54 protein-coding genes (1 of these 54 running past the window's edge) are annotated in these 55,861 nt (G+C 69.6%); 23 read left to right on the top strand and 31 right to left on the bottom strand.

Annotation, left to right across the window (positions count from 1 at the left end; translation table 11 throughout):
• The 6 genes from NAF06_RS03010 to NAF06_RS03035 form a co-directional block, all read right to left on the bottom strand.
• A protein-coding gene (locus NAF06_RS03010) for a DUF5305 domain-containing protein (protein WP_008581937.1) crosses the window boundary here: on the bottom strand, positions 1-795 show its 5' portion. Its footprint begins 588 nt before the window's first position; the window shows 795 of its 1,383 coding nt (coding positions 1-795); the start codon lies at positions 793-795; its stop codon lies beyond the left edge, outside the window.
• Between the two features lie 3 nt (positions 796-798).
• The gene (locus NAF06_RS03015; protein ID WP_008581939.1) at positions 799-1,962 is read right to left on the bottom strand and encodes a signal peptidase I; all 1,164 of its coding nucleotides are present in this window, start codon (positions 1,960-1,962) and stop codon (positions 799-801) included.
• 180 nt (positions 1,963-2,142) lie between these two features.
• On the bottom strand, positions 2,143-3,078 hold the full coding sequence (locus tag NAF06_RS03020; RefSeq protein WP_008581941.1) for a hypothetical protein: 936 nt from the start codon (positions 3,076-3,078) through the stop codon (positions 2,143-2,145).
• A 109-nt stretch (positions 3,079-3,187) separates the two neighbouring features.
• Entirely contained in the window at positions 3,188-4,732 is a 1,545-nt protein-coding gene (locus tag NAF06_RS03025; RefSeq protein ID WP_008581943.1) for a DUF1102 domain-containing protein, read from the bottom strand.
• Between the two features lie 495 nt (positions 4,733-5,227).
• The gene (locus NAF06_RS03030; protein WP_152418729.1) at positions 5,228-5,737 is read right to left on the bottom strand and encodes a hypothetical protein; all 510 of its coding nucleotides are present in this window, start codon (positions 5,735-5,737) and stop codon (positions 5,228-5,230) included.
• Between the two features lie 112 nt (positions 5,738-5,849).
• Positions 5,850-6,488 (bottom strand): hypothetical protein, encoded by a 639-nt coding sequence (locus NAF06_RS03035; protein WP_152418730.1) that lies wholly within the window; start codon positions 6,486-6,488, stop codon positions 5,850-5,852.
• 470 nt (positions 6,489-6,958) lie between these two features.
• On the opposite strand from NAF06_RS03035, the gene NAF06_RS03040 reads away from it, so the two are divergent.
• The 3 genes from NAF06_RS03040 (at position 6,959) to NAF06_RS03050 (ending at position 8,795) form a co-directional block, all read left to right on the top strand.
• Complete coding sequence (locus NAF06_RS03040) at positions 6,959-7,540, top strand: DUF7344 domain-containing protein (protein WP_008581947.1); 582 nt, start codon at positions 6,959-6,961, stop codon at positions 7,538-7,540.
• Between the two features lie 188 nt (positions 7,541-7,728).
• A complete protein-coding gene (locus NAF06_RS03045; protein WP_008581950.1) occupies positions 7,729-8,589 on the top strand; it encodes a hypothetical protein in 861 nt (286 codons plus the stop codon).
• Positions 8,590-8,645: 56 nt separating this feature from the next.
• Complete coding sequence (locus tag NAF06_RS03050) at positions 8,646-8,795, top strand: DUF7550 family protein (protein ID WP_008581952.1); 150 nt, start codon at positions 8,646-8,648, stop codon at positions 8,793-8,795.
• Positions 8,796-8,850: 55 nt separating this feature from the next.
• Here the strand turns inward: NAF06_RS03050 and NAF06_RS03055 are convergent, their stop codons facing one another.
• The 3 genes from NAF06_RS03055 to NAF06_RS03065 form a co-directional block, all read right to left on the bottom strand.
• The gene (locus NAF06_RS03055) at positions 8,851-10,014 is read right to left on the bottom strand and encodes an ABC transporter ATP-binding protein (protein WP_008581954.1); all 1,164 of its coding nucleotides are present in this window, start codon (positions 10,012-10,014) and stop codon (positions 8,851-8,853) included.
• Positions 10,015-10,173: 159 nt separating this feature from the next.
• Positions 10,174-12,423, bottom strand: a complete 2,250-nt coding sequence (purL, locus tag NAF06_RS03060) for a phosphoribosylformylglycinamidine synthase subunit PurL (RefSeq protein WP_251106179.1) — start codon at positions 12,421-12,423, stop codon at positions 10,174-10,176.
• A 479-nt stretch (positions 12,424-12,902) separates the two neighbouring features.
• Positions 12,903-13,280, bottom strand: a complete 378-nt coding sequence (locus tag NAF06_RS03065; protein ID WP_008581955.1) for a hypothetical protein — start codon at positions 13,278-13,280, stop codon at positions 12,903-12,905.
• A 149-nt stretch (positions 13,281-13,429) separates the two neighbouring features.
• On the opposite strand from NAF06_RS03065, the gene NAF06_RS03070 reads away from it, so the two are divergent.
• The 11 genes from NAF06_RS03070 to mtnP all read left to right on the top strand — a co-directional run bounded on the left by NAF06_RS03070 (position 13,430) and on the right by mtnP (position 23,360).
• On the top strand, positions 13,430-14,479 hold the full coding sequence (locus NAF06_RS03070; RefSeq protein WP_008581957.1) for an MBL fold metallo-hydrolase: 1,050 nt from the start codon (positions 13,430-13,432) through the stop codon (positions 14,477-14,479).
• A gap of 75 nt (positions 14,480-14,554) precedes the next feature.
• Entirely contained in the window at positions 14,555-15,499 is a 945-nt protein-coding gene (locus tag NAF06_RS03075; RefSeq protein WP_192813795.1) for a DUF4129 domain-containing protein, read from the top strand.
• Entirely contained in the window at positions 15,499-16,053 is a 555-nt protein-coding gene (locus NAF06_RS03080; protein ID WP_008581963.1) for a DUF7269 family protein, read from the top strand. Before NAF06_RS03075 ends, NAF06_RS03080 begins: the two co-directional genes overlap by 1 nt.
• On the top strand, positions 16,050-17,498 hold the full coding sequence (locus NAF06_RS03085) for a DUF58 domain-containing protein (protein ID WP_008581965.1): 1,449 nt from the start codon (positions 16,050-16,052) through the stop codon (positions 17,496-17,498). Before NAF06_RS03080 ends, NAF06_RS03085 begins: the two co-directional genes overlap by 4 nt.
• Positions 17,438-18,058: a DUF7519 family protein gene (locus tag NAF06_RS03090; protein WP_049908600.1), complete on the top strand. Its 621-nt coding sequence runs from the start codon at positions 17,438-17,440 to the stop codon at positions 18,056-18,058. The genes NAF06_RS03085 and NAF06_RS03090 overlap by 61 nt, the downstream gene beginning before the upstream one ends.
• Positions 18,059-18,236: 178 nt before the next feature.
• A complete protein-coding gene (locus NAF06_RS03095) occupies positions 18,237-18,932 on the top strand; it encodes a phosphoribosyltransferase (protein ID WP_008581968.1) in 696 nt (231 codons plus the stop codon).
• 12 nt (positions 18,933-18,944) lie between these two features.
• Entirely contained in the window at positions 18,945-19,586 is a 642-nt protein-coding gene (locus NAF06_RS03100; protein ID WP_008581970.1) for an HD domain-containing protein, read from the top strand.
• Positions 19,587-19,753: 167 nt separating this feature from the next.
• Positions 19,754-21,208, top strand: coding sequence for an FAD-dependent oxidoreductase (locus tag NAF06_RS03105; RefSeq protein ID WP_008581972.1), 1,455 nt, complete (start codon positions 19,754-19,756; stop codon positions 21,206-21,208).
• Between the two features lie 54 nt (positions 21,209-21,262).
• A complete protein-coding gene (locus NAF06_RS03110) occupies positions 21,263-21,430 on the top strand; it encodes a hypothetical protein (RefSeq protein WP_008581975.1) in 168 nt (55 codons plus the stop codon).
• Complete coding sequence (locus NAF06_RS03115) at positions 21,427-22,425, top strand: YeiH family protein (RefSeq protein WP_008581977.1); 999 nt, start codon at positions 21,427-21,429, stop codon at positions 22,423-22,425. The genes NAF06_RS03110 and NAF06_RS03115 overlap by 4 nt, the downstream gene beginning before the upstream one ends.
• A 68-nt stretch (positions 22,426-22,493) precedes the next feature.
• Positions 22,494-23,360 (top strand): S-methyl-5'-thioadenosine phosphorylase, encoded by an 867-nt coding sequence (gene mtnP / locus NAF06_RS03120; RefSeq protein WP_008581979.1) that lies wholly within the window; start codon positions 22,494-22,496, stop codon positions 23,358-23,360.
• 444 nt (positions 23,361-23,804) lie between these two features.
• Here mtnP and NAF06_RS03125 read toward each other — a convergent pair whose 3' ends face one another.
• The 4 genes from NAF06_RS03125 to NAF06_RS03140 are packed head-to-tail and all read right to left on the bottom strand — an operon-like array spanning position 23,805 to position 30,146.
• On the bottom strand, positions 23,805-25,040 hold the full coding sequence (locus NAF06_RS03125) for a glycosyltransferase family 2 protein (protein ID WP_008581981.1): 1,236 nt from the start codon (positions 25,038-25,040) through the stop codon (positions 23,805-23,807).
• A 53-nt stretch (positions 25,041-25,093) separates the two neighbouring features.
• On the bottom strand, positions 25,094-26,086 hold the full coding sequence (locus NAF06_RS03130) for a segregation and condensation protein A (RefSeq protein WP_008581983.1): 993 nt from the start codon (positions 26,084-26,086) through the stop codon (positions 25,094-25,096).
• On the bottom strand, positions 26,079-29,663 hold the full coding sequence (gene smc / locus NAF06_RS03135) for a chromosome segregation protein SMC (protein WP_008581985.1): 3,585 nt from the start codon (positions 29,661-29,663) through the stop codon (positions 26,079-26,081). The genes NAF06_RS03130 and smc overlap by 8 nt, the downstream gene beginning before the upstream one ends.
• An 18-nt stretch (positions 29,664-29,681) precedes the next feature.
• Entirely contained in the window at positions 29,682-30,146 is a 465-nt protein-coding gene (locus NAF06_RS03140) for a DUF7518 family protein (RefSeq protein ID WP_008581988.1), read from the bottom strand.
• A 157-nt stretch (positions 30,147-30,303) separates the two neighbouring features.
• On the opposite strand from NAF06_RS03140, the gene NAF06_RS03145 reads away from it, so the two are divergent.
• The 3 genes from NAF06_RS03145 to ftsZ all read left to right on the top strand — a co-directional run bounded on the left by NAF06_RS03145 (position 30,304) and on the right by ftsZ (position 32,546).
• Complete coding sequence (locus NAF06_RS03145; RefSeq protein ID WP_008581990.1) at positions 30,304-30,915, top strand: double zinc ribbon domain-containing protein; 612 nt, start codon at positions 30,304-30,306, stop codon at positions 30,913-30,915.
• A 211-nt stretch (positions 30,916-31,126) separates the two neighbouring features.
• Positions 31,127-31,306, top strand: coding sequence for a ribbon-helix-helix domain-containing protein (locus NAF06_RS03150; protein ID WP_004595187.1), 180 nt, complete (start codon positions 31,127-31,129; stop codon positions 31,304-31,306).
• Positions 31,307-31,310: 4 nt separating this feature from the next.
• A complete protein-coding gene (gene ftsZ / locus NAF06_RS03155) occupies positions 31,311-32,546 on the top strand; it encodes a cell division protein FtsZ (protein WP_008581992.1) in 1,236 nt (411 codons plus the stop codon).
• 70 nt (positions 32,547-32,616) lie between these two features.
• Here the strand turns inward: ftsZ and ncsA are convergent, their stop codons facing one another.
• Positions 32,617-33,612, bottom strand: coding sequence for a tRNA 2-thiolation protein NcsA (gene ncsA / locus NAF06_RS03160; protein WP_008581994.1), 996 nt, complete (start codon positions 33,610-33,612; stop codon positions 32,617-32,619).
• 546 nt (positions 33,613-34,158) lie between these two features.
• Between ncsA and NAF06_RS03165 the strand changes: the two genes are divergently transcribed.
• Positions 34,159-34,677 carry a DUF4442 domain-containing protein gene (locus NAF06_RS03165; RefSeq protein WP_008581996.1) on the top strand — a complete coding sequence of 173 codons (519 nt, stop codon included), beginning with the start codon at positions 34,159-34,161 and terminating at the stop codon, positions 34,675-34,677.
• A 30-nt stretch (positions 34,678-34,707) separates the two neighbouring features.
• Here the strand turns inward: NAF06_RS03165 and NAF06_RS03170 are convergent, their stop codons facing one another.
• The 4 genes from NAF06_RS03170 to NAF06_RS03185 form a co-directional block, all read right to left on the bottom strand.
• A complete protein-coding gene (locus NAF06_RS03170) occupies positions 34,708-35,472 on the bottom strand; it encodes a response regulator (protein WP_008581999.1) in 765 nt (254 codons plus the stop codon).
• 109 nt (positions 35,473-35,581) lie between these two features.
• Positions 35,582-36,535: an alpha/beta fold hydrolase gene (locus NAF06_RS03175; protein WP_008582002.1), complete on the bottom strand. Its 954-nt coding sequence runs from the start codon at positions 36,533-36,535 to the stop codon at positions 35,582-35,584.
• Positions 36,536-36,615: 80 nt separating this feature from the next.
• Complete coding sequence (meaB, locus tag NAF06_RS03180; protein ID WP_008582004.1) at positions 36,616-37,800, bottom strand: methylmalonyl Co-A mutase-associated GTPase MeaB; 1,185 nt, start codon at positions 37,798-37,800, stop codon at positions 36,616-36,618.
• Positions 37,801-38,220, bottom strand: a complete 420-nt coding sequence (locus NAF06_RS03185) for a cobalamin B12-binding domain-containing protein (RefSeq protein WP_008582005.1) — start codon at positions 38,218-38,220, stop codon at positions 37,801-37,803.
• 141 nt (positions 38,221-38,361) lie between these two features.
• Here NAF06_RS03185 and NAF06_RS03190 point away from each other — a divergent pair, with 141 nt between their 5' ends.
• Positions 38,362-39,291: a VOC family protein gene (locus tag NAF06_RS03190; protein ID WP_008582007.1), complete on the top strand. Its 930-nt coding sequence runs from the start codon at positions 38,362-38,364 to the stop codon at positions 39,289-39,291.
• A 45-nt stretch (positions 39,292-39,336) separates the two neighbouring features.
• Here NAF06_RS03190 and NAF06_RS03195 read toward each other — a convergent pair whose 3' ends face one another.
• The 8 genes from NAF06_RS03195 to NAF06_RS03230 form a co-directional block, all read right to left on the bottom strand.
• Positions 39,337-40,389: a sodium:calcium antiporter gene (locus NAF06_RS03195; RefSeq protein ID WP_008582009.1), complete on the bottom strand. Its 1,053-nt coding sequence runs from the start codon at positions 40,387-40,389 to the stop codon at positions 39,337-39,339.
• Positions 40,390-40,429: 40 nt separating this feature from the next.
• Positions 40,430-40,906, bottom strand: coding sequence for an arsenate-mycothiol transferase ArsC (locus tag NAF06_RS03200; RefSeq protein ID WP_008582011.1), 477 nt, complete (start codon positions 40,904-40,906; stop codon positions 40,430-40,432).
• 69 nt (positions 40,907-40,975) lie between these two features.
• Positions 40,976-41,692 (bottom strand): phosphate signaling complex PhoU family protein, encoded by a 717-nt coding sequence (locus tag NAF06_RS03205; RefSeq protein ID WP_008582012.1) that lies wholly within the window; start codon positions 41,690-41,692, stop codon positions 40,976-40,978.
• Positions 41,693-42,529, bottom strand: coding sequence for a phosphate ABC transporter ATP-binding protein PstB (gene pstB / locus NAF06_RS03210; protein ID WP_049908602.1), 837 nt, complete (start codon positions 42,527-42,529; stop codon positions 41,693-41,695).
• 2 nt (positions 42,530-42,531) lie between these two features.
• Positions 42,532-44,298, bottom strand: coding sequence for a phosphate ABC transporter permease PstA (gene pstA / locus NAF06_RS03215; RefSeq protein WP_251106180.1), 1,767 nt, complete (start codon positions 44,296-44,298; stop codon positions 42,532-42,534).
• Positions 44,298-45,272: a phosphate ABC transporter permease subunit PstC gene (gene pstC, locus NAF06_RS03220; RefSeq protein WP_049908603.1), complete on the bottom strand. Its 975-nt coding sequence runs from the start codon at positions 45,270-45,272 to the stop codon at positions 44,298-44,300. Before pstC ends, pstA begins: the two co-directional genes overlap by 1 nt.
• 56 nt (positions 45,273-45,328) lie before the next feature.
• On the bottom strand, positions 45,329-46,342 hold the full coding sequence (locus NAF06_RS03225; protein ID WP_008582017.1) for a PstS family phosphate ABC transporter substrate-binding protein: 1,014 nt from the start codon (positions 46,340-46,342) through the stop codon (positions 45,329-45,331).
• Positions 46,343-46,528: 186 nt separating this feature from the next.
• Positions 46,529-47,164: an IS6 family transposase gene (locus NAF06_RS03230; protein ID WP_251106181.1), complete on the bottom strand. Its 636-nt coding sequence runs from the start codon at positions 47,162-47,164 to the stop codon at positions 46,529-46,531.
• 105 nt (positions 47,165-47,269) lie between these two features.
• Here NAF06_RS03230 and NAF06_RS03235 point away from each other — a divergent pair, with 105 nt between their 5' ends.
• Entirely contained in the window at positions 47,270-47,566 is a 297-nt protein-coding gene (locus NAF06_RS03235; protein ID WP_008582040.1) for a DUF7853 family protein, read from the top strand.
• A 46-nt stretch (positions 47,567-47,612) separates the two neighbouring features.
• Here NAF06_RS03235 and NAF06_RS03240 read toward each other — a convergent pair whose 3' ends face one another.
• From NAF06_RS03240 to NAF06_RS03255, 4 genes are all read right to left on the bottom strand, one after another.
• Positions 47,613-49,793: a (Fe-S)-binding protein gene (locus NAF06_RS03240; protein ID WP_008582042.1), complete on the bottom strand. Its 2,181-nt coding sequence runs from the start codon at positions 49,791-49,793 to the stop codon at positions 47,613-47,615.
• Positions 49,794-49,897: 104 nt separating this feature from the next.
• Positions 49,898-50,611, bottom strand: a complete 714-nt coding sequence (locus NAF06_RS03245) for an energy-coupling factor transporter transmembrane component T family protein (protein ID WP_008582044.1) — start codon at positions 50,609-50,611, stop codon at positions 49,898-49,900.
• The gene (locus NAF06_RS03250) at positions 50,608-51,393 is read right to left on the bottom strand and encodes an energy-coupling factor ABC transporter ATP-binding protein (protein ID WP_008582046.1); all 786 of its coding nucleotides are present in this window, start codon (positions 51,391-51,393) and stop codon (positions 50,608-50,610) included. The genes NAF06_RS03245 and NAF06_RS03250 overlap by 4 nt, the downstream gene beginning before the upstream one ends.
• Positions 51,394-51,397: 4 nt before the next feature.
• The gene (locus NAF06_RS03255) at positions 51,398-51,979 is read right to left on the bottom strand and encodes a biotin transporter BioY (RefSeq protein ID WP_006629633.1); all 582 of its coding nucleotides are present in this window, start codon (positions 51,977-51,979) and stop codon (positions 51,398-51,400) included.
• A gap of 145 nt (positions 51,980-52,124) precedes the next feature.
• Between NAF06_RS03255 and NAF06_RS03260 the strand changes: the two genes are divergently transcribed.
• From NAF06_RS03260 to NAF06_RS03270, 3 genes are all read left to right on the top strand, one after another.
• On the top strand, positions 52,125-52,340 hold the full coding sequence (locus NAF06_RS03260) for a ribbon-helix-helix domain-containing protein (RefSeq protein ID WP_008582049.1): 216 nt from the start codon (positions 52,125-52,127) through the stop codon (positions 52,338-52,340).
• Positions 52,333-53,058, top strand: a complete 726-nt coding sequence (locus tag NAF06_RS03265) for a queuosine precursor transporter (protein WP_008582052.1) — start codon at positions 52,333-52,335, stop codon at positions 53,056-53,058. The genes NAF06_RS03260 and NAF06_RS03265 overlap by 8 nt, the downstream gene beginning before the upstream one ends.
• Positions 53,059-53,138: 80 nt before the next feature.
• Entirely contained in the window at positions 53,139-53,870 is a 732-nt protein-coding gene (locus NAF06_RS03270; RefSeq protein ID WP_008582054.1) for a DUF5781 family protein, read from the top strand.
• A 472-nt stretch (positions 53,871-54,342) separates the two neighbouring features.
• On the opposite strand, the gene NAF06_RS03275 is transcribed toward NAF06_RS03270, so the two are convergent.
• The gene (locus NAF06_RS03275; protein WP_049908608.1) at positions 54,343-55,761 is read right to left on the bottom strand and encodes a hemolysin family protein; all 1,419 of its coding nucleotides are present in this window, start codon (positions 55,759-55,761) and stop codon (positions 54,343-54,345) included.
• Between the last annotated feature and the right edge of the window lie 100 nt (positions 55,762-55,861).

The following is a 55,861-nucleotide window of genomic DNA, read 5'->3' on the forward strand; positions in this document are numbered from 1 at the left end:
CCCGATCCCCCCGGCTCCGAGGAGACCGACGAGCAGGAGGAGCGGCCCGCCGAACGACCGGAGCGCGCCGTAGCTCCGCTCGACTGTCACCCGCTCGGTCCGCGAGGTCGTGTCGGACTGAACGCCCGGCTCGCTGACCGAGTAGGTGTCGCCGCCGTGCGTGAGCGTCATGTCGAGCGTCTGCGTCGACGCCGTGGGGACCCCGCCGACCCGCCCGTCGACCGCGACCTCGGTCGTGACGAACGTCTCCGTCTCGCCGGGCGAGGCACCGAGCTGCTCTTCGATCGACGCCACCCGGCCGTCGATCGCCGTGCTGTTGAGCGCGAAGGAGGCGTTCACCGTCTCGCCGGGGGCGACGTCCGAGACGGTCTCGGACGCCAGCGGTTCCGTCTCGCGCCAGTAGACGGTGTCCCCCTCGCCGACGTTGCGGATCACGAGCGTGGAGCCGACCTCGACCGTCACGTTCTCGGCGCTGGAGGCCGCATACGTCGTCGCCACGTCCACGTCCAGCTCCGGCGCGATCCGCGTGAAGTACGTGTCGCGCCCGTCGAGCACCGACCCCGTCGCGAAGACGGCGTTCGGTTCCGTCACCGTCGCGCTGTGGCGGTACTCGCTCTCGACGGTCAGCGACGAGACCGTGCGGCTCTCCTCGGTCGTGCCGGGGTCGACGTGCGTGGTGTACACGAGCCCCGCCCCGACCGCGGCGAGGAGGAGACAGGCGACGAGGATCGCGGTGGACTGTGCGTTCAGGACGGCGCGGAGTCGGAGTCGACTCTCGGAAGGGGCTGAAGACATGTGTTACCTGTAGAGTTCGCGGAGGACGCGTCTGTGAAGCGGGGGGCGCTCTCGGGAGTCGCGCGACCGGATCCGGGCGGGCTCGCCGCGCAGCAGCAGCAGCCCGACCCCGACGATGCCGCCGCCGAGCAGGCCGTTTATCGCCGCGAGCGGTGCCCACGGGTGGACCCCGTACAGCTCGTCGACGACGCCGGGAGGCAACACGGCGAGGTAGCGGTGTTCGGCGACGAACAGCCGGTAGTACCCGGTCTCGTCGGGCGCGGACAGGGTCACGGTCGTCGACGCCTCGCCCCGACTGCCGACCGAGAGCCGCTGCGGGTCGACGTCGACGCCCGGGGTCGCCGGCGTGACGTACGCGTACACGGGCACGAGCCCGGCGTTGGGGACGACGTACTCGATCTGCTGGCTCGTCCCGCTCTCGATGACGGTCGGGTTCTCCGACTCGAACTCGGCGCTCACGACGCCGTACTCCTGTGTCCCGCCCGGCACGACCATCGCGGCCGTCGCGGTCGCCATCAGCACCAGCGCCAGCACGGCGAGGATCGCCAGCACCGAGGTGCCGTCGTCGCGCGACCGGTCGCGCGACTCGCGGTCCCGAGAGCCGGCGTTGAGGTACCAGTCGACCGCGTACGCGACGATCGACGCGCCGAACACGATGTACGCCAGCCCCTGTGTCCCCTGGAGCGACCGGACGCCGAACGTCACCGCCAACCGCGTCTGGACGGCGTCGAGCGCGGACTGGAACCCCATGGCTGCGGTGCCGAGGTGCGGGATCACGACGACGCTCCCACCGACCTGGAGCGCCTTCGCGACCACGTCCGCGTCCTGGACGATCGGCTCGCCCCCGTCCTGATCGGTGAACGGGTTGTTGTCCCCGCGGGTGACGTAGCCGCGTTCGGTCTCCTCGACCACCCGGTGGGTCGTCAGCCCGCCGCCCTGTATCTCCTCGGCGTTGAACGTCACGACGTCGCCGGTCCCGATGCCGCCGGCGATCTGGGCCGGGATCGCCACGAACCCGTCTCCCGGATCGAGCGTCGGCTGCATGCTCCCGGTCTCGACGTAGCTGAGGAGGATCGGCTGGCCGAGAAACTGGCCGACGACGAGCGAGACGACGACCAGCACCGCGGCCGCCTGAAGGGTCACGGACAGCGTTCGTTTGACGGACATTGTGTCGGACTCGGTCGGGCGACGATCCCGCGCGTTACCGCCGGGACCCGGTTCCTGTCGCGCAGGCGTCAGGTAACCCGTCGATCGCTCAACGGCGGCGTGTCCTAATAAGTTCGTGGGTGGAGGCGAGTCCGGTCGGTTGCGGGCGACGGTCCGCCGTCGAACGGTCTCGGGGCGGGACTACTCGTCGAAGACGCCGCCCGCGAGCAGCGCGAACGGGCCGATGAAGCCGAGACAGAACCCGAGCAAGTGGACGTACAGGTTCACGACGCTGCCCCCGCCGGAGGGGTCGGCTGGGAACCCGACGACGGGGTAGCCGACCGCGACCACCGCGCCGACGACGAGCAGGTCCCCGTGCCCGGGACGCGACGCGACGGATTTCGCCGCCTGCCTGAGCGACCGCGGGAGTCGGAGGTCGCTGCTGGCCGCGTACAGCACCGCGAGGAGCGCGTCCGCGACGCCGATCGCCAGCCCCGCGATCCCGTACCCCTCGGTCGAGACGGGGAGGGCGAGGAGGGCGATCCAGCCGACGAGCGCGAAGAAGACGGCCGGCAGCGCCGCGACCGACGCGCTCGGCGCGAACCGGTCGCGAGCGTAACAGTACCACAGGACCGGGAGCAGTCCCGAGAGCGCCATGTTGACGCCGGAGAAGCCGAAGCCGACGGCGTCGCGCGGGACGGCGAGGTTCAGCGCGGACAGCGCGAACGGGAGGGCACCGAGGTAGGTGACGAACGCCGTGAAGAAGAGTCGACGGCGGCCGCTCAGGGACGCGAGCGCGTAGCCGACCCCCGCCAACAGCGCGTAGCCGGCGAGGTTCCCGAGGAGGTGGTCGCTCCCGAGGTGGACGTAGTGGGCCGTGAACGCCGAGAGGAGGGTCGGGTCCGCGTACGCGAACGCTAGCGAGCGCCGAGTCGCCTCCGGCAGCGAGAAGACGGCGACGAGGACGACCGGCGGGAGACAGAGCGCGATGAGGTCGGCGACGCGAGCGCGGGCCGCCAGCTCGTCGGCGAAGGCCGCGTACCCGGACCGGGCGTCCCCGTTCCCGTTCGGGTGGGAGCCGTCGCTCCCGCCGCGTCCGGCGGCCGGGCGGTCCGCCTCCGACGAGAGGTCGGTCACGGGACCCGGTTGTCCGACGTCGGGTTAATCGCTGTCGGCCGACGATCCAGTCGTGATAACCGCTCCGCGACCCGGTGGGCGGCCGGACCGCTCCGAGTGGAACCGGACATCACGACCTCGGCATCCGCCGGACGAGCGCGACGCCGGCGAGCGTCACGACGAGGAGGATCACGAGTCCGGCGACGTTCGAGAGATCGATCCCGCTCGGCTCCTCCGTCGGACCGCCTCCGTCCTCCGAGCCGTCGCTCGGCGGGTCGGACGCGCCGTCGTCGCCGACGGACGCGCTCCCCTCGCCCGTCCCGTCGCCGCTCGGGTCGCCGACCACGAGCGTGCCGGCGGGCGTCCCGTCCACCGCGAGGTCGTACGCGCCGGCCGCCTCGAAGGAAGTCTCGAACGCGACGACCGTCGTCTCGTCCGGGGCGAGGGCGACCCGTTCCGTCGCGACCGGGTCGCCGTCGGCGGTGAGCGTGACCGGCCGCTCGCCGTCCGCGCCGCCCTCGTTCGCGACCGTCGCGCGCACCGCGACGGAGTCGCCGGGGTCGACGGCGTCGCGGTCGAGCGAGGCGCTCGTCGGCCGGAACACCGGCCGCTCCGTCGCCACGGCGAACACCGAGAAGTCGTCGGTCGTCGCGGTGAGGTGGACCCGGTCCTCGGGGAGGCCGCGGATGTCCCGGACCGCGGGGTCGACGCGCTCGGTCGGCAGCCGCTCCCAGCCGTCGGGCTCGGCCTCGGACCGGCGGTACAGCGAGACGTCCGCCGGGTCCGCGCCCGTCTCGTTCAGGTACGCGCGGTCGACGCTGAACCCGAACCGGAGCCCGGACACCTCCTCGGTCGTGAAGGAGTGGTTCAGCTCGAAGTACGCCTCGGGTCGCGCCCCGCGGGAGTCGGTCAGCGGGCCGGCGCTCGCGAACGGCTCCGGCGAGCCGACGGTCTCGAAGGCGACGTCGCTCCCGTCGGCGCTCTCGACCCGCACGCGGTCGAGCGTCGCGTACGCCGAGAGCCGCATCCGCCCGGCGTCGAAGGTCGTTCCCTCGCCCGCGGGCAGGTCGCGCCCCTCGAACTCGCGGCGGTCGGTCGCGAGTTCCCGGACCGTGGTGCTCGCACCGCCGCTACCGTCGTCGTTATCGGTCGCCGTCTCCCCGACAGACTCTGGCTCGGCGACCTCCGCGCGGATGTCGAAGTCGTCGCCGTCTAGCGTGGTCCCCGCCGCCGCGCCGTGCGTGTCGACGCGGAGCCCGACCGCGACCGTCTCGTTCGGACCGAGCGTGACGTTGTTCGACCGACCCTCGATCGAGCGCCCGTCGGCCACGAAGGTGACGTTCTCTTCGGCGTGGTCGATCCAGACGCGGGCGTACTCGTCGGCGGTGTAGGTGATCTCGAAGACGCCGTCAGCGGACGCGAGCGCGTCGGGGTTGACGCCCTCGAAGTCGGGGCCGAGGTTCGGGTTTGACGCGGAGACATCGACGACGATCTCGTCGTCGTTCAGGTATGCGTAGTTCCCGTTGGGACCGTCCGCCGGCTGGACCGCGAGGCGCTCCTCAGCGAACCTGTCGGCCGGACCGTCGACGACCGCCGCGCCCGTGGCGAAGGCGAGAGCAGTCGCTGCGGCCGCGAGCAGCACGATCGCTATTGCGGTCCGGCGGGCGGTCGGCATTACTGTGTTACGTGCTGATTATGTCTACAGGGATTTTGTATTGTGGTGCTTGATTCGCCGAAGGGAGCACCTGCTCAGGGGGATGGCCGTGATCGTGGCTCGCTCCAGAGAACAAGCGCCGACAAAGATTTCATCCGCCTACAGCGCCGTGGAGGGCAGTGACTTCCTCGTCGATCAGCACTCAAGTGTAGATCCAAACGTCGTCGACATCCCTCTCGAGATTCCGGTAGTCATAGTGATAGATCATGTCAAACGTGGAATCCGGGTCGTTGATCGCGGCATTATCCGAGAACTCCGTCGTTCCGAACCGGGCACCCATCAGCGTAGAACCGGAGTTTGTTATTGGTAGCATCATGACACCAGCATAGTAGTGCCAGCCGTCATTTTAGATTGATTCGCTCTGGGAAGCCCACTGGCGGAATCGAACTGCTACCACGGTACCGCTACGGTACCGTAGTATACCAGAAATTGGGTAGTAGTCAGCTTGATCGTATTCTATGACTCTTGGTCCGATACCTCTCCGACAATAGTCAAGGTGAGATTATAATCACCCGTACTCACCTCGGTGGTATCGATTTGAACTCCGACTTTGAGTTCGTCACCAACACTAAGGCTACTATATGGGTTCCTCTCGGTAAGCAGATTCCCGTTTTTTACATTGAACAGGCCGATCACAGGGTCACTTGGCTCAGGATCCTGTGTTGAGTAGATATCGACTGCCTGCGTCCCTTGATTAGTGATCCGCAGGAGGCCGTCCGAATCATCTTCATCAGGCTCGCTGGAGAAGCGCGTAACTGCGTTGGCGTTGACCCCGTCTGGATCTTGCGGATTAAGATCACTCTCTTGGATCCCGGGGAAGTCAAGTTCTACTGTATCACCGGCTGAGCTACGGTTCACGCTCCCCTCTGCATCCAATTTGAGGAACGCGTCGCTGTCCTGTACAACGCCAACAGTCAGGCTTCGTTCAGCTTGGACCGACGTGAACGCCCCGGACCCGATAGTCATAGCTCCTCCAAAGGTGGTTGCGCCGAGTCCTAAGACGAATTTACGTCGTTTCATTTGTTTTAGTTTCCTCAACAGGGGTTAGCTCGCCGAAAGCACCCGTGTTGGAATCTATTTAGGGCTTGTACCTGTTGAGTTCCTCTTTGTTTGCTGCGGCTATGATCGTGATGGTGTCGATATCGTTAATTACGTCACCGAAGTTTTCGGTCTTGTTAGAGTTGAAATAGAACCCCATGCCGGCAGATTCCCCTGCTGGAAGCTTGTCACCGTCGTAGCTACCAGCTGCTCGGGCAAAGTCGTAATCATCATCCCCGCTGATACCGAACTGCTGTAATGCCGCGACATCCGTACCGGTCTTTCCGTCACTGTCCTCAATTTTAACCGTCACATAGACCGGCTGTGTGCCGTTGTTGGTGATAAGAAGAACGTCTTCAATATTCACCATAGCTTCGTCATTCAGACCGGTACTAGAAGCCTTATCCGTGGAAGTGAAATCCAGCGACACGGTGCCTTCACTAACTGATGCGTATTCCCCGTTCCCGTCGGTATTCGAGTATTTACCATCGCCTTCGGGAACCTCGGAACTGTCAGACGGGAACGGCTCGATACCAACGTACGCGCTTGCGTCACCAGCAGCTTCGACTGTGATATCACGCTCTGCCTGTACGCTCGAGAACGCCCCAGTACCAACCGCAGCCGCGCTACCTGAAGCCAATGCGCCCAGTCCGGCGAGGAACTTGCGTCGGTTTGCCATAGTTGTGTAACCTCGTTTTAGTCCGCACACGACCCACGGGCCGCCGACGCGGGACATCCCGCGTCACCCGGGGTCGCTCTACTACACCCATGGGGCCTATCCCATATTGTAATGAATTTCCAGAAACACTTCCGGGGGTCGCTGAACGAGCGGGGGGAGGGTTCTACCCTGGCCTGAAACCGGGTCGATCCGCGTTCAGGTGGTGCCTGAAGCGCGATAATCACCCGTGGAAGGTGATTTTTCCGACGAGTGAAATACGAAAATACGTTCTTATATTCTGATACGAGACCCGTCGATCGGTTGGTGTCATAAACCTCAGAATCGTTGAATCAAGTTTATCCGTCTCTCTTCCTGCGTTTTCACCGATCTCGATCGGGTTAGTTCCGAACCGTTCGCGCGATCCGAAAGTATCCGAACGCTATCACTACCGGAGCGTTTATGTTGATTGGATCATATGTTTCTGACAAGAAATGGCGTCGGTACAACAGGTCGGGCACGGAGGGGCCGAACCGGCGACAGACATCTCGGAGGACGAATTATACAAGGTGTTAGCGAACCAGCGCCGACGGTTCGCGGTCCATCTGCTGAAGGGCGAATCGGGGGGAAGCGTCGAGATCGGGGAGATGGCGGAGCAGATCGCGGCCTGGGAGAACGACGTCGACGTCGCGGAGATCACCGGCAGCGACCGCAAGCGCGTGTACACCGCGCTCCAGCAGTCGCACCTGCCGAAGATGGACGACGCGGGCGTCGTCGAGTTCAACAAGGACCGCGGCGTCGTCGAGCCGACGCCCGCCTTGGAGGACGTGGACGTGTACATGGACGTGGTCGAGGGCAGCGAGATCCCGTGGAGCCAGTACTATCTCGGGCTCTCGGGGGTCGCGACCGCGCTCACCGCCGCGGTGTGGCTCGGCGCGTGGCCGTTCGCGCTGCTCCCCGAGATGGCGTGGACGGTCGCGATCGTCGTCGCGTTCGCGTTCTCGGCGGTCACCCACCACTACTACACCGCCGAGATGCGGGTCGGCGGCGACGGCGACCCGCCGGAGCTGAACTGACGTGCGGTCGCCGACGGGCGATCCGGACGCGACAGGGAGCGAAGCGAGGAACCCCACACTATGACCGGATCACGTCGCAATCGGGTCGTTCAGGGAGTGCCAGAACCGGTTCCGGCACCGGATAATTATACCGACGGGATGCGTACTGCTGGCATAGGACCGACCACAGCCGTGAGCGAGTCCGACCCATGAAACGACGACAGCTCGTCCTCCTGCTCGGCGGCGGTAGCGCGGCGGCCGCGAGCGCCGGGACCGGCGCGTTCTCCAGCGTCAGCGCCGACCGCGAGGTGAGCGTGAACGTCGTGGAAGACGAGAAGGCGTATCTCGGAATCGAGGGGCACCCAGACGACGAGGGGGGCCTCCAGATCAAAAACCAGTTTGCTGGAGCGCTCTCTCTGGATCTGACCGCGACGGTGGTAGGGCCGGACGGCGAGTACGAGGCCGAGGTCGAGACTGAAAGGGACGACGGTGAAATCGAGATCGAAGTTGAAATCGAATCCGATGACGGTGGCGGCTCTGGCTTCGAACGCGTCGATATCGGCCTCGGTCAGAGAGCCGTCGTGAACGTCGATTTCGAAGGAAGCGAGTCGGTTGATCTCGAACTCTCGTTCTCCGGAACGGTTGCTGACGGGGGAGCGACCGTCGATAAGACGCGGAAGTACACGGTCAGCGGGGGAGACGACGAAGATGGAGAGGGGGCGGTCGGAGGGAGTTCGGAGGTGGCGTCAGACGTTACCATGGTCAAGTTCTTCGGCAGCGGCGACAAGGTACGAATCCTCACGACCGAGAACAGTGGTGGGGGTGGCGGAACGACCGGTGTCGTCGACGCGAAACTGTACTGTGAGGTCAACGACAGCGTGACCTCAAACGACGAGTTCGAATCGGTACACGTGAACACGGATCTGTATCCGGATGCGTTCGACGAGAGTCTGACTGGCGACATTGTCGGTGTCGAGATAGCGGAGTTCGACGGAGTCTTCGTAGCGCCGGAAAACGGTGGAGGTAGGGTTGAGCCGAGCGAGACGGAAACGGAGCCGTTCTGGAACTGACTGTCTCGCGACGCCGTTCAGATGCTCTTTTGTATCCCCCGACCACAACTCCGGACATGGACGACCACTCCCACGAACCCGACCCGGACAAGCGCGTGACCGCCCCGATGCAGGCGTTCGGGAGTCGAGAGGTCGGCATCGGCGCGGCCGTCACGCTCGTCGGACTGCTGCTCGCGTACGCCGTCCCGTTCCTCGCGACCTTCTGAACGCCGCCGCTCGCCGTGTCTTCGAGAACTCTGACCGCCGCCAGCCGCGGCTCTGTTACCGCGGGTACCACGCGAGCGGGTGGTCGGCGGTGAGTTCGACCGTGACGGGCTCGTTGAGCCCGAACTCCTCGACGTGGTTGTGGAGGCAGTGGACCGTGTCACCGGACTCCAACTCGACCCGGTAGACGAACGAGGGACCGACGTACTGCCGCGAAACGATGACCCCGTCCGCCAGCTCGGGGCTCGCGGGCGTCGCGCGGAGGTCGTCGGGCCGCACTAAGACGTCGACGGGCGCGCCGTCGTAGACGGTGTCGTACCCCTCCAGTGTCACGGCGTCGAACCGGCCGATCCCGGTCTCGACCTGCTCGTCGCGGAGCTCCCCTTCGAGGAACGACGCCCGGCCGAGGAAGGAGGCGACGAACTTCGACTCGGGGCGTTCGAAGACGGTCTCGGGACTGCCGACCTGCTCGATGGTTCCGTCGTTCATGACGGCGACGCGGTCAGAGATGGACATCGCCTCCTCCTGATCGTGAGTGACGGAGATCGCGGTGACGCCGGCCTCCTTCAGGATGCGGCGGACCTCCTCGCGCATCTCCACCCGGAGGCGGACGTCGAGGTTCGAGAACGGCTCGTCCAAGAGGAGCACCTCCGGTTCGGGCGCGAGCGACCGCGCGAGGGCGACGCGCTGCTTCTGGCCGCCGGAGAGCTGGTCGGGGGTCTTCTCGCCGTGATCGCTCATCTCGACGAGTTCGAGCAGCTCGTCGACGCGCGCCTCGCTCTCGGCGGCGTCGGCGTCGGTCAGCCCGAACGCGATGTTCTCGCGGACGGAGAGGTGCGGGAACAGCGCGAAGTTCTGGAAGACGATGCCCACGTCGCGTCGCTCCGGCGGGACGAACGAGCCGTCGCCGGCGACCACGTCGCCGTCGAGCGAGATCCGGCCCTCGGTCGGCTCTTCGAGGCCCGCGATGGTGCGGAGCGTCGTCGTCTTGCCGCAGCCGGAGGGGCCGAGAAACGTCAGCAGCTCGCCGGACTGGACGTCGAGCGAGACGTCGTCGACGGCGGTTTCCGGACCGAACGACTTCGTGACGCCCGACAGCGACAACACCGGGTCCGCGACGGCGTCGTCCGCGTCGTCGGACGCGGCGGTCGCCCGGCGATCGGGCGCGGCGTCCTCCGACTCGACCGAGCGCGTCGTCCCGACTGGTTCAGTGGATGCCATCGATGAGGGGCGGGCACCGGGCGACCGGCGTCCCGCGGTTGCCGCCACATACTTTAGGAGTACCTAAAAGCGTATCGCTCGCTCTCGCGCCGTCGAAATCGGGAGATTCGAGGCCACGTCGTCCCCGGAATCGTGGCGGTTCGACCGCGCCGCGACCGCTCAGGCGAGTTCTCGGTCGATCACGTCGCGGTGGTCGCGGACCGCGTCGGCCGAGAGCGCGACCGACTCGTCGTCCACCGCGAGCGAGAGCGCGCCGTCCGTCGTCACGGACCCGATCCGGAAGACGGGGAGGTCGCCCGCGACGGCCGCGACCGCCTCGGGGTCGGTCGTCTGGACCAGGAGCCGGCCCGGCGTCTCGTCGAAGGCGGCGACCCGGTCCGGCAGGGTCGCGTCGACGCCCGCCTCGTCGGTCACGAGTTCAGCGAGCGCGACCGCGAGCCCGCCCTCGCTCACGTCGTGGGCCGCGAGCGTCGACTCGTGGCGGGCGGCCGCCGCGAGCGACGCGACGAGGCCGCCGAGGCCGTCGGCCGCACCGGAGTCGTCGGGCAGCGTCGGGAACCGGTCGCTCCCGCCGGCGTGCGCGAGGTACTCGGAGCCGCCGAGGGCGTCCCCGCCGGCCCCGACGAGCAGCAGTTCGGAGTCGGCCGCGCGCTCGGCGTCGAGGGCGGCCGGCGGGGCCGCGTACCCCCGCCTCGTGCCCAGCACCGCGAGCGTCGGCGTCGGCGGAATCGGCCCCTCGACGCTGTCGTTGTACAGCGAGACGTTGCCGCCGACGACGGGCGCGTCGAGCGCCGCGCAGGCGTCCGCCAGCCCGTCGACGATCCCCTCGAACGCGCCGTACACGTTCGGCTTCTCTGGGTTGCCGCCGTTGAGGCAGTCGACCGCGGCCAGCGGGACCGCGCCGGTCGCGGCGAGGTTCGTCGCGTTCTCCAACGCGACCGCGCGAGCGCCCTCGTACGGCGCGACCGCGGTCCACTTCGGGTTCGCGCCGGACGAGAGCGCGAGCCCGACGCCGTCGGCGTCGCCGGAGCCGTCGCCCGCTCCGGTCCCGTTCTCCGTCTCCCGCATCGCGAGCAGCGCGGCGTCGTCGCCGGGCTTGACCGCGGTGCGCGTGCCGACCTCGTGGTCGTACTGGCGGTACACCCAGCGCTTGCTCGCGGTCGAGGGGGCCGAGAGGACGGCCGCGACCGCCTCGTCGAGCGGCGGCTCGTCGTCCGGCAGGTCGCGGTCGGGCTGGCTCGGCGGCTCGCTCGCGAGGTCGTTCATCGGCGCGCCGTCGGCGAGGAACTCGGCGGGCGCGTCGACGACGGTCTCTGACTCGCCGTCGTCGCCCGCGAACTCGCAGACGTAGTTGCCGTCGGTCACCTCGCCGATGACCGAGCAGCCGAGGTCGAACCGCTCGGCGAGGTCGCGGACGCGCTCGACGTCCTCGGGCGCGACCTCGTAACACATCCGCTCCTGGCTCTCGGCGAGCAGGATCTCGGTGGCGTTCATGTTCGGCTCGCGCTGGTGGACGGCGTCGAGGTCGATGCGCGCGCCGAGCCCGCCCTTCGCGACGAGTTCGGAGGACGCGCCGCCGAGGCCGGCCGCGCCGAGGTCGCGGGCCGACAGGATCAGATCCTCGTCGACGAGCGCCTCGTTACACTCGATCAGCCGCTTCTCCGCGTAGGGGTCGCCGACCTGGACCGCGGGGCGGTCCTCGGTCTCCGCGTCCTCGGCGAGGTCCTCGCTGGCGAAGGACGCGCCGCCGAGCCCGTCGCGGCCGGTGCCGTTGCCGACCAAGACGAGCTTGTTGCCCGGTTCCTCGGCGGTCGCCGTCACCAGCCGGTCCTCGTTCGTGACGCCGACGCAGGCGACGTTGACGAGCGGGTTCCCCTCGTAGCCGGAGTGGAAGGCGACGCTGCCGCCGACGGTGGGGACGCCGATACAGTTACCGTAGTGGGAGATGCCCTCGACGACGCCCTCGAAGAGGTACCGCGAGCGCTCGCGGTCGAAGCCGCCGAAGTACAGCGAGTCGAGGAGTCCGATCGGGTACGCGCCCATGCTCATCGTGTCGCGGACGATGCCGCCGACGCCGGTGGCCGCCCCGTCGAACGGGTCGACGAAGGAGGGGTGGTTGTGGCTCTCGACGCCGAAGGTGACGTAGGTGTCGCCGTAGTCGTCGGCGTCGCGCTCGGCCGCGGGGGCGTCCGCCGCGTCGGGCTCGGGGAGCGCGAGGACCGCCGCGTCGTCGCCGGGGCCGACGACGACCTGGTCGCCCTCGCTGTCGAACGCCGACAGGAGCGGCCGCGAGGAGCGGTACGCGCAGTGCTCGCTCCAGAGGTTCTCGAACAGCGCGGCCTCGGCCGGTGTCGGCTCCCGACCGAGCTCCGCGACGACGAGCTCGTGGTCCGGGTCGGACAGACTCATTCACTTACGTGGTCACCGAGCCGGTTCTAATGCTTTTCTATACGCACGTTCGTGGTGATCGAACCGACCGCGACGCCCGCACGGAACCCAATGCTGTGCGGTGGCGCGTGCCGGCGAGCGTGCCGCCGAAGGCGGCCGCGAGTCGCACGCGCGAGGTCGTCGGGCTCCGCCCGACTGCCAGAGGGACCGGAGGTCCCTCGCTGGAGTCAGTCGCCGGAGCGAAGCGGAGGCGGCTGACGAGGCTGGGGAGGCGTGAGGTGCGGTGCGGTCGCGGGGCGGGACTCGAAGGGGCAGTCGGGAGGCGGGCACAGACGACGCAAGCACCGCAACGAGGGAGCAAAGCGACCGAGTGAGGAGCGCAGCGAGTGTGTGCCCGCCTCCCGGCTGGGGCTTCGGCGGTCTCGGCCACACCGTCACCTTCGCAGTAACGAGCAGTCGACTTTCCGACCGCGTTCACCACACCCACACCGACAACCGAATTATACTATAACGACCGACGCGCCGTAGACCAGCACCGTCCCGAGAACACCGATCCCCGCGGCCTTGGCGTTGAGCTTGACCGCCTTCTTGCGGTCGGCGGCGAGCGCCGCCTCGTCGACGACCTCGCTCGTCCCCTCGCCCACGTCGAAGACGCCGATGCCGGCGAAGCCGATACAGAAGCGCTCGCGGTACTGTAGCCAGCCCATCGCGGCCCCATAGAGGGGGAACACCGAGAGGGCGAGCGACCACTGCGGCCACGCCAAGGCGACGACCGCCGCGACGAAGACCGCGGCGAGCGCGAGCGACCCGACGCCGAGGAGGAGCCGCCGCCGCTGTTGGGTCGGTCCGATGTTACAGACGCCCGGTTGATACTCCATACCGCCCGGAGGGGCGGGAGAAGCAAAGCCCCAACGGATCGGGCGGAGCTCCGACTGGGGGTGGTCGCGACCGGGGGAGCCGCGCCCGATCACGGTGATGATCGCGGAGGGGTGGAAACGGTGAAATGCCCGGCAGCCGAGGTGGACGTGTGAAACGGATCCAGCTCGGGAACACCGTCTTCGAGGGCGAGAACGATGTCTACCTGCTCGACGGCGAGACGACGGCGCTCGTCGACACCGGCGTCGCGCTCCCCGAGGTACGCGAGGAGTTGGTCGACGGCCTCGACGAGTACGGACTCGCCTTCGCCGACGTGGACGCGGTCGTGCTCACCCACTGGCACCCGGACCACGCGGGGCTGGCGGGCGAGGTTCAGGCCGAGAGCGACGCGGACGTGTACGTCCACGAGGCGGACGCCGCCCTCGTCGACGGCAGCGAGACGCCGCTCTTCACCGACCGCGACCTCCAGCGCGAGACGTTCGAGCGGTGGGGGATGCCCGACGCCGACCGGGAGCGCCTGACGGCGTTCTTCGACGCGGTCAGCGCGGACCTGTCGGGCCGGCCCGCCGACGTGACGACGTTCGGCGACGGCGAGACGATTCGGGCGGGTGGCGTCGAACTCGAAGCCCTCCACCTGCCCGGCCACACCGCGGGCCTCTCCGGGTTCGCGTTCGACCCGCGGGCGGTGCCGGACCACGAGCCGGTCGCGGGCGCGGACGCGACCGAGGAGGCGTTCACGGGCGACGCGCTGCTCCCGAAGTACACCCCGAACGTCGGCGGCGCGGACGTGCGCGTCGAGGGCGCGCTCGCGGCCTACGCCGAGAGCCTCGCGCGGATCGTCGAGCGCGACTTCGACGCCGCCCACCCGGGCCACCGCTGGCGGATCGACGACCCGAGCCGGCGCGCCGCGACGATCCTCGACCACCACCGCCACCGGACGCGCCGGGTGGTCGGCGTCTTAGACGAGTCGGGACCGGCGACCGCGTGGGAGGTCTCGGCCGAGCTGTTCGGGTCGCTTGAGGGGATCCACGTCCTCCACGGCCCCGGCGAGGCGTTCTCGCACCTCGATCACCTCGCGGCGGCCGGCGTCGTCGAGCGCGACGGGACCGACTACCGCCTCGTCGACCCCGACCCGGACGTGGCGGCGCTGTTCCCGACGACGCCGCTGGACGACCTCGTCGACGGCGGCGAGGACGCGTAGTCGGGGTCCCTCGTCGGTTTCCGGCGCGCTCCGGGTCGGCGAAAGGTATTCGTGCCGGCCGTCGTATTCGGGGACGTGAAGCGGGACGCCCTCGCCGCGGTCGTCGTCGCCCTCCTCGCGGTCGTCGCGCTCGGCGTCGCGGCCGCGACGCTGGACTCCGCGGTCGACACCGGCAGCGGCGGGTTCGGCGGCGGCGGCGGGGAGTCCCCGAGCGTCGGTGAGACCGACGGGGACCCGGGCGTGCTCACCTCGCCCGGGGAGTCGGGCGGGCTGTCGACCTCCGGCGTCTGCCTCCCGTCGCTCAGGGAACCCCCGGCCCTCGCCGCGCTGCTCCTCGGGATGGCGCTGCTCGCCGCCCTGACCTATCGGGACACCGCGTCGCCGTTCGCGAGCCTCGCCGTCTCCGGCGTGATCGGTGCCCCGATCGGAGTCCTCTTGTGGGTGCTGTCGGCGTGCGGGGCGGCCGGACAGCGCGTCTCGGTGTCGCTCGGCCTCGGCGGCAACGAGACGGGGCTGTTCCCCGAGGGCGCTCCGGGAGGCGGCGGGTTCGGCGGCGGCGAGGGCGCGGCGTCGACGCCGGAGGCCCTGTTCGCGTTGGTGGTCGTGGCCGCGATCGTCGCGAGCGTCGCCGTCCTCCTCCTCGCCGGGGGCGACGACGAGACCGGCGGGGAGCGCGCGGATCCCGAACAGCCGGACGAGGAGCCGCCGGACCTCGGCGCGGTCGGGCGGGCGGCCGGCGAGGCCGCGGACCGGATCGAGTCGTCGGACGCGGACAACGAGGTGTACCGCGCGTGGCGGGACATGACCGACGCGCTCGACGTCGACCGCCCCGCCTCCTCGACCCCGGCCGAGTTCGCGACCGCCGCGGTCGACGCCGGCGTCGACGAGGAGCCGGTGACCGCGCTCACGGAGGTGTTCGAGCGCGTGCGGTACGGCGGCGAGGACCCGACGGACGACCGCGAGCGCCGCGCCGTCGAGGCGCTGCGCCGGATCGAGGAGCGACACGGGGGCGACTCGTAGTGCGCTTCCTCGTCGTCGCTGGCGTGGCCGCCGTCGCCGTCGGCCTCCTCGCGGCGCTCGACCGCGGCGTGGCGGCGGCCATCTCCCCAACCGCGACCGTCGTCACGCTGATCGGCGTCCTCGGCGTGGTCCAGGGGATCCGATACGCGAACGCGCGCCGGGACCGACGACGGCTGTCGACGGAGCCGGGGGAACCGGAGCGCCGCGCGCCGGCCGCGGTCCCCGGCGCGGACCTCGACGAGCGGATCGCCCGGGTCGCCAGCCCGGCACCGGGCGGGTACCGGGACCGCCGCGACCTCCGCGACCGGATCCGAGGGGTGGCGGTCGAGGCCGTCGCCCGCGACCGCGACTGCTCCCGCGAGGCGGCCGAGGCGGCCGTCGACGGCGGCACGTGGACGGACGACCCCGTCGCCGCCGCGTTCCTCGACGCGCGGAGCCGGTACCCGCTCCGCGTCCGCCTCTCGGCCACGGTCCGGGGACGCTCGCGCTACTGGTACGGGCTGCGGGCGGCGATCGACGAGATCGAGCGGACCGAGTCCGGGGGTGCGGCGTGAGCGACTCGCGGGCGGCGGCCGCGTCCGGATCGGCCGAGTCGGCCGAGTCGAGTGATCCGAGTGACTCGACCGGGCCGAGCGACGACGGGGTCGATGCGGCAGCGATCGACGGGGAAGACGACGCGGCCGCGACGGACGAGGGAGAGCGCTCGGACGCGACCTCGATCGACCCGGAACACCGACGGGCGGTCGAGACGGACCGGTGGCTCGGGGTCGCCGGGGCGTCGCTGGCGCTCGTCGGACTCGGCGTGCTCGTCCGACAGTCGTCGCTGGTGCTCGCGGGCGCGGTCGGCGTCGGGTACGCCGTGTACGCCCGGGCCGGCGACGCGCCGACGCCGGCGCTGGCGGTGACGCGGTCGGTGAGCGACGAGAGCCCCGCTCCCGGCGACGAGGTCCGCGTGACCGTTCGCGCCGAGAACGTCGGGGACGCGGCGCTGACGGACCTCCGGCTCGTCGACGGCGTCCCGCCGGGGCTGGCGGTCGTCGACGGGCCGGCGCGGGTCGCGACCGCGCTGCGGCCGGGGACGGCGGTCGCGTTCGAGTACACCGTGCGGGCGGCGCGCGGCGACCACGAGTGGGAGCCGCTGACCGCGATCACGCGCGACGCGGCGGGCGCTCGGGAACGCACGACGGCGCTCGACGCCCCGACGACAGTCGCCTGTACGCCGGGGCTGTCCGCCGGGGGCGACCTCCCCTTACGGGGGCTGACGACCGTCCACCACGGCCGGGTGCCGACCGACGTCGGCGGTTCCGGCGTCGAGTTCCACGCGACCCGGGAGTACCGCCGGGGCGACCCGCTCAAGCGGGTCGACTGGAACCGCCGGGCGCGGACGGGAGAGCTGTCGACCGTCGAACTGCGCGAGGAGCGGTCCGCCACCGTCGTGCTGCTCGTCGACGCCCGCGAGCCGGCGTACGTCGCGCCCGACCCCGACGCCGAGACGGCGGTGGAGGCGAGCGTCGCGGCCGCCGGGCAGGCGTTCTCCGCGCTCCTCGACGGCGGCGACCGCGTGGGGATCGCGGCGCTGTCGCCGCTGGACTGCTGGCTCCCGCCGGGCAGCGGGACCGTCCACGCGGCCCGGGGCCGCGAGACGCTCGCCACCGATCCGGCGCTGGCACCGACCCCGAGCGGCGAGCGGTTCTACCGGTCGCTGTGGCTCCGGCGGTTCCGGCGGCGGCTCCCGGCCGACGCACAGGTGCTGTTCTTCACGCCGCTCGCGGACGACACCGCGGCGTCGCTCGCGCGACGGATCGACGCGCACGGCCACCTCGTGACGGTGCTCTCGCCGGACCCCACGGCGACCGGGACGGCCGGCGAGCGGCTGACCGCCTTCGAGCGCCGCCAGCGGCTGCGGACGCTCCGGTCGGCCGGGATTCGGGTGCTGGAGTGGCGAGACGACGCCTTCCCGGTGGCGGTCGCGGCCGCGACGAGGCGGTGGTCGCGATGAGCGGCGCGGTCCGCGAGGAGGGGAACGAGGGAGGCGGGGCGGACGGCGACCGTGCGGACACCGACTTCCACGAGACGGACGCGCGGCCCCCGACGGCCGCGGTCGTGGCGAGCCTCGCGGCCGCCGGCGTCGCGGCGACCGCGGGCGCGGTCGCGAGTCCGATCGGCGGGGCGCTGCTCGGCGTCGCCGCGCTCGCGTTTCTCGGCGGCGGGCTCCGGGGGTCGACGCGGGTCCTGACGTGGGGCGCGACGGTCGGCGTGGTCGGCCTCGGGGTCGCCGGGTACCGCGGCGCGCCCCCCGAGTCGCTGCTCGTCGCCGCGGTCGGGCTGGCGGTCGCGTGGGACGTCGCCGACCACGGCGTCGGCCTCGGCGAGCAGGTCGGACGGGGCGCGCGGGCCCGGCGGAACGTCGCGGTCCACGCGGGGACGAGCCTACTCGTCGGCTCGGTCGCGGCCGGGCTCGTCTACGGGGTCTCGCTCGCGGTCGGCGGTGGGCAGCCGGTGGCCGCGCTCGCGCTGCTGCTCGCGGGCGGCATCGCGCTGATCTCGGCGCTTCGGTGACGGCGCGCGTCGGGAGCCGCGCGTCGGGAGCCACGCGGGTCGAAAGGGGGCGGGCGGGGCCGTTGGGGTGCGGCGGGCGGGACCGTAGGGGTGCGGCGAGCGAGAGTCGAGCGAGCGCGGCGGCGGCGCGCCGGCGGAGCTAAACCCTTATGAGCGCGCGGCCGGCAGGTACGGTCGTATGAGCGACCTCCCGGACGACTTCGACTGCACGCTCACCAACTGGGAGTACATCTACGGGCTCTGCCGCAACGTCTCCGACGCGGTGAAGCGGGCCGACTTCGAGCCGGACGTGGTCGTCGCCTTGGCCCGCGGCGGCTGGTTCGCGGGGCGCTGCGTCTGCGACTTCCTCGGGCTCAACGACCTCACCAGCCTCAAGATGGAACACTACGTGGGGACCGCCGAGAAGAGCGGCGAACCCCAGATCCGCTACCCGATGCCCGAGGGGAGCGTGGAGGGGAAGAACGTCCTGATCATCGACGACATCGCCGACACCGGCGGCTCGATCCGCCGCGCCGAGGAGTACGTCGAGGAGCGCGACGCGGGCGAGGTCCGCACCGCGACGCTCCAGCTGCTCGGCACCTCCGAGTTCCATCCGGACTTCGTCGGCGAGCGACTCGAACAGTGGACGTGGGTCGTCTACCCGTGGAACTTCCTCGAAGACATGATCGACCTCACCGAGGGCGCGATGGAGCGCGCCGACGAGTCGGCGTTCTCACGCGAGGACCTGCGGCACTACTTAGAGGAGTTCCACGGCATCGGTCGGATCGAGATGGAGGTCGCCCAGCCCGGCCGCCTCGACGAGGTCGTCGAGGAGATGGTGCGGCGGGACGTGGCCGAGCCCGTCGGCGACGAGACCTGGGCGCTCGCCGAGTAGCCGGTCCGAGCGATGGCCGGGGACCGAGGCGGTGACGACGGCCGAGGCGCGGCGCTCGACGCGGTGCTCGCGGCCTACGAACTGAAAGAGGAGCGGCGCACCGGCTGGCAGCTCCGCGGCGTCGACGACCCCGAGTCCGTCGCGGCCCACTCGTGGGGGGTCGCGTATCTCCTCGTAACGCTCGGCGATCGGTTCCGCGAGGAACTGCCCGAGGTCGACCTCGACCGCGCGCTCCGGCTCGCGGTCGTCCACGACGTCGCCGAGGCCGAGACGGGCGACGTGGCGACTCGGGCCGACTCGACCGCCGACGCGGTCGATCGCGAGGCGAAGGCCGCCGCCGAGCGCGAGGCGATGGCGGACCTCGCCGGACCCCTCCCGGAGCGCGTCCGGGACGCGTGGGAGGCGTACGAGGCGCGCGAGTCGCCGGAGGCGGTCCTCGTCAAGGAGTGCGACCTCCTCGACACCTGCCTTCAGGCCGTCCGCTACGAGCGCGGCGACCGGTACGACCCGGACCGCGGCGACCCCGACGCCTTCCGCGAGTACGACGACCTCGACGAGTTCTTCGCGACGACCGAGCCGCGGCTCCGCACGGACGCCGGCCGAGAGCTGTTCGGGGCGGTCCGCGAGCGGTACCGGACCGCGCGAGACGAGTGAGGGAGACGCGCGGGCCGAAGCCGGACCGCCCGCGGCCCGGCCGGATCGCTTCGACGATCGTCGTACAGTTAATCGACGTTTGTAGCCTCTCTACCGCCCGATTTCGGGACCGGATGGTAAGATGGTTAACGGGGGAGGTCGTCTCGGGAGGTGAGCTTTCACTACGCATGTCTGACACCGATCTCGTAATCGTCGGCGGTGGAATCAGCGGGGCGTCGCTGTTGTACACGGTCGCGAAGTTCACCGACGTCGAGGACGTCACGCTGATCGAGAAGGAGCGGGAGGTCGCGGCGATCAACTCCCACCGGACGAACAACTCCCAGACCCTCCACTTCGGGGACATCGAGACGAACTACACCTTGGAGAAGGCCGAGGAGGTAAAGGAGGGCGCGGAGCTGCTGGCGGGCTACCTCGAAGGGGAAGACCCCGACCGCGAGATGCACAGCAAGCGGAGCAAGATGGTCCTCGGCGTGGGCGACGAGGAGGTCGCCAAGTTAGAGGAGCGCTACCACGAGAACGGGTTCGGCGACCTGTTCCCGAAGCTCCGGGAGATAGGGCGCGAGGAGATCGCGGAGCTGGAGCCGAAGGTCGTCGAGGGGCGCGACCCCGGCACGGAGCTGAAGGCGCTCCAGACGCCCGACGGCTACGTCGTCGACTACGGCGCGGTCGCGGAGTCGTTCGTCGACGCCGCCCGCGAAGAGGAGGGCGTCTCCGTCCACCTCGGGACGACCGTGACGAACGTCGACGAGCGCGGCGACGGCTTCCGGGTCGAGACCGACGACGGCGACTTCGAGGCCGAGGCGGTCGTCGTCGCGGCCGGGTCGCACAGCCTCCAGTTCGCCAAGGAGATGGGGTACGGCGAGGGGATGTCGCTGCTCCCGGTCGCGGGCAGCTTCTTCCTCGCGGACGACCTGCTGAACGGGAAGGTGTACACGCTCCAGATGAAGAAGCTCCCGTTCGCGGCGGTCCACGGCGACGCCGACGTCCACGACGACGGGATCACGCGGTTCGGGCCGACGGCGAAGCTCGTGCCCGCGCTCGAACGCGGCCACCTCTCGACGGTGAGCGACTTCGTCGACGTGTTCGGCTTCAACCCCGACTCCGTGCTGAGCTACGTCAACATCCTCTCGGACAAGATCCTCTTCCCGTACGTCGTGCGCAACCTCGTGTACGACCTCCCGGTGGTCGGCAAGCGCGCCTTCCTGCCGGACGTCCAGAAGGTCGTGCCGAGCGTCGACGTCGACGACATCGACCGCGCGAAGGGGTACGGCGGGGTGCGCCCGCAGATCGTCGACACCGAGAACAAAGAGCTCGACATGGGCGAAGCGAAGATCGTCGAGGACGGCGTCCTGTTCAACATCACGCCCTCGCCGGGCGCGTCGACCGCGCTGAAGAACGCGATGACCGACGTGGAGACCGTCCTCGGCTTCTTCGAGGACGACTACGAGTTCGACGAGGCGGCCTTCCGCGACGCGACCATCGAGAACTTCCCGCGGCTCGACGACGAGGCGGCGGGCGACGACGCGGCTGCCGCGGACGCAGAGGCGGACGACGAGACCGCCGCCGACGGCGACGCGGACGCGGAGGCCGACGACGAGGTCGCGGCCGAGGCCGACGACTGATCGGGATCCGGCGCGAACGACACCCGTAAGTAGCGTCCCGGCCGATCCGCGGCCATGGCATCGAACGGCGACGACGGGGCGGGTCCGGGCGACCCGACCGCGGAAGGCTCGGCGGCCGACGGCGGAGTCGTCGACCGGTGGACCGCGCTCGACCGGGGCTGGCAGGCGCTCGCGTTGGGGCTCGTGATCGTCGCCGCGCACCTCGTCGGGCAGGCGCTGTGACGGGGGTCGCCGAGGCGGTCCGCGCGTACCTGCCCGGGCTCGCGCTGCTCGCGGGCGGCGCGCTCGTCGCGACGCTCGTCGCGGAGGCGGTCCCCGGCCTCCAGCCGCTCGTCGTCGCCGTCGCGCTCGGCGTCGGCGTCGGGAACACGGTCGGGACGCCCGACATCGCGGAGCCGGGCGTCGGCGTCGACAAGCTGTTTCTGGAGACCGGGATCGTGCTGCTCGGCGCGGCGGTCGCCGTCGAGGAGTTCCTCGCCGCCGGCCCCACGGTCCTCGGGCTGGTGGTCGCGTTCGTCGCCGGCGGCCTCCTGTTCGGCGAGGTCGTCGCGCGCGCGTTCTTCCGGATCGGATCCCCGACCTCGTCGCTGCTGGCGGCCGGCGCGAGCATTTGCGGCGTCTCCGCGGTCGTCGCGATCGGCCGGGTGTTGGACGCGCGCGGGGCCGCGATCACCTTCGCGGCCGCGACGGTCCTCCTCTTCGACGCGGCGACGCTCGTCGCGTTCCCGCTGGCGGGCGAGTGGCTCGGCCTCACCGGTCGGCAGTTCGGGGTCTGGGCGGGCGTGAGCATGTTCTCGACCGGCCCCGTCGCGGCCGCGGGGTTCGCGCACTCGCCCGAGGCGGGCCAGTGGGCGACCGTGACGAAGCTGGCGCGCAACTCGCTTCTGGGCGGGGTCGCGGTCGCGTACTCGGTGGCGTACACGGCGCGCTCGGCGGCGGAGCCGGGCGTCCGGCGGCTGTGGGCGGAGTTCCCGAAGTTCCTGCTCGGCTTCCTCGCCGTGGCGGCGCTGGCCAACAGCGGGCTGCTCTCGCCGGCCGCGCTGGCGTCGATCGGTCGCGTGTCGGACGCGCTGTTCGCGCTGGCGTTCGTCGGCCTCGGCCTCTCGATCCGAATCGACGACATGCGCGCGGTCGGCGCTGCGCCCGTCGCCGCGGTGCTGGTCCACCTGCTCGCCGTGAGCACGCTCGCGCTGGCTGCGGTGCGCTGGCTGCTGTGAGACGGGGTGAGGTCGGCGGGGGCGGTCGGGTTCAGTCCTTATAAGTAGCGAGCGGGCGCACTCCGGGTATGGGCACCATCGGCTTCATCGGCGGCAGCGGCATCTACGAGGCGCTCCCCCTGAACGACGTGCGCGAGGTCGAGTTCGACACGCCGTACGGGGAGCCGAGCGACGCGGTGACGATCGGCGAGTTCGGCGACACCGGCCGCGAGGTCGCGTTCCTCCCGCGGCACGGCTCGAACCACGGCGTCTCGCCGACCGACCTCCCGTACCGCGCCAACATGTACGCGCTGAAGAAAGCCGGCGTCACCCACGTGTTCGCGTCGAACGCGGTCGGCAGCCTGAAAGAGGAGCTGGAACCCGGCACGCTCGTCGTCCCGGACCAGATCTACGACCGGACGAAGCATCGCGACCTCTCCTTTTACGGCGACGGCGTCGTGGTCCACCAACCGTTCGCGGACCCGTACAGCCCGGAGCTCGTCGATCACCTCACCGAGGCGGCCGAGTCCGCCGCCCCCGAGGACACCGGCGTCGTGAAGGGCGGCACCTACGTCTGTATCGAGGGGCCGCAGTACTCGACGCGCGCGGAGTCGGAGTTCTACAAGCGTCAGGGGTGGGACCTGGTCGGCATGACCGCGATCCCCGAGGCGAAACTGGCCCGGGAGGCCGAGATCGCGTACGCGACGATCGCCGGCGTCACGGACTACGACGTGTGGAAGGAGGACAGCGAGGTGACCCTCGAAGAGGTCCTCGAAAACGCCGAGCAGAACCAGAAAGCGATCAAGGCCGCCGTCGAAGAGGCCGTGCGCACGCTGCCGGCAGACTTAGACTGCGACGCCCACAGTTCGCTCGAAGGCACCGTCAACACGCCGACGGAGGCGATTCCGGAAGAGACCAAAGAGCGCGTCGAGCCGCTGCTGGGCGACTACTTGTAACCGAATCCGCGGTGCGGTGGCGCGTGCCTGCGAGCGGTCGCCGCAGGCGACCGTGAGACAGCACGCGCGAGGGACGCGGTGAGCGCTCGGAGAGCGCGAACCGCGAGGCTGGGGAGGCGTGAGGCGCGGTTGCTGTGCGGGGCGGGACTCGAAGGGGCAGCCGCGAGGTGGTCACAGGCGACGCAAGGACCGCAGAGAGCGAACGGAGTGAGCGACTGAGGACCGTGGTTCGAGAGATCGAAGCTCTCTCGTCATCACGAGACGCCTTCGGCGTCTCGAACGACAGCGAGCGTGCGACCACCTCGCGGCTGGGGCTTCGGCTGTCTCTGTGTCGATCAGCGAGGTGCGACCGGAAACATCATCGTACAGCCGAGCGGCCGGGACTTCGGCGGTGTTCGTCGTTGGGACGATCGAGGGTCCCCGGGCTACCGACGTAAACGCGTCCTAGTCGTCGAACACGTCGAACGTGAGCTCCGCGTCGGACTCGCGGGTCAGGCGCTCGGAGCCGTCGTGGTCGCTCAGTGCTCCGGCCTCCATCGAGTCGTGGACGCGCTCGACCGCGTCCGGCGTCACTTTCTCGGTCACCTCGAAGGTCGTCACGGGGCTGACCAGCCCCCAGAGCGCGCCGGCGGAGTGGGCGAGGAAGGCGACCGGCGTGAAGAGGAGATACAGCGGCCACGTGAGCGGGTGTTTGTCGTACGACGCCGCGCCGACGACCGTGTACACGAACAGCACGCCGAACAGCGTCAGCGAGGCGGCCCGATACCACTCTATCGCCGGCGCGGTGCCGGGGAGGAGGACGGAGGCGACCGCGAGTATCGGGACGAGCGGCGAGAACGCCCACGCGACGATCCGCGTGTAATACACCGGCCTGTACGCGAGCGGGAGCAGCCCCCCGTCGGCGCGGGTCCCCGAGATCCACCGCCGCCGCTGCTTGGCCATCGCGCGCAGCGACGGGGGTGCCTGATTGCGGAACCGGACGTCGAGGACGGCGAAGGAGACGCCGGTACGGTCGGCCGCCCGCCAGATGAAGTTCGTGTCCTCGGTGATCGTCGCCACGTCCCACGTAATCTGTTCCTCCAGCGAGCGCCGTATCGCCACGCCGCCGCCCCACGCGTACAGCGGGTACCGCAGGCGGTGGAACGCGAACTGCTCGTACTGGTAGCCGACGCGGAATATCTCGCTGAGGTACGCGACCCGCGAGCCGGTGTACAGCGGCTTCTCGGTGAACTGGACCACGTCCGCGTCGGGGAGCCCCTCGAAGCCGGCCATGATCGTGTCCTCGTCGAGGTACAACACGTACTCGCGGTCGCAGGGGACCTCGCGGCGCGCCCACTCGACCGCCCGGCCCTTGTTCGTCGCGTCGCACTCGAACTCCTCCGAGACGACGTGGACGTCGGCCCCCTCGACGTCGATCGGTTTCTCGGCGATCACGCGCACGTCGTCGAGCCCAGCGGGCACCGCGTTGACGGTCGCCTGAACCACCGCCTCGGCGTCGATGGTGAGGATGCGGACCTGAACGTCGTCGTAGCCCCACTCGACGTCGTCGGGGTCGACGCGACCGCCGCGCGCGAGGACGACCGCCTCGAAGAGCCACCACAGCGTGGAGGCCCCGTACAGCGCCAGCGCGACCCAGAGCCCGACGACGACCGCGCCGAGGACGGGGTCCTCGGAGAGCACCGATAGCACGCCCGCCCCGACGGAGAGCGGAGATAAGAGCGCGTCGAATCCTGTCAGTCCGCGACGGCCTCGGTGTCGGCCGCGACCGCCGACGGGTCCTTCACCCAGAGGTCGCCGAACAGCTCGTCCTGCTGGAGCCGCACCGCGCCGCGGTGGGCCATAAAGAGGAGCGCGAGGTACGTCATGAACGGGCGACCGCCCGCGCCCTCGATCTCCGCGAACAGCACCTCGGTGCGGCCGCGGTCGAACTGCGTCGCGAGGACCCCCTCGATCTCCGCGATCACCTCCTCGATGTCCTCGTCGTGGGTGCGGTCGGTCGCCTCGCCCGCGGTCGGCTCGCCGTCCTCTCGGAACTCGTCGCCCGCGTGGTAATCGAGCGTCTGCGTCCCGCGGGCGTGGCCGCTCGGCGACTCCGAGGTGTCGTACTCGCGTGAGTCCTTCCACCACGAGCCGCGCTCGGCCTCGCGCAGCTCGCGGACCAGCTCGTCGAGCGTCTCCGGCGAGCCGCGGGTGTTCTTCCGTTCGAGCCGGCGGTCCATCTCGGCCTCCAGCTCGTCGACGGGGTCGAAGTCGCCGTCCGCGGGGTCGGGCGCGCCGCCCTCCATCGCGACCTCCCACGGCTCCGGCTCGGGTTCCTCGTCCTCGTCGTCGTCAGCCAGCATGCCGTCGCTTTTCATCCGGAGTAAGACGCTGGCGTAAAACAGCGCCCGCCCGGTCGTCCGGAGGTCCGTCTCGTCGAGCTTCTCCAGGAAGGCGTCGGTCACGTGGACGATGTCGATGTCCCACGGCTCGATCTCGCCCTCCTCGGCGAGCTGAACGAGGAGTTCGACGGGCTCGACCTCGTCGTCGCCCGTCGCGTCCGGCGGCGACACGCCGGCCACGGGCGAGCCCGAAACGGCGTCGTCGGTCGCACCGGAAACGGCGTCGTCGGTCGGATCGGACCCCTCGTCACCGGACGGGTCGTCGTCAGACGAGTCGTCGCCGAACGGGTCGGCCCCGTCGCGCTCGCTCGTCAGGTCGAGGTCGGGGACGCCATCGTCAGTCATCCGCGCTCACCTCGCCCTCGTCGGCGTCGTCGCCGAACCGCATTCCGGTCACCGCCGAGAGGTTGTCGCCCTGCATCGTGACGCCGATGGCGCGGTCGGAGCGCTCCAACAGCGCCGAGCGGTGGCCGACGACGACGAACTGCGCCTCCTCGGCCAGCTCCTCGATCATCTCGCCGACGCGCTCGGCGTTGACCGCGTCGAGGAACGCGTCGATCTCGTCGAGCGCGTAGAACGGCGCGGGGTTGTGGCGCTGAACGGCGAAGATAAAGGAGAGGGCGGTGAGCGACTTCTCGCCGCCGCTCATCGCGTCGAGCCGCTGGACCGGCTTGTCGGCGGGCTGGGCCTTCATCGTCAGCCCCTCCTCGAACGGGTCCTCGGGGTTCTCCAAGACGAGCTCCCCGGTCCCGGCCGAGAGCCGGGCGAAGATGTCCTCGAAGTGGTCGTTGATCGACTCGAACGTCTCCATGAACGTCTCCTTTTTCGCCGCCTCGTACCCCTCGATGCGCTCCTCGATGGCGTCGCGCTCCTCGACGAGCACGTCCCGGCGCTCTTGGAGCTCGTCGAGCGCCTCCTGGACCTCCTCGTACTCGTCGATCGCGAGCATGTTCACCGGCTCTAGCGCCTCCATCTCCGCCTCTAACTCCTCGATCCGCGACTCAACCTCGTCGAGGTCGGGGATCTCCGCGGCGTCGTACTCGCCGACCTGCGACTCCAGCTCGTCGATCTCCCACTCCAAGCGGTCGCGGCGGTCCGTCAGGTCCGACAGGTCCGTCTCCGCCTCGGAGACGAGCGACCGCTGCTCGTCGCGGCGCTGGGTCGCCTCCCGGATCTCCTCGCGGAGGTCCTCGCGTTCCTCCTTCAGCTCCGTCAGCTCTTCTTCGAGGTCGGCGATCGCCTCTTTCTTCTCGTCGAGCGCGGCCTCCTTCTCCTCGATTTCGGCCTCGTAGTCGGGGACCGCCTCCTCCGCCTCCGCCTTCGCGTTCTGCGCCTCCTCGACGTCGTCGTGGAGGTCGTCGAGCGCGTCCTCGGCGTACCCCTTCTCCAACTCCAGCTCGTTGATCCGGCCGTCGAGCGAGTCCATCCGGTCCTCCAGGTCGCCGATCTCGGCGCGGATCTCGTCGGCCCGCTCCGAGAGCTCGGGGATCTTCGAGTCGGCCAGTTCGGCCTCGATCTCGTCGATCTCGGCCTGTAGCTCGTCGATCTCGGCGGTGATCCCGTCGAGCTCCTCGTCGAGTTCCGTCATCTCCGCGTCGACGGACTCGCGTTCCGCCTCCAGCTCCTCCAGTTCCGCCTCCAGCTCCTCGATCCGGGCTTCCGCCTCCGCGAGGTCGTCCTCGGCGCGCTCGACATCCGCCTCCAGCGACCGGACGCGCTCGGCCGCGTCCGCCTTGCGGTCGCGGGCGTCATCGATGTCGTCGTCGAGCGCGTCGATCTCCGACTGGACCGACTGGCGCTCGTCTTCGAGGTCGGAGATCTCCGTCGCGAGCCGCTCCAGTTTGCCGCCGCCGGACTTCGTGAACGAGTAGCGGGAGCCGCCGCCGGAGCCGCCGGTCATCGCGCCCGACTTCTCGACGAGGTCGCCGTCGAGCGTCACCATCCGGTAGTCGCCCATCAGCTCCCGGGCGGTCGCCATGTCCTCGACGACGAGCGTCGAGCCGAGCACGTACGAGAAGATCGACTCGTACTCGGCGTCGTAGTCGACGAGGTTGCGCGCGAAGTCGACGACCCCCGGCAGCGAGGGCTTCCGCGGCAGGCTCCGGTCGTCCATCTTCGTGATGGGAAGGAACGTCGCCCGCCCCGCGTTCCGCTGTTTCAGATAGTCGATACAGGTCGAGCCGACGCCGTCGTCGTCGACGACGACGTTCGCCAGCCGCCCGCCCGCGGCGGTCTCGCAGGCCTCGGCGTACCGGGCCTCGACCGACGCGAGCTCCCCGACCGCGCCGTGAACGCCGTCGATGCCGCCGTTCTTCACCTCGGTGACCGCCCGGGGCCACGAGGCGTCGCCGCGCTGGTCGGCCGCGGCCTCCAGCTTGGCGTACTCGTTCTGCTTCTCGCGGAGCGTCGACTCGATCTCTTCGAGCCGCTCGTCCTTCTCCGCCTTCTCGGCGAACAGGTCGGCGACGGCGTCCTCGATGGTCGCCTCGTTCTTCTCGGCTTTGTCCAGTTCGCCCTTCAGCTCGGAGATGCGCGCCTTGTGTTCCGGGAGCGACGCGCGGGCCTCCTCCAACTCCTCGCGGGCCTCGCTCACCGCGTTCGAGCGGCGGCGGGCCTCGTCGAGCAGCCGGTCCTTCTCGCGTTGCGTCTCGTTTTTCTCCTCGCGGAGCGACTCGATCGCCTCCTTCTTCTCCGACAGCTCGGCCTTCAGCTCGTCGAACTCCGTGTCCGCGCCCTCGATCTCGGCCTCCACGTCCGCCAGCTCCGAGCGCTTCGTCGCCAGCTCCGACTTCACCGAGGCCTTCTCGACTTTCGTCTCGCGGATCTCCGCCTCCAGCTCCTCGATCGTCTCCTCCTTGCGGTCGATCTGGACGAACGCCTGTCGCCGGTCGTTCTCGGCCGACTCGGCGCGCGACTCGGCCGACTCGATCCTGTCCTCCAGCCGCGAGATCTCGCCTTTGATCGACTCGATCTCCGACCGGATCTCGATCTGCTCGTCTTCCCCTTTCGTCTCGATCTCGTGGTTGAGGTCCGCTAAGTCCTCCTCCAGCCGGGTGAGCTTACCCTGTCTGGCGTCGAGCTCGGTTCGGAGCTCCTCGAGCTCCGCCTCCGCCTCGTCGACGTCGTCTTCGACGGTCGCGAGCGTCTCCCGTTTCTCCTCCAGTTCGGAGGCCTTCCGGAACCCGCGGTACTCCTCTACCTCCTCGCGGAGGTCCTGATACTGGAGGGCGGTCTCGCGCTCGTCGGCGAGCTGGTCGAGCCGCTCCTGCTTCTCGCCGATGCGGAGGTCCGCCTCGCCGATCCGGTCTTCGACCGTGTCCAGCTCCTCGTAGGCGGCCTCCTTCTTCTCGTCGAACTCGGCGACGCCCGCGATCTCGTCGACGATCCCCCGCCGCTGGTAGGGGGTCATGTTGATGATCTCGGTCACGTCGCCCTGCATCACCACGTTGTACCCCTCCGGCGTCACGCCCGCCGCCGCGAGCAGGTCCTGGACGTCCGAGAGGTTCACCGACCGGCCGTTGAGGTAGTAGTACGAGTAGTAGTTGTCCTCGGTCTCCTTCACGCGGCGCTTGATCGTGATCTCGGAGACGTCGCCGACGTTCTCGGTGCCGGCCGCGGAGACGACCTGCGACCGGTCGAGCGTGCCGTCCTCGTTGGAGAGCACGACCGTGACGGACGCCTCGTTCGGCCCCCCGGACTCCTCGCCGTCGTCGTGGCCGGGGTTGTAGATGAGGTCGGTGAGCTTCTTCGCGCGGATCCCGCGGGTGCGCGCCAGCCCGAGCGCGAACAACACCCCGTCGATGATGTTCGACTTCCCGGAGCCGTTCGGGCCGGTGACGACCGTGAAGTCCTCGTAAAAGGGGATCCTCGTCGTCCGCCCGAAGCTCTTGAACCCGTCCAGAACGACTTCAGTGATGTGCATGTGGTCGGAGGCGACCGCTTACGCGACGATGATGTCGTCGCCCTCGCTCGACTCGCCGTCGTCGTCGCCGTCCGCCGCCTCGCCCTCGTCGGCGCGCGACTCGGCGTCCGGGGTCGTCGCCGACTGCTCGGGCACGATGACGTCGTCCCCGTCGTCCGACGCCGCCGCGTCGTCCGCGGACGCCCCGTCGGACGACTCCTCGACGGACTCGAAGACGTCGACGTGGTCGTCGGAGTGGGTCGTCCGCTCGCCGCCGGAGACCTGCTCGGCCGCGTCGTCGGTCGCCGGCTCGGCGGCGGCTTCCGTCGCGGCGCTCTCGGAGCCGGCCTCCGCGCCGGCCGCGTCCGCCTCCACCGGGACCGAGCGCTCGTCTTCCAGCTGTCGGACGCGCTCTTTCATCTCGACGAGCTCTTCGGTGAGCCCGTTGACCGCCGCCTGTAGCTCCGCGACCTGCCGTTCGAGGTCCTCGACGCGGTTACTCATTATACACACGCATGCTCGCGCGACGCGTATAAATCTGCGTCAGACACACGTGTGATCAGATCGCACGATTCGGGGCGTCGCCCCCGACGTTTCGGCGGTGTGAAACGTGTCAGACGGCGGGGGAAGATACTTGTACCGACCGCGAATATCCGTCGGTATGAGCAAGATCACCTTCCGGGCGGACGACGGGCTCGTCGACCGGCTGGAAGCGTGTGACGCCTCGAAGAGCGAGGTGATGCGGGAGGCCCTCCGGACGTACCTCGACGGGGAGGAGGCGGCGTCCGACGCGCCGACCGGCGGCGTCGACGACGCCCTCGCGGACCTCGTGGACGAACTGATCGCGGAGCGACTCGACGCCGCGCTCGACGAGCGCCTCGGGCCCCCGGCCGGTGCCGCGGTGCCGCGGTCGGCTCCGGGTAACGCCGGCGACATCAACGTGAACGTCACGCTCGACGTGCCGAACGCGGGACCGGACGAAAGCGAGGAGGAGGTTAGTGTGACGCGTGAGACGGCTGACGACGCGGAGCCGACGGCGCGTAAGACGGACGAGAGTCCGACGGGCGAGAGCCCGAGAGCGACGCCGCGCGAGAACGTCTGCGGCGGGTGCGGCGAGAACGTGCCGTCGGACCACGTGTACTGCCCGAACTGCGGGGAGAAACAGTCGCATAGGGCGTTCTGCGAGTGCGGCGACGAACTGCGGACGGACTGGTCGTTCTGCCCCGGCTGCGGCCGCCGGACCCCGGCCGCGGACGTGCTGAAGGATCGGTAGCCGGACGCGGCGTCATACGCGGCGGACCGCTCGTTTCGGCGAGTGTCTTACATCCGGCGGTAATTTTATATGCCCAGCCTCGGTTAGTTGAGCCGCGTAAGACGGTCGTCTTACAGACGGCGTCCGGGGCGGGTCGAAATCCCGCGTTCGGGCGGTCACGTGCTGTAAGACACACGCGTCGCGTGATCGCCGTCTTACCGGGGGAATACCAATGGAGCGTGTGACACTACGAATCCCGAAACAGCAGATCGACGAGGTCGAACAGATGGTGGAGACGGGCGAGTTCCCGAACCGGAGCGAGGCGATCCGGTCGGCCGTCCGCGACATGTTGAACGAACAGGACGGCGAGCGCGACGAGCGCGGCCGCAACCGCAACTGGGCCAAGGTGTGAACTGATGCAAGATCTCGTTCAGGACGCCCTCGACAACGCGGAAGCGGAGAAGCGCGACATGGACGTCGACATGGACGACGACGAGTTCGGGGACCCCCGGATCGTCATCGTCGGTGCCGGCGGTGCCGGCAACAACACGGTCAACCGCCTGTACAACATCGGCGTCGACGGCGCGGACACCGTCGCCATCAACACGGACAAACAGCACCTCAAGATGATCGAGGCCGACACCAAGATCCTCGTGGGCAAGTCGCTCACGCAGGGGCTCGGTGCCGGCGGCGACCCCAAGATGGGCGAGCGCGCGACCGAGATGGCTCAGGGGACGATCAAGGAGGTGCTCGGCGACGCCGACCTCGTCTTCGTCACCGCCGGGATGGGCGGCGGCACCGGGACCGGCGCGGCCCCGGTCGTCTCGAAGATCGCCAAAGAGCAGGGAGCCATCGTCGTGGGCATGGTCTCGACGCCGTTCAACGTCGAGCGCGCCCGCACGGTGAAAGCCGAGGAGGGACTGGAGGACCTCCGCAACGAGGCCGACTCGATCATCGTCTTAGACAACAACCGGCTCCTCGATTACGTCCCGAACCTGCCGATCGGGAAGGCGTTCTCCGTGATGGACCAGATCATCGCGGAGACGGTGAAGGGGATCTCGGAGACGATCACCCAGCCGAGCCTGATCAACCTCGACTACGCGGACATGTCGACGATCATGAACCAGGGCGGCGTGGCGGTCATGCTCGTCGGCGAGACCCAAGACAAGAACAAGACCCAAGAGGTGGTCAACGACGCGATGAACCACCCGCTCTTGGACGTCGACTACCGCGGAGCCTCCGGCGGCCTCGTCCACATCACGGGCGGCCCGGACCTCACGCTGAAGGAGGCCGAGGGGATCGCGAACAACATCACCGAGCGGCTGGAGGCGAGCGCCAACGTGATCTGGGGCGCTCGCATTCAGGAGGAGTACAAGGGCAAGGTGCGCGTCATGGCGATCATGACGGGCGTCCAGAGCGCGCAGGTGCTCGGCCCCTCCACCCAGAAGCAGGCCGACAAGTCGCGCGCCGCGGTCAACGGCGAGGACCTCGGCGACTCCCGCCAGCGTGCGGCCGAGGCGAACGAGGCCGCGAACCCCGGCGGCAACAGGGGCGACGCGGCGGTCTCGGGCGGCACCGAGCGCAGCGCGTGGGAGTCCGACGGCGGCAACGAGCCCGTCGAGAAGAACAACGGCCTCGACGTCATTCGCTGAATCCCCGGATCACCGACGGCAAAACGCCGTTTCGACGCGGTCCGCGGTCCGTTTTTTCCAGCCAGTTCGGTCAGACGGCCTCGATCGACTCCAGCAGCCGGCACTTCCGGCAGACGTCGCGGCTCGTCTGCGAGCCGCAGCGCTCGCACTCGCGGAGGGCGGGCGAGTCGTGGGCGTCGCTCCCGTCGTCGTCCGTGCCGTCGCCGCGGTACGCCTCGGCGGCGAGCGCGGACAGCTCCTCGTAGCCGGCCATGATCGAGTGGCGCGCGCCGGGGTGGTTCTCTTCGAGGGCGTGGATCGTCGACTGGATCTCGCCGCGGTACGCCTCCTCGGCGTGCGGGCACTCGGCCATGTGCGTGGGGAGGTCGCGGACGTGACAGTACAAGGCGATCTCCTTTTCGGGCACGTCGCGGAGCGGCTTCGCGCGCGGGACGAACGCGTCGGTGGCCTCCCGCTCCTCGAAGGGGCCGAGCGAGGCGTCGAAGTGTTTCGCCACCTGTCGCACGTCGCCTTCGAGGAAGTTCATCAGCGCGGTCTGGGCCTCGTCGTCGAGGTTGTGACCGGTGAGCAGCTTGTCGGCGTCGAACTCGGCGGCGTATTTTTCGAGGAGGTCCCGGCGGAACACGCCGCAGTACGCGCAGGCGGCCATGTTCTCGGGGTCGTCCTCGACGACGTCGTCCATCCGGACGCCGAACTCCTCCTCGTAGGAGACGAGTTCGTGACGCATCGAGAGGTCGTCCGCGAGTTCGACGCAGGCGTCGACGCTCTCGTCGCGGTACCCCTCGATCCCCTCGTGGATGGTGAGGGCGAGCATCTCCACGCGGGGGTCGCGCCCGAACACGTCGTCGAGGATCTGCGTCAGGGCGACGCTGTCTTTCCCGCCGGAGAGCCCGATCACCCAGCGGTCGGGGTCGTCCGGGGTCGCGTCCGGGTCGAGGAGCCCGTCCTCGCGGACCCGACGCTTCACGCGCTTCTCGACCGACTCCCGGAGGTGGTGGCCACAGAGGTGCGCCCCGGAGTAGGCGGCGTGGTGGACGGCGTCGCTCCCGCACTTGTCGCACTCCATCGGTGTCGGGTTGCGGTCGCGCGGGGATACCCGTTTCGGGCCGAGATGAGTGCGTACGAACAGTAGTTGGGAGCGGCAAAGCTGATACCGGTGTAAACGCGGTTGAACCAGCGATTACCCTGCGATACGTGACTGTGTCCTCGAACAGGACCGCGGAAGCCCCAGACGCTCGCTACGACGAAATCCACGTTGTGACCGACACCGCCGAAGCCCCAGCCGGGAGGACTCGATGCGCTCGCTGCGGTCCTCAGTCGCTCGTTTCACTCGCTCCTTGCGGTCCTTGCGTCTCGCGTCTTCGTCCTCCCGGCTGCCCCTTCGAGTCCCGCCCCGCACAGCACCTCGCACCTCCCCAGCCTCGTCGCTGGCACCCTCCGCTTCGCTCCGGGGCCAGCGACTCCCTCGCGCGTGCTGCTCACGGTCGCCGCGGGCGACCGCTCGCAGGCACGCGCCGTCGAGACCGCGTGGAGCGATGTAAGACACCGACAACCTGGGGCGCGTTGTCACCGGTTCCGACACCGGTTTGTCGCCGGCCCGCCGCGGATCGCCGTGAGCGATTCCCCGACCGGGGTCGACCGCGACCCGGACCCGCGACCCCTGCGCGAGGACCCGCCGGCCGAGAGCCGCCGGACGCGGCTCTGGCGCTACGGGTTCAACCTCCTGCCCGCGTACCGCGGCACGGGGGCGCGCGTCGACCACATCGCCGCCGACTGGCGCTACGTCCGAATCCGACTGCCGCTGAACTGGCGCACCCGGAACGCGGTCGGGACGATATTCGGCGGCAGCATCTACGGCGCGATCGACCCGGTGTACATGATGATGCTCCGCCGGGTCCTCGGCGACCGGTACACCGTGTGGGACAAGTCAGCCGCGCTGGAGTTCATCGAACCCGGCCGCGACACGCTGTACGCCGAGTTCGAGCTCCCGACGACCGAGACGGAGACCCTCCGCGAGACGCTCGACCCCGGCGAGTCGACCGACCGCGAGTACCTCGTCTCGCTCGTCGACGCCGAGGGAACCGTCCACGCGGCCTGCGAGAAGACGCTGTACGTGCGCCGCGACGAGTGAGCCGGGCGCGTTCGTCAGGCTCCGGGACAGTCAGTCGTCCGCGACCTGACGGACCGAGTCGAGCGGCGACACCGAGATTAGCAGCCGGTCGTCCGCCGTCGCGCTCACCATCTTGGACTCGGCGAACCGGCTGCCGTCGGCCCTGACTCCCGTGCTGGTCCCGGTCCACCGCTCCCCGCCCGTCACGGCCGGAATGACGTTCGTCTCGAGGTGTTCGACCGCCGAGTCGGGGTGGAGGCGCTGCCACGGTTCGCCCTCCAACTCCTCTGGGTCGTACCCGTACAGCGCGCCGTACTCGTCGCCGACGAACTCGAAGGTGCCGTCGGGAGCCACCGTACAGATCCCGTCGAGCGTCACGGCCGCCGCGGTCGGGCCGTCGACGCCCTCGGTCCCGAAGCCGCCGCCCTCCCCGGCGGCGACCCGCTTGACGCGGCGCAACAGCGCGGTGTAGCCGTCCGCGCCGCCCCGCTTCGAGACGTAGTCGCTGACGCCGGCGCGGACCATCTCGGTCGCGATGTCGGCCGGACCGGTCGCGGAGAACAGGAGGAACGGGAGGTCCGGGTCGACCTCGCGGGCCGCGGAGAGCAGTTCGACGCCGGTCAGGCGCGGCATGTCGTAGTCGCTGACGACGCAGTCGAACGACTCGCGTTCGATGCGACGGAGCGCGTCTTCGGGGCGCGTTTCGACGGCGGTCTCGCAGTCGAGGTCGTCGTCGCGTTCGAGGCGCGTCGCGACGAGCCGCGCGAGTCCGGGCTCGTCGTCGACGCACAGGACGCGGTGCGTCTCGCTGGTCATGGGCACCGTCCGAGGAGGCCGTTTATATTCGTGTCCGCCCGATCTTCAGCGATGAGAACCGGACGGGTCGGGGGTTGAAAGAGCGGGAACGGCGATCCGACCGGGAGTTCTACGCCGCCGCGCCCGCCGCGAGCGCCTCCTCGACCGTCTCGACGAAGCGGTCGGGGTGTTCGACGTGCGGGAGCAGGCGCGCCCGGTCGAAGACGACGAGGCGCGCGTCGGCGGCGTCGGCGAGTTCGCGCCCGTCGGTGAGCGGGCTCACCGTCGCCTCGCGACCCCAGACGATGGTCGGCGGGACGTCCAACTCGGCGAGCGCGGCGGCGAGGTCGACCTCGCTGTTCAGGCTCCCCGAGACGAACGATGCGGGCGCGAACCGCGCGTTCTCGACGTGGGTCGTGCGCCACTCGTAGTCGGTCCACTCCGCGCTCGGGTTCGCGGGGTCGTCGTAGCCGTGGTCCGCGTTGAAGTAGCGGATCGACGGCTTCGACGTGATGCCGTTGAACAGCGCCTGCCCGACGAGCGGGGCGCGCAGCAGTTCGCGCAGCCACCCCTTCGCCGGACTCGGTCCCGCGGTCGCGGTCGGACAGACCGCGAGGAACCCGCGCAGGTCGACGCCGCCCTCCGCGTCGCCGCCGTCCACGGCCGCGACCGCGTACGCCGCCGACAGCGAGGAGGCGACGACCGCCGGCTCGTCGAACTCGGCGAGGAAGTCGTGGACGAAGTCCTCGTACAGCGCCGCCGAGTACCGCAGCGGCGGCCGGTCGGAGCGGCCGTACCCCGGGAAGTCGGGCGCGACGACGTGGTAGTTGGCGGCCAACTCGCCGAACACCGCGCGCCACTCGCCGGAGGAACCGGCGGCGTTGATCCCGTGGAGTAAGACGAGGTCCGGGTCGTCCGGGTCGCCCGCCTCGGTGTACGCGACGTCCATCCCGCGCCAGCGGAAGGTCCGGTCGTCGCCGTCGAGCGGGGGTTCCAGTTCGCCCTCGTACCGGAGGCCGGTGTTGAGCGCGGCGAGCGCGCCGACGCCGAGGACGGCGCTGCCGAGGAGGTTCCTGAGCTTCATGGAAAACTGTTGGTTCGCTGGCGACTTATACCCGTGGGACGCGGTCGGGCTCGGAGCGCGGAGCGCCGCGGCGACCCGGGTCAGTCGTCGCGCTCCCGGCGGCCCGTCTCCTCCACGCAGTCCGCGATCGGGCCCACGATCGCCTCGGCGACCGCGTACGGGTCCGTCTCCCGGTCGCGGACGCGCTCGGCGAGCCGGTCGATCCCGCCGCGGCGCTCGATCTCGTCGGTCGCGAGCGCGCCCACGTCCGCCCGCACGAGGGTGCGGATCTCCTCGGCGTACCGACGCCGCTCGGTGGCCGCGATCTCGCCCGACTCCCGGAGGTACGCCGCGTGCGCGTCGAACGTCTCGATCAGCGTCGCGACCCCATCACCGGTGTTCGCGACGGTCTCTAACACCTCCGGCGTCCACGACTCGCCGTCCTCGTCGTCCGCGACGCCCGCGGCGTCCCCCGCCTCGCCAGCCGAACTCCCCGCGCGACCGGCGTCGCGGCGGCCCGCCCCGGAGCCGCCCGCGCCCGTCGAGGCCATCGAGGCCGCGCCGTGGTGGCCGGCGTCGCGGCCGGTCGTCCCGCCCTCGCGGCGGTGGACCATCTCCTCCAGCTCGGCGACGGTCCGCTGTGCGCCGTCCATGTCGGCCTTGTTGACGACGAACACGTCGCCGATCTCCAGGATGCCGGCCTTCAGCGTCTGTACGTCGTCGCCGGAGCCGGGCTGGACCAGCACCGCGACCGTGTCGGCCGTGCGGACCACGTCGACCTCGTTCTGTCCGGCCCCGACGGTCTCTAAGATCACCACGTCCTTCCCGAAGGCGTCGAGCGCCTTCACGGCGTCAGCGGTCGCGGTCGAGAGACCGCCGAGCTGGCCGCGCGCGCTCATCGACCGGAAGAACACGTCCATGTCGCCGACGTTCGACCCCATCCGGATCCGGTCGCCGAGGACGGCCCCGCCGGTGTACGGCGAGGAGGGGTCGACCGCGATCACGCCGACGGTGTCGCCACGGTCGCGGTAGGCGGCCGCCAGCTTGTCGACCAGCGTCGACTTCCCCGCTCCCGGCGAGCCGGTGATCCCGACGACGTCCGCGCCGCCGGTGTGTTCGTGGAGCGCGGAGACGATCGCGCGGTACCCGGGCGTGCGGTTCTCTATCTTCGTGATCACGCGGGCGAGCGCGCGGTGGCTCCCGTCGAGCAGGTCGTCGACGAGGGCGGCGTCGGCCGCCGAGAGCGTCGGCGCGTCCCCGAGCGCGGGTTCGTCCGACCCGTCCATCTACGCGCGCTCCGGGACGTTGTTCCGGATGAACTCGATCGTCTCCTCCATCGGCGTCCCGGGTCCGAACACCTCTGCGACGCCCAGTTCCTTCAGGTCGGCCTCGTCCTCGTCCGGGATGATCCCGCCGACCAGAACGAGCGTGTCGTCGAACGCGTCGTACTGCTTGAGCCCCTCGATGACCTTCGGGACGAGCGTGTTGTGCGCCCCGGAGAGGATCGAGATGCCGAGCACGTCGACGTCCTCTTGCACCGCCGCCTGAACGATGTCGTCCGGCGCGCGGTGGAGCCCGGAGTAGACGACCTCGAAGCCGGCGTCGCGGAACGCCCGCGCGATCACGTGTGCGCCCCGATCGTGGCCGTCGAGGCCGACCTTCGCGACCAGACACCGGACGGCCCGTTCCTGCTGTTCGGCGCTCATGCCCCACTCTGTGTCGCGTGTCCGCTTGATTCTAACGGACGATGGGGAAGGTTCGGGCGGGAGCGCCGCGGTCGCCGGACCCCCTCCGCGGCCGACGCCGGGACCGACGCGTTGAACGCGCGGGCGACCGTAGTCGGCCCGATGAGCGCCGACCGCGACGACGCCGGCACCGCCGCGAGCGACGACGCCGACCGACTCCCCGCGGGGACGCGCGTCGGCCGCGCCGCGCTCCGGGTCGCGGACCTCGACGAGACGGCCGCGTTCTACCGGGACGTGGTCGGCCTCGCGGTCCTCGACCGCACCGCCGAGCGCGCGACGCTCGGGGTCGACGGAACCCCGCTGCTCGTCCTGAGACGCGACGCCGACCGCCCGGCGCGGAGCCGGACCGACGCCGGTCTCTTCCACGCCGCGTTCCGGGTCCCGTCTCGCGCGGCGCTCGGCGAGGCGCTGGGGCGCGTGCGGGAGCGGTGGCGGCTCGACGGTGCCTCGGACCACCTCGTCAGCGAGGCGCTGTACCTCGACGACCCCGAGGGCAACGGCGTGGAGATATACCGCGACCGCCCCCGCGAGGAGTGGCCGGTCGACGAGGGCGGCGGGGTGCGGATGGGGACCGAACCGCCCGACGTCGAGGGGGTCGTCGCGGCCGCAGGCGGCGGAGCGGAGGCGGGCGAGGCCGCCTCCGCGGACCCCGTCGACCGCGCACCCCCCGGCACCGACGTGGGTCACGTCCACCTCGAAGTGACTTCGCTGTCGGCGTTCGAGGCGGTCTACGTCGACGGACTCGGCTTCGAGGTCGGGACGAGCGGCCCGGACGTGCGGTTCGTCGCGGCCGGCGGCTACCACCATCACCTCGGCGCGAACACGTGGCGGGGGCGGACCGACCCGGCCGCGGGGCGCGGGCTCGCGTGGTTCGAGGTGGTCGTCCCCGACGAGGGCGCGCTGGGCGCGGTGCGAGCCCGACTCGACGCGGTCGCGGGCGAGAGCGAGATCGGATTCACCGTCGACGAGCGCGACGACGGGATCGCGGTCACCGACGCCGACGGGATCGAGGTCCGGGTCCGGACGGAGTAGCTGACCGCCGCGGGCGTTCTCGGAGCGCCCCGAGCGACGGGACCGTCACCCGACGATCGTCCGGAGCGTCGACTCGGTCAGCAGCGAGGTGACGCCCAGCGCCTCAGTCGTCATCCAGCCGATGAAGGCGAGGTACATCGCGAGGAAGACGTACCCCTCCTCGGTGGTGATCTCGAAGTCCGTCGCGGCCATCACCACCACGACGAGGGTAGTGTAAAACAGGAACAAGAGGAGGGGCACGGAGGTGAGGAAGCCGATCGAGACACCACCGGCGAGGATGACGCCGATTGGGAGCGCCGCAACGAGGTTGAACGTGTTCGTCCCGAAGACGTTCGCGACCGCCGCCCGCTTGTCGCCGGCCTCGCCCATCTTCACGCCGACGAGGAGGTCGGGGAAGGAACTCATCGCCGACAGCACCGTCACGGAGACGAGGAACGACGGCGCACCGAGCGCCTCGGAGATCTGTACCGTCATCGTGACCATCGACTCGACGCCGACGAGCACGACGACCAGCCCGGCCGCGAACAGCCCGGCCTGTTTCGGGAGGTTCGTCGATTCGGTCCGCTTCAGGTCCGACGCGCCGCTCTTGCCGCCGGCGAGGAGGATGACGTACACGCCGTACAACACCAGCAGGCCGACGCCCATCTGGGGGGTTATCCGCGCGATCTCCCGCCCGTCGGTCCCGAGGACGCCGATCGCGATCACGCCGAAGAGGGCGAGGACGGCGACCATGTAGAAGATGGCGTCGCGGTAGACGATCCCCTGCGTCGTCGTCGTGTCGCCGCTCGTGATGGAGACGGCGGCCGGGATGACCAAGATATTGAACACCGCCGTCCCGATGAGCGCGCCGGCACCGACGCCGAAGTCACCGAGGACGAGTACCGAGATGAGGATGATCGCGAGTTCGGGAAACGACGTCGCGGCCGCGACGATGAGTCCACCTTGGATGGCCTGCGAGACGCCGAAGTGGTCGCTGATCTTCGAGGTCGTCGACTCGATGACGTTCGCTCCCTTCCAGGTCAGCAGGAACCCGATCGCGCCCAACACGATCCACACGACGAGCGACTGGTCCCCGATCAGTTCCTGTAGTACCGTCACGTGTCGTTACTGCGTCCGGAGGCGATTATCGCTTCCGGAGTCAGGCGTCGGTTCGAGCGCCGAACCGGTCGTCGAAGACCGCGATCACGCGGCGCTCGATCTCGTCGCGGATCTCGCGGACGTCCTCGATCGGCCGCTCGCCGGGGTCGTCGAGGGCCCAGTCGTCGGTGTCGACGGTCTCTAACTCGAGCGTCGAACAGCCCATCGTCGCGACGAAGTCGGACTCGACGAGCGCCGCGTCGGAGATCGACCGCGGCGTCCGGCCGTTCGCGTCGAGACCGGCCTCCGAGAGCGCCTCGACGACGACGTCGTGAACGCTGTCGGCGGGGTCGGTCCCGCCGGTCCGGATCTCGACGCGGTCGCCGAGCCCGCGGCGGTCGCGCTCGCGCTCCGCGAACGCCGTCGCCATCTGGCTGCGGCCGGCGTTTCGGACGCACATGAACGTGAGCACGGTCGTTTCGTCGGTGTCCGTCTCGTCGGTGGCCGTCTCGTCGTCCGCGGTGTCAGTAGAGGTCATGTCGTGTGGGTGTCGCGTTCGCGGGTCGCGTCCGCCGCCGGATACCGCGCCGCCCGCGCTGCCGCCGTCTCAGTAGATCAGCTCGTCGTCGTTCTCGACCATGTACAGGGTCCGCGCCGCGATGTTGACCGCGTGGTCGGCGATCCGTTCGAGGTCGCGCACGGCGAGCAGCGCCTGCGACACCTCGTCGAGCGAGGCTTCGAGCGCCTCGTCGTCGGTCGCGCCGCCGTCCGCGTCGCCGTCGGCGTCCCGCGCCTCGGTGCGGGCGCGGTCGGCCTCCAACAGCTCGCGGACGACGGCCTCGCTCGCGCGGCGGCAGCGCTCGTCGAAGTCGTCGTTGCGGGCGGCGATGTCGCGGCAGGCGTCCGGGTCGCGGGCCGCGTAGGCGGCGACCGCGTCCGCCACCATCTCGCGGGCCGCCTCGCCGAGCCGGCGCACGTCCACCGCCGGGTGGACGCCGCCCTCGGGGCCACCGTAGTCCGCGAGGTTCGTCGCGAGGTCGGCGACCCGTTCGAGGTCCGTGATGATCTTGAAGGAGGCGGCGACGAGCCGCAGGTCGCCCGCCACGGGCTGTTGAAGCGCCAACAGCTCCGTACACTCGTCCTCCAGGGCGAGGTACGTCTCGTTGACCTCGTGGTCGCCCTCGATCACCGAGCGGGCGAGGTCGTCGTCGCCGGAGACCGCCGCCTCGACCGCGTCGTCGAGGCGGTCGCAGACGGTGTCGCCCATCCCGACCACGCCGTCCCGGAGGTCGTCGAGCCGCTCCCGGTAGTTCTCGCGGGGCATCTATCCGAACTTCCCCGTGATGTAGTCCTCAACGCGCTGCTCCTCGGGGTCCTCGAATATCTTCGCGGTGTCGTCGTACTCGACCAGTTCGCCGCCGGTGAGGAACACCGCCGTCCGGTCGGAGATCCGCGCCGCCTGCTGCATGTTGTGCGTGACGATGATGACGGTGTACTCCTCGGCCAGATCGTCGATCAGGTCCTCGATCTTCGAGGCCGCGACGGGGTCGAGCGCCGAGGTCGGCTCGTCCATCAAGATTACTTCCGGGTCGGGCGCGATGGCGCGGGCGATACAGAGCCGCTGTTGTTGCCCGCCCGACAGCTCCAGCCCCGAGGAGTGAAGCTGGTCTTTCACCTCGTCCCACAGGGCGGCCCCCTTCAGCGACTCCTCGACGCGGGCGTCGACGTCGCCGTCGAACCCCTGTATCTTCAGGCCGTACGCGACGTTGTCGCGGATCGACTTCGGGAACGGGTTCGGCTTCTGGAACACCATCCCGATCTTCCGACGCAGGGCGACCGGGTCGACGTCGGGGTCGTACACGTTCTTCCCGCCGAACTCCACGTCGCCCTCGACGCGGCAGATGTCGATCATGTCGTTCATCCGGTTGATCGTGCGGAGGAACGTCGACTTGCCGCAGCCGGAGGGCCCGATGAGCGCCGTCACGCGCTTTTCGGGGATCTCCATCGTCACGTCGTTTATCGCCTGTTCGTCGCCGTAGTAGACGTTCAGGTCCCGGGCGGCGACCGCGGTGCCGGCCTCGTTGATGGGCGCGCGGTCGTCGTTCGAGTCCGCCTGTACCTCCGTCGTGATCAGCGAGTCGTCCGATGTGGTGTTGCTCATTGTTAGCTCCCGCGCTCCGCGCGGTTCCGCAGTAGGATGGCCGTCCCGTTCATGCCGACGAGGATGATAAGCAGCGTGATAACGCCTGCGGCGACGACGCCGTACCGGAAGTCGGCCTGCGGGAACCCGGCCCACGTGTAGATCTGCATCGGCATGGCGCTGAACCGGCTGAAGAGGCTGCTCGGCGGGTTGAAGACGGTCGTCGCCGCGCCGATCATGATGAGCGGCGCGGTCTCACCGATCGCCCGACCGAGCGCGAGGATGGTCCCGGTGAGGATCCCCGGCATCGCCTCGGGCAGGACGACGTTCTTCGTCGTCTGCCAGCGCGTCGCTCCCATCGCGTCCGACCCCCGACGGAGGTCGTCCGGCACCGACCGGATCGCCTCCTGCGCGGAGATGATCGTGATCGGCAGGATGAGGAGCGAGAGCGTCAACGCGGCCGTTACCGCCGTCCCGATGCCGAGTCCGAGGAGGTTCGCGAACAGCCCCAGCCCGAGGAGTCCGTACACCACCGACGGGACCGCCGCGAGGTTCGCGATGTTGACCTGAAGGATCCGCGTCAGCGTGCCGATCGGTCCGGTCCCCGGCGTGTACTCTTCGAGGAAGACCGACGTGCCGACCCCGAGGAGGAACGACAGCACCGCGACGAGCGCGATGATTATCACCGAGCCGACGATGGCCGGATACAGGCCGGCGTTCGCGGGCGTCCGCGACGGTGCCTCCGTGACGAATCCGGGGTCGAGCCACGGGTCCGGCGCGGGGACGCCCCACGCCTCGACGACCAGCGCCCCGACGACGACGCCGCCGGCGATGAGGAACGGGAGCCCGAGTCCGACGACGCCCTCGCCCACGTCGACGACGCGGGAGACGTACACCGCCGTCGGCACGCCGGTCGTGACGAGGACGAGGAGGACGGTCGGTGCCGGCAGTCCCGTGCCGGCCGCCCAGAAGCCGCCGGCGGTCGCAACCGCGAGCGGGAGCCCGGCGGCGACCGCCGCGACGGTTCGACCGCTTCGGTCGGCGACGACGAGCCACCCGGCGACCGCGATCGGGATGGCGATCGTCCAGAGGTAGATGAGGAGGTCAGACGGGTACGTGGGGATCACGTCGCGGAGGAATACCGCGGCGATCAGCCCGAGGACCCCGACCGGAAGCGCGGCGGTCCGCGCCCGCGACGCTTCGCGGACCCGGCCGTACGCGTACAGCCCGACGGCGGGGAGGACGCCGAACGTGTACGCGAGGAACCAGACGAGTGAGTCGAACACCAGAAAGAGGGTGCCGACCGCGAGACCGAGCGCAGCGCCGCCGACGAGCCGACCGAGGAGGCCGAAGCCGACGGCCCCCGGCCGACCGCCGCTCCCGACGTACGCGAGGTACGCGGCGACCGGCGCGGCGACGACGAAGAGGTACGCGAGCTGCCAGTTGAGCCGCGGGATCGGCACGAGGAGCGTCTCTATCGCGGTGAAGACGACGGCGACGGCGACGAGGCCGCCGCCGAGCGCCCCGAGCGCTCGGCGCGTGACCTCGGGGTCGTCCGCGCTGTACAGGCAGAACGCGAGGAACGGGACGACGAGCGTGACGAAGTAGGTCAGCAGCCACTCGGGGCTGGCGTTCGCCAGGTCGAAGGCGTCGATCGCGACGTACACGAGGAGGACGCCGAGCGCGACGAGTCCGAACACGCTCGCGCCGAGCGAGAGGTACTCGAAGACGAGCCCGCGGACCCGGCTCACCTCGCCGAATCCGTCCGCGTTCGCGTTGTCGGTCGCCATCAGTACTCCTCCCGGTAGCGTTCCGCGATGATGTCGCTTATCACGTTCATTACGAGAGTCACTACGAACAGCGCGAGACCGAGCGCGAACATGGAGTTGTACGGGAGCGTGCCGCCGGTGAGGTCGCCGCCGGTGATCTGGACCATCGCGACGGTGATCGTCATTCCGGATTCCAAGAGGACGTCGGCGGGGTTGATGAACGGGATGCCGAACGCGGCCTCCCGGACCGCCGGCATCCGCGCCTGTGCGCCCATCGCGACGACGACGATCATCGTCTCGCCGACGGCGCGGGACACGGCGAGGATGTACGACGAGGCGATCCCGGAGATCGACGCCGGAACGACGATCCCGGTCGACACCTCGAACTTGGTCGCGCCGAGCCCGTAGCCGGCCTGCCGCAGTTCGTCGGGGACGGCGCTCATGGCGTCCTCGGAGATCGACGACACCATCGGGATGGTCATGATGCCGACCATGATCGAGGCCGACAGGGCGTTGAACGTGCTCATCTCGGGGAATATGGTGGCCTTCAGCACCGGCGTGATGTACACCAACGCGAAGTACCCGTACACCACGGTGGGCACACCGGCGAGGATCTCGAGTAGGGGTTTCAGTATCGATCGGGCGTTCGGCGTCGCGTACTCGCTGAGGTAGATGGCGGTCAGCGTTCCGATCGGCAGGGAGATGAACGCCGCCGTGACCGTCACCGTGATCGTCCCGATCAACAGCGGGACGATACCGAACGCCTGCCCGCCGCCGGCCGGGTTCGGACTCCAGTTGGTGCCGGTGAGGAATTCGGGTATCGGCGTCGCCCGGAAGAACACCACCGCGTCCGACAGGAGCGTGGCGAAGATCGCGGCCGTCGTGAGCAGGGTGATCACCGCGCACGCCGCGAACAGCCCGCCGTAAGTTCCCTCTTTCAGTCGTGTGAGTCCGCTCTGGCGGCTCAGATCGGGACTCTCTGTGCTGTCAGTCACGAACGGTGGGGTATCGCACGCAGTCGTAAATCAATACACCGGTTCATCGCGCCGGCTCAGCCCTGCGCCTGCTCGATCGCGTCTTCGAGGATCCCCATCTGCTCCTCCTGCGTCTCCTCGGTGGCCGGGACGTAGCCCACGTCGCCGGCCACGAGGTCCTCGTTGGTCGTCTGCTCGACGAAGTACCGGGCGAACTCCGCGATGTGTTCCTCGCCCAGCGACTCGATCGACGGGTAGGTGAAAAGCGGCCGAGAAAGCGGCGTGTACTCGCCGGAAGACGCCGTTTCGAGGCTCGGCTCGACGGGACCGTCGCCGTCGTCAATGCCCAGCGCCTTCAGCTGGTCGGGGTTCTGGAAGTAGTACGCGAACCCGAAGTAGCCGATTGCGTACTCGTCGCCGGCAACCCCCTGCGCGATCGTGTTGTCCTGTTCGGTCGCCTGGTAGTCGCTAGTGTGACCCTCCTCGCCGAGGATCGCCTCGATGAAGTAGTCGTACGTGCCGGAGGTGTCGGCCGCGCCGAACCGCTCGATCTCCTCGTTCGGGAACTCGTCGCGGACCTCGTCCCACGTCTCGGCGGCGTCGGACCGCCAGATCTGCGCGAGCTCATCGGTCGTGAGCGAGTCGATCCAGTCGGCGTCGGGGTTGACGACGACCGTGAGCGCGTCGGTGGCCGCGACGAGTTCGACGTACTCGACGCCGTTCTCCGCGCAGAGCTCCTCCTCTTCCGGCTGGATCGGGCGGCTCGCGTTGTTGAAGTCCGTGTCGCCCGTACAGAAGAAGTTCGAGAAGCCGCCGCCGGACCCGGTCGAGCTGATGTCGGGGTCGACGTCCGGATGCTGCGCGGCGAAGTCCTCCATGACCGCGCTCATCAGCGGGAACACCGTGCTCGATCCCGCGATGTTGATCGGGCCCGAGAGTTCGCCGTCGGAGCCGTCTCCGCCGTCGGAGCCGTCTCCGCCGTCCGAACTCTGGGTACAGCCCGCGAGTCCGAGCGCCCCCGCGCCGGCGAGCGCCGCGAGCGATTTCCGCCGGGTGATTCCCGTAGTGTCCGCGTCGTGGCTGGAAGCCATCACCTGTTCGTGGGCGAGTTCCGGTTAAGTAGTATGCTATGAGGAGTACGGGGTCGCGGGTACGGCAGGGTACGGCTACGTTTGGCTCGGTACGCTATATAGAGCTACATAGATTACCGGCCGTGGCCGGCGAGGCGAGCACGTCGGCGTCTCACCGCGTCGAACCCGACCGGGAACCGGCAGTGTTCAGATAAGCTGATTCCATGCGAAGGCGAACGATCTGAGCCACTCGTTTGCTGTTTCTGCTTTGGCGTTGCTAAAACAGTTTGAGAAACTGGTAGTTCTGCGTTTTATCTCACGAAAAACACGTTCGACGCTGTTTCGATTTCCATGTCGTTCGTATCTGAAATCGAGGCCGTGTTTGTCACAAGCTCGGTGGAGTGGAACCGCACCATCAACGAGAAAGATCGCGTCATCTACGTCGTGTTTGTCGCGGAGTTCCGTGAAGAACTGATCTGCGATCACGTTCGTTCTTGTTGGCTCAAGCTTTGTATGTAGCAAATCGTTTGACTGAGGATCGACAGCAGCGTACAGCCAGTATTGTTCATCATCGAGCTGAATCACAGTCTCGTCAACCGCAACGTGATTCGGGCTCCGACCAGCTTCCGGCTGTAGATCGGCTTTGTGTACCCAGTTATGAACGGTGGATCGAACTCGATCAACACCAAATACCTCAAGAAATGAAACAGTATTCGAAAGCGACAGTCCAGACAAATGGAGCTGAATACTGAGCTTCATCAACAGTTTCGGTGTTGCCTCTCGCTCCACAGACTCTAAGTTGATCTCGTCTAAACAGCCGCTGAGGCGGTCGTTTTCGGGCATAGATCACTTTGAAAACGCACCGCCTCACCTTTCAAACCTTATCTGAACACCGCCCCGGGAACCGGGACGTGGTTTTAAGTCCCCGTACCGGGAGACACCGGACGAATGGTCCCTCCCACGACCGACGGGCCGCCGGCACCGACGACCTCCCGAGAGGAGGCGTGGGTGGCTCACGCGGCGCTGCTCGACGCCGCGCGGAACGCGACCGAGGACGCCGAGCCGTACCGCGGGCCGCTCGAATCGATCGAGCGCGGCGAGCCGCTCGACGGCGAGGGCGTCGCCGTGCTCCGCGACGCGCTCGTCGACTACCTCGGCGACGCGCCGGTCCGCGACCGCGCCCCCGGACGGGCGCTGTTGCGGCGCACCGACGACGCGGCGGACGCGCAGTCGCGGCGGGCCTGAGCCCCGAACGGCGTCGACACCGCGGCACGGAGCCGGAACGGTCCCGTTACGCCTCGACGGCCTCGATCAGCAGCTCCGCCACGTCGACGATCTCCACGTCGTCCTCGAAGTCTCCGGTCTTGCGACCGTCCTCGAACATCGTCGTACACATCGGGCAGGCGACGACGAACTTCTCTATCGCCGCGCCCGCGTCGGTGTCCTCGACCGCCTCGCGGAGCCGTTCCTCGCTCGGTTTCACCGCCTCGTCGTGTTCGGTCCAGAGCCCGCCGCCGCCCCCGCCGCAGCAGAACGAGTCGTCGCGCGAGCGCGGCATTTCGTACAGCTCCGCGCCCGTCGCGCGGATCAGCTCGCGGGGGGCCTCGTACTCGTCGTTGTACCGGCCGAGGTGACAGGGGTCGTGGTAGGTGACGGTGTAGTCGAGCTCGTCGCCCGACAGGTCGAGCCGGCCGTCGTCGACGAGCCCCTCGACGACCTGCGTCCAGTGGAACACGTCGACCTCTCCGTCCGGGTTCCACGGCTCCTCGCGGTCGAACGGCATCATCGGGTCGTCGGCGAACTCCGCGAAGTCGACCTCGGGGTACTCGTTTTTGATCGTGTTGTACGAGTGCGGGTCGGTACAGACGATATTCTCGAACTCGCAGTCCGCGAAGGTCTCGACGTGGTGCCCGGCGAGTTCGAGGTAGAGGAACTCCTCGCCGATCCGGCGGATGTCGTTGCCGTCCGTCTTCTCGTCGTCGAACAGGATGCCGAAGGACACGTCCGCCTCGTCGAACAGTCGGGCGAGCGCGCGGGCGACCTTCTTGTTTCGGTCGTCGAAGCTCGGGTAGTCGCCGACGTACCAGAGGTACTCGACCGACTCCTCGCGGGCGTCGGGCACGTCGACGGAGTCGTCCAGCTCGTCCGCCCAGTCGCCCCGAGCCGACTGCGACTCGCCGAAGGTGTTCCCCTTCCCCATCACGTCCTGAAACACGTCCTGGAGGTTCGAGTCGACCGCCCCCTCGTCGACGAGCTGGCGGTTCATCTTCGTGAAGGAGGTGAGGTGTTCGATGTCGACCGGGCAGGCGTCCATACACGCCATACAGGACATACACGACTCCATCGACTCGGCGTCGATCACGCCGCCCTCGTCGGCGACGATGGGGACGGTTCCGCCATCTGCGCTCGCGACCCCGCCGTCGGTCGCGATCGGGCCGTTCCCACCGCCCGCTCCGGCCACCGGATCGTCGCTGACGGACTCGCGGTACGCCTTCAGGTCGAGGATGACGTTCCGCGGGTCGAGGTTGCGGCCGACCGTGTCGGCGGGGCAGGCGTCGGTACAGCGGCCGCACTTCGTACAGGCGTCGCCGTCGAGCAGCTCCTTCCACGTGAAGTCCTCCAGCGACTCCGCGTTGGTGTGATCGAGGTCCGCGGGGACGTTCGGGAGCCGCGCGCCCGCCTTCTCGTCGCGGACGACGACGTTGGCGAACGAGGAGATCATGTGGAACGGCTTCGCGTACGGGATCCACGCGACGAACGCGAACGCCAGCAGCGAGTGGCTCCACCAGAGGACGCCGTAGACGGCCTCCGCGCCCGCCGCCGTGAGCCCCGCCGCCTGCAGCCCGGTGGCGAGCGCCATCCCGACGAAGCTCACCGTCTCGGTCGCCCGCCCCGGCTGGCCGACCATGCTCACGCCCTCGACGAGGAAGCCGCCGACGCCGAGCAGGAACAGGGTCCAGAGGAACGCGTCGTCCTCCAGCGAGGTGTGTTTGCCCCAGAGCCGCCCCTCGCGGCTCCGGTAGCGCCGGTAGCCGGCCATGCCGACGCCGACGACGAACAGCAGGCCGAACGCGTCGACGGCGAACTGGTAGGCCAGATAGAAGTCGCCGACCCAGAACGACTCGCCCGTGAGCGGGCGGTAGAGGTCGATGTCGATCCCGAGGATGGTCGTCGCGACGAGCAAGACGAGGAAGCCCCAGAGGACGAACGTGTGCATCACGCCGGCGTACAGGTCCCCGTCGAACTGGTTCTCGTTCGAGAGGACCGTCTTCGTCGCGGCGACGGCCCGACCGGGGAGGTTCGAGAGCCGATCGCGCGGGTCCGCGCTCCCGCGGGCGTACGCGGCAAAGCGCGCGTAGACGCCGTAGAGGAACACCAGGACCGCGACCGCGGCGAGCCAGTAGAACGCGGCCTTCCCGACCGGACCGACCGTCCAGAAGGTCTCGCGGGTGGCCGCCTGTAGGGGAGTCATGATCGATCACCGGGATACGGTCGGGTTAAAACTTGCCACAACGCGGAGTTCGTCGCTCGGCGTTCACGCGGTTTCGGGACGCCGCGCCGGCGACGGCGGTCGGCTCACGCGACCCGCAGGAGCGCGGCCGCGAGCAGGGCGGCCGCGAGCGCGAGCGCCGGGGCGTCGACGCGGCGGAACGCCAGCCGCGGGAGCGTCGGGTTCCACGCGAAACACCGGGCGACGAGCGCCGTTCCGAGGCGGTCGGCGCGCCCGAACGCCCGGTTTATCCCCGCGACGGCGACGATCCGCATCCGGTCGCGGAGCGGTCGCTCGCCGCCGCCGCGGGCCCGCATCGCCTCGCGCGCGGACAGCAGGTCTCGCTTCAGCAGGGGCAGGAACCGGAACACGAGGGCGACGCCGACCCCGAGGAACTGCCCCGGCTTTCCCGGGACCGTCCGCTGGACCGCCGCGCGCGACTCCCGGACCGGCGTCGAGCGGACGTACGCGGCCGCGACGACGAGTATCAGCAGGACGCGGTAGCTCGCCAGCCCGGTCGCGGCCGCGTCGCCGAGGTCGAACCACGGGTCGCCGGGGGTCGCGCCCGCGACGAGGGGCGCGACGAGCAGGAAGGGGAGCGCGAACCGATACGCCCAGAGGTCCCGCGGCCCGCCCCCGGCGAGCGCGAGGCAGCCGGCCGCCACGAGCGTGAGGACGGCGAGTCCGCGAGGGGCGGTGTACGCGTACGCGACGACCGCGAAGGCGACCTGAACGAGGAGCTTCGACCGGGGGTCGAGCCGGTGCGCGAACGCGTCGTCGGGGACGTACGAGAGGGTCACGGCGGCTCCGTCCGTCCCGGCGACGGGTCCTGCCCCGCCTCGAAGGCGGCCGGCACCCGCACGTCGAGGCCGGGGAGGTCGGCGACCGCGCGCTCTGGGGGCGCGTCGACGGCGACCCGCCCGTCGGCGAGGCCGACGACGCGGTCCGCGAGCGCGAGCACGTCGCGCAGGTCGTGGGTGACGACGACGACCCCGACGCCGTCGGCGCGGAGGTCGCGGAGCCGAGCCACGACGGACCGCCGTGCGGGCTCGTCGAGTCCGGTGAACGGCTCGTCGAGCACGAGGTGGTCCGGCTCCATCGCCAGCGCGCCCGCGATCGCGACGCGCTCGCGCTCGCCGCCCGACAGCGACGCGATCCGGTCGTCCCCGCGGCCTCGCATGTTCACGGCGTCGAGCGCGGCGTCGACGCGGCGGTCGATCTCGGCGCGGTCGAGTCCGAGGTTCTCCGGCCCGAACGCGACGTCGCCGCCGACGGTCGCTGAGACGATCTGGTCGCGGGGGTCCTGAAAGACCATGCCGACCGCGGTTCGGGCGGCGAGGGCGTCGTCCGCGACCGGGGTCCCGTTGACCGCGACCGCGCCCTCGTCGGGGTCGACGAGCCCGTTGAACGTCCGCACGAGCGTCGTCTTGCCGGAGCCGTTCGCGCCCGCGATCGCGACGAACTCGCCGTCGGGAAGCGACAGCGAGACGTCGTCGACGGCGACGACGCCGGAGTCGGGGTCGCCCTCCGCACCCGGGCCGCCGCCGCCGTACCGCACGGTGAGGCCGTCGACGTCGATCACGGCGTCAGGCCGCGGTGATCGCGTCGGACCGGACGATCCCGACCGCGGCGGCGATCTTCGCGGCCTCCGCCGGCAGGAACACCACCGCGCCCTGGAAGACCGCCTCGCCGAGCGCGAGGTCGAGCGAGAGGACCAGTCCGACCACGCCGAGCGCGTAGATGACGAGCGTGCCGACGACCGTCGCGGCGAGGAGCGTCGGAAGGCGGACGGCGTCGAGGTCCCGGAGCGCGAGGCCGCGGTGGACGATCCCGCCGACGAGCGCGGCCGCGATCGGGTACGACCAGAGGTAGCCCGCGCTGTCTCCGACGAGCGCGGCGAACCCGGCCGAGCCGCCGGCGAACACCGGCGCGCCGAGCGCGCCCGCGAGGAGGTAGAGGGCGAGCGCGAGGCCGCCCCACAAGGGGCCGAGGAAGATCCCGGCGAGGAAGACGCCGAGCACCTGTAGCGTCACCGGCGCGGGAGACAGCGGGAACGGGAACGATACGTACGCGAACGCCCCGACGAGCGCCGCGAACAGCGCGGCGCGCGCGAGGTTCGTCGCCGCCTCGTCGCCGACGAGGTCGACGGACTCTGTGTTCGTTGCCATACCTGAACGGACTCGTAAACTCACTTGAACGTAATGGTTTACGAGTCGGCCGGGTCGGTGCTGGCCCCGGATCGGCGGCCCCGGTACTACTCTGATAATCCACGGATAATAACGTTCATAGCCGCGCGACGTTCACGACGCGAGTATGCCCAAGATAAGCGTCGAGATCCCGGCGGAGCTGCTCGCCGACCTCGACGAACACGTCGGCGACGACGGGAAGTTCGTGAACCGAAGCGACGCGGTGCGCGCGTCGATCCGCAAGAACCTCGACCTGCTCGACGAGATCGACGCCCGCCACGACCGGCTCGACGACGACGCGTCGGCGACGGGGAGCGAGGCGACGGAGGACGCCGATGAGTAGCCGGGCCGGGGAGGCGAGCAGTCCCTTCCGGACCGACCCGCTGGACCGGTCGGCGGTCGCGGCGGTGGCGCTGATCACGCTGTTCACGGTGGCGCTGGCGACCTCGCAGCTCACCGCCGCGAAGGTGCTCGCCCTGCCGCTCCCGTTCGCGCTGCCGGTCGTCGGCCCGGAGATCACGCTGCCGGGGGCCGCGCTCGCGTACGCGCTGACCTTCCTCGCGTCGGACTGCTACGCGGAACTGTACGGGCGGCGCGCCACGCAGGTCGTCGTCAACGTGGCGTTCCTCGCGAACTTCCTCGTGCTGGCCCTGGTGTGGTCGACGCTCGCAGCTCCCGGGGTCGACCCCGAGGTGTCGGCCGCCTTCCAGACCGCGCTCGGCCCGGCGGCGAACGTCGTCGTCGGCAGCCTGCTGGCGTACGTCGTCAGCCAGAACTGGGACGTGTTCGTCTTCCACGCGATCCGCGACCGAACGGGCGAACGCATGCTGTGGCTCCGCAACCTCGCGTCGACGGCGACGAGTCAGGCGCTGGACACGGTGATCTTCGTCGGCGTCGCCTTCTACGCCGCCCCGATCCTGCTCGGCGTCGGGTCCCCGCTCCCCGGGAGCGTCCTCCTCGGGCTCGGTATCGGACAGTACCTCCTCAAGCTCGCGATCGCCGTGCTGGACACGCCGGTCGTCTACCTCGTCGTCGGAACGGTCCGGAACCGAACGCCGTAGCCGACTCGGCCGAGCGGCCGACGGACCGGGGTTCCACGAGCGCAAGAGACTTACCGCCCGCTCCCGTGTGAACCGTAAGCATGGATCTTCGCGTACAGGGGGACGTTCCCCCCGACCCGTTCCTCGGTGCCGCGGACCTCTTCGAGACCGAGCACTCCGTCGAATCGCCGGTCCGCGTCGTGGTCCGCGACGACCCCGACGAGCGGACCTGGGCCGGTCACTACGACGACCACCACGTCCTGAACGTCTCGCGGCGAGCCGCCACGAGCGCGATGGCGCGCGAACTGGCGATCCACGAGCTCGCGCACATGGCCCGCTACGAGGAGGGCCACCCCTCGCACCTCCAGTCGACCGAGGAGGCGCTGTACCTCGGGCTCTCCGGGGAGAAAGTCGAGCGCCGCAAGCTCGCGCACTGTTACCAGATCGCGAACCACATGAAAGACATCTACGCCGACGACATCACGCTCTCGGTCGCGCCCGCCGACAAGCTCCTCGGGTTCCTCGAATCGACGCTGGCGGCCGCCGTCGCGGACCGGCCCGACGTGTCGCGCACCGGCTCGCCGCCGGTGACGGCCGGGGCCGACCCGGAGATCACGGCCGTCAACGCCGCGTTCGCGCTGGCGCTGGTCGAGCGACACGACATCGCCGGCCCCGACCACCGGATCTACGACCTCGCGCGGGCGGCCGGCAGCGACACCGACGCCGTCGACGTGGAGGCGTTCAAAGAGCGGTTCCTCGACCTCGGCCACGACCCCTCCGAGAGCGACTACCGGAAGGCGCTCGTCGCGGCGGCCCGCGCATACGCCGTTTAAACAGAAATCCGACCGCGGTGGCGCGCGCCTCCGAGCGGCCGCCGGGGGCGGCCGCGAGGAGCGCGTGCGAGGGACGCGGCGACCGAAGCGAAGCGAAGGGAGCCGCGAGGCTGGGGAGGTATGAGGTGCTGTGCGGAGCGGTGCGGGGCGGGGTTCGAAGGGGCAGTCGCAAGGCGGACGGAGGCGTTCACGAGAGCGAAGCTCTCGTGAGCCAATCAGAACGCGAAGCGTTCTGATGACGACGCAAGCACCGCAGGAACGAGCGGAGCGAGTGACGAGGAGCGCAGCGAGCGTGCGCCCGCCTCGCGGCCGGGGCTTCAGCGGTCGTGTTCGGATCGGTGACTGCGTATCGCCGAGCGGCCGGGGCTTCGGCGGTCGTGTTCGGATCGGTGACTGCGTATCGCCGAGCGGCCGGGGCTTCGGTGGGTAATAAACGGCCGACAGACCCCTCGAAAGGACCAGCAGCTACGTCCTACTCCGCGTCGCCGCCGGCGGACTCGCCGTCGGCCTCCGCGACCGCGTTCTCGTCGACGGCGTCGGCCGCCTCGACCGGAGTGGTCGAGTCGTCCGCCGCGCCCGCCCCGTCGAGGACGGTCACGCGGGCGGACATGATCCGCGTGTTGTCGACGCGCTCGATGCGGATCCGGATGCCGTCGAACTCGATCTCCTCGCCCTCCTGAACGAGCCGCCCGGCGCGGTTGAACACGAAGCCGGCGAGCGTCTCGAACTCCTCGCCCTCCGGGAGGTCGATCCCGAGGATCTCGTTGACCTCGTCGATGTTCACCTCGCCCTGGACGACCGCGACGTTGTCCTCGACGAACTCCACGGGGGCCTCCTCGTCGCCCTCTAAGATTTCGCCGACGATCTCTTCGACCATGTCCTCGAGGGTGATGATCCCCTCGGTGGTGCCGAACTCGTCGATGACCGTCACCATCTGGAGGCGGTTGTCCTGCATCTCCGCGAGCAGCTCGTCGGCGTTCTTCGACTCGGGGACGTGGAGCGTGGGCTTGACGACGCGCTCCAGGGAGGGCGTCCCCTCGGAGTAGCGCAGTTCGCGGACCAGATCGCGGACGGTGACCACGCCGATGATGTTGTCGAGGTTCCCCTCGTAGACGGGGACGCGCTCGTGGTCGGCCTGGATACACGTCTCGATCGCCTCCTCGACGGAGTCCTCCTTGGCGACGGCGGTGACGTCGAGCCGCGGCGTCATCACCTCCTTGGCGATGGTGTTGTTGAACCGGAAGATGCGGTCGAGCATCTCCCGTTCCTCCTCCTCGATGACGCCCTCCCGTTCGCCGGTCTCGATGATGTCCTGGATCTCGTCGCGGGTGACGTACGTCGACTCGATGGCCGCGGAGCCGCCGATGAGGGCGTTGACCCCCTTGACGATGTAGTCGAAGAGGACGACGAGCGGGTACAGCGCGTACTCGGAGAGCTTCAGCGGGCGGGCGATCCGGAGCGCCCACGACTCGGTGTTCTCGACGGCGTACGACTTCGGCGCGCTCTCGCCGAAGATCAACACGAGCGTCGTGATCCCGAACGTCGTCGCCAGCACGGACTGCCCGCGCGAGAGGTAGATCCCGAACAGCGCGGTCGCGATGGAGGTCATCGCCACGTTGACGATGTTGTTGCCGACGAGGATCGTCACCAGCAGGCGGTGAGGGTTCTGTTTCATGTCGCGGATCGTCTCCGCGCCCGTCACTCCCTCGTCGACGAGGCTGTCGATGCGGTGTTGCGGCAGCGAGAACATCGCGATCTCGGACGAGGAGAAGAACGCCGAGAGGCCGACCAAAAGCAGGATCGCGACGACCCCGAGGGCGGTCACGACGCCGTCACCCGGCATCGGTATCTGGAGGACGTCGACCACCGCTGCGCTAGACGACAAGCCCATATTCGTTTGTCATCCGTCGCCCCGCGATTAAAGCGTTCCCTTCGGCTACCCTCACCCGAGGGTGCCGCTGCCGACACGATTACCCGTCTCGCGGGCGAAT

It is taken from the genome of Halorubrum hochsteinianum, assembly GCF_023702125.1.
Classification (GTDB): Archaea; Halobacteriota; Halobacteria; order Halobacteriales; family Haloferacaceae; genus Halorubrum; species Halorubrum hochsteinianum.

Excerpts from the sequence above, each read along its gene's own strand:
- NAF06_RS03015 (WP_008581939.1), bottom strand. The coding sequence starts at position 1,962 with ATGTCCGTCAAACGAACGCTGTCCGTGACCCTTCAGGCGGCCGCGGTG.
- NAF06_RS03025 (WP_008581943.1), bottom strand. The coding sequence starts at position 4,732 with ATGCCGACCGCCCGCCGGACCGCAATAGCGATCGTGCTGCTCGCGGCC.
- NAF06_RS03030 (WP_152418729.1), bottom strand. The coding sequence starts at position 5,737 with ATGACTATCGGGTCCGGGGCGTTCACGTCGGTCCAAGCTGAACGAAGC.
- NAF06_RS03035 (WP_152418730.1), bottom strand. The coding sequence starts at position 6,488 with ATGGCAAACCGACGCAAGTTCCTCGCCGGACTGGGCGCATTGGCTTCA.
- NAF06_RS03040 (WP_008581947.1), top strand. The coding sequence starts at position 6,959 with ATGGCGTCGGTACAACAGGTCGGGCACGGAGGGGCCGAACCGGCGACA.
- NAF06_RS03045 (WP_008581950.1), top strand. The coding sequence starts at position 7,729 with ATGAAACGACGACAGCTCGTCCTCCTGCTCGGCGGCGGTAGCGCGGCG.
- NAF06_RS03050 (WP_008581952.1), top strand. The coding sequence starts at position 8,646 with ATGGACGACCACTCCCACGAACCCGACCCGGACAAGCGCGTGACCGCC.
- NAF06_RS03055 (WP_008581954.1), bottom strand. The coding sequence starts at position 10,014 with ATGGCATCCACTGAACCAGTCGGGACGACGCGCTCGGTCGAGTCGGAG.
- purL (WP_251106179.1), bottom strand. The coding sequence starts at position 12,423 with ATGAGTCTGTCCGACCCGGACCACGAGCTCGTCGTCGCGGAGCTCGGT.
- NAF06_RS03065 (WP_008581955.1), bottom strand. The coding sequence starts at position 13,280 with ATGGAGTATCAACCGGGCGTCTGTAACATCGGACCGACCCAACAGCGG.
- NAF06_RS03095 (WP_008581968.1), top strand. The coding sequence starts at position 18,237 with ATGAGCGACCTCCCGGACGACTTCGACTGCACGCTCACCAACTGGGAG.
- NAF06_RS03100 (WP_008581970.1), top strand. The coding sequence starts at position 18,945 with ATGGCCGGGGACCGAGGCGGTGACGACGGCCGAGGCGCGGCGCTCGAC.
- NAF06_RS03105 (WP_008581972.1), top strand. The coding sequence starts at position 19,754 with ATGTCTGACACCGATCTCGTAATCGTCGGCGGTGGAATCAGCGGGGCG.
- NAF06_RS03110 (WP_008581975.1), top strand. The coding sequence starts at position 21,263 with ATGGCATCGAACGGCGACGACGGGGCGGGTCCGGGCGACCCGACCGCG.
- mtnP (WP_008581979.1), top strand. The coding sequence starts at position 22,494 with ATGGGCACCATCGGCTTCATCGGCGGCAGCGGCATCTACGAGGCGCTC.
- NAF06_RS03130 (WP_008581983.1), bottom strand. The coding sequence starts at position 26,086 with ATGACTGACGATGGCGTCCCCGACCTCGACCTGACGAGCGAGCGCGAC.
- smc (WP_008581985.1), bottom strand. The coding sequence starts at position 29,663 with ATGCACATCACTGAAGTCGTTCTGGACGGGTTCAAGAGCTTCGGGCGG.
- NAF06_RS03140 (WP_008581988.1), bottom strand. The coding sequence starts at position 30,146 with ATGAGTAACCGCGTCGAGGACCTCGAACGGCAGGTCGCGGAGCTACAG.
- NAF06_RS03145 (WP_008581990.1), top strand. The coding sequence starts at position 30,304 with ATGAGCAAGATCACCTTCCGGGCGGACGACGGGCTCGTCGACCGGCTG.
- NAF06_RS03150 (WP_004595187.1), top strand. The coding sequence starts at position 31,127 with ATGGAGCGTGTGACACTACGAATCCCGAAACAGCAGATCGACGAGGTC.
- ftsZ (WP_008581992.1), top strand. The coding sequence starts at position 31,311 with ATGCAAGATCTCGTTCAGGACGCCCTCGACAACGCGGAAGCGGAGAAG.
- ncsA (WP_008581994.1), bottom strand. The coding sequence starts at position 33,612 with ATGGAGTGCGACAAGTGCGGGAGCGACGCCGTCCACCACGCCGCCTAC.
- NAF06_RS03170 (WP_008581999.1), bottom strand. The coding sequence starts at position 35,472 with ATGACCAGCGAGACGCACCGCGTCCTGTGCGTCGACGACGAGCCCGGA.
- NAF06_RS03175 (WP_008582002.1), bottom strand. The coding sequence starts at position 36,535 with ATGAAGCTCAGGAACCTCCTCGGCAGCGCCGTCCTCGGCGTCGGCGCG.
- meaB (WP_008582004.1), bottom strand. The coding sequence starts at position 37,800 with ATGGACGGGTCGGACGAACCCGCGCTCGGGGACGCGCCGACGCTCTCG.
- NAF06_RS03185 (WP_008582005.1), bottom strand. The coding sequence starts at position 38,220 with ATGAGCGCCGAACAGCAGGAACGGGCCGTCCGGTGTCTGGTCGCGAAG.
- NAF06_RS03190 (WP_008582007.1), top strand. The coding sequence starts at position 38,362 with ATGAGCGCCGACCGCGACGACGCCGGCACCGCCGCGAGCGACGACGCC.
- NAF06_RS03200 (WP_008582011.1), bottom strand. The coding sequence starts at position 40,906 with ATGACCTCTACTGACACCGCGGACGACGAGACGGCCACCGACGAGACG.
- NAF06_RS03205 (WP_008582012.1), bottom strand. The coding sequence starts at position 41,692 with ATGCCCCGCGAGAACTACCGGGAGCGGCTCGACGACCTCCGGGACGGC.
- pstB (WP_049908602.1), bottom strand. The coding sequence starts at position 42,529 with ATGAGCAACACCACATCGGACGACTCGCTGATCACGACGGAGGTACAG.
- pstA (WP_251106180.1), bottom strand. The coding sequence starts at position 44,298 with ATGGCGACCGACAACGCGAACGCGGACGGATTCGGCGAGGTGAGCCGG.
- NAF06_RS03225 (WP_008582017.1), bottom strand. The coding sequence starts at position 46,342 with ATGGCTTCCAGCCACGACGCGGACACTACGGGAATCACCCGGCGGAAA.
- NAF06_RS03230 (WP_251106181.1), bottom strand. The coding sequence starts at position 47,164 with ATGCCCGAAAACGACCGCCTCAGCGGCTGTTTAGACGAGATCAACTTA.
- NAF06_RS03235 (WP_008582040.1), top strand. The coding sequence starts at position 47,270 with ATGGTCCCTCCCACGACCGACGGGCCGCCGGCACCGACGACCTCCCGA.
- NAF06_RS03240 (WP_008582042.1), bottom strand. The coding sequence starts at position 49,793 with ATGACTCCCCTACAGGCGGCCACCCGCGAGACCTTCTGGACGGTCGGT.
- NAF06_RS03255 (WP_006629633.1), bottom strand. The coding sequence starts at position 51,979 with ATGGCAACGAACACAGAGTCCGTCGACCTCGTCGGCGACGAGGCGGCG.
- NAF06_RS03260 (WP_008582049.1), top strand. The coding sequence starts at position 52,125 with ATGCCCAAGATAAGCGTCGAGATCCCGGCGGAGCTGCTCGCCGACCTC.
- NAF06_RS03265 (WP_008582052.1), top strand. The coding sequence starts at position 52,333 with ATGAGTAGCCGGGCCGGGGAGGCGAGCAGTCCCTTCCGGACCGACCCG.
- NAF06_RS03270 (WP_008582054.1), top strand. The coding sequence starts at position 53,139 with ATGGATCTTCGCGTACAGGGGGACGTTCCCCCCGACCCGTTCCTCGGT.
- NAF06_RS03275 (WP_049908608.1), bottom strand. The coding sequence starts at position 55,761 with ATGGGCTTGTCGTCTAGCGCAGCGGTGGTCGACGTCCTCCAGATACCG.